Source organism: Pseudochrobactrum sp. XF203, from assembly GCF_020341615.1.
In the GTDB taxonomy this organism is placed as follows: Bacteria; Pseudomonadota; Alphaproteobacteria; order Rhizobiales; family Rhizobiaceae; genus Pseudochrobactrum; species Pseudochrobactrum saccharolyticum.
In genome coordinates, this window is the sequence record NZ_CP084393.1 from 340,739 (window position 1) to 398,409 (window position 57,671).

Below are 57,671 nucleotides of genomic sequence, written 5' to 3' on the forward strand. Positions count from 1 at the left end.
AGCTTGAAGTGCGCAACCTCCATTATATTTACACTGCCCTTGCAGCAGGACTTATCCTCTGCGGGATCACCATGATTATCCTGCTGCTGCGCCAGAACAGTATGTTGAACCGTGCACACGGGCATATGCAACGCCTGACAGAAGACCTGCGTGAAACATCGGGTGAATTGCAGTCGCAGAATGACCGGCTTGAGCATTCAGCTCATCATGATGCGCTGACGGGCTTGCCGAACCGTGTTCTGTTCCGTCAGGATCTCAATGCCCGTATGAAGGATGCGAGAGAAGGCGGGCCGCCTGCCGTGGTCTTGTTGTTTGACCTTGACGGTTTCAAGGATGTGAATGACACGCTGGGGCATGATGTCGGGGATGTGCTTTTGCAGGCGGTTGCCAACCGTTTGGTTGAGTTCAGCCATAAAGATGATCTGATTTGCCGTCTGGGCGGTGATGAATTTGCGGTTTTATCAGCGGGTCTTTTTCCTGAAAAAGCCCTTGAATTTGCCCGCCATCTGATGCGCGTTATCAGCTCTCCCTATAATATCAATGACAGGGAGATTAAGATCGGCACCTGTATCGGTGTTGCTATTTCCTCGATCGAGCCGGATGTGGAAGAGCTGTTCAAACATGCCGATCTTGCGCTCTATGAGGCCAAAGCGCTGGGTACCGGCCATGCCTGCATTTTCCAGCCGCATATGCAAACGCGGCTTGTCGAGAAAAAAGCCTTCGAGGCCGATCTTCGTGATGCGCTGAAAAACGGCGAGATGGAAGTTTTCTATCAGCCGCAGGCCGACACCTATACGCGTGAGATTTGCGGTTATGAGGCATTGCTGCGCTGGACACATCCGGTGCGCGGTGCTGTTCCGCCATCAGAATTTATTCCGGTTGCCGAGAAAACCGGCCTGATCCATGAGCTGGGAGACTGGGTTCTGCAACAGGCTTGTCAGGAGGCTGTCCGCTGGCGCAGACCGTTTAAAGTTGCCGTCAACCTGTCACCGGTACAGTTCATCACAAAAAATCTGATCCAGCGCGTCACGTCAATTTTACGGGAAAGCGGACTCAATCCTGAGCGGCTGGAACTGGAAATTACAGAATCCGTTTTGCTCGACAAGAATGAGCAGACTTTGCATACGCTGCGGCAATTGAAAGCCGTTGGTATTCAGATTGCCATGGATGATTTTGGTACCGGCTATTCATCGCTGGGCAGCCTGAGCAGTTTCCCGTTTGATAAGATCAAAATTGACCGGTCTTTCATCCGTGATGTGACAACCAATCCTGATGCTCTGGCTATCGTGGAACTGGTGACAGGGATCGGTCAGAGCCTTGGTATGATTACGATTGCGGAAGGGATTGAAACCGAAGAAGAGCTGGAATGTCTGAAACGGGTCGGCTGCGATCAGGTTCAGGGTTATTTGTTCGGCCGTCCGGTTTCAGCCTCTGAGCTGGCGCATCTTCGCAAATAATATAAGCAATATAATGCGTTAAAAAATATACTAAATTTCATATATATGTTATGTCCTGCCTATTCTTTCAGAAGAGCGCATGGGCAGCCTGTTTGTGCTCCTGAAATGTCGCAAATTTCAAGCGCCAAAGGAGCACAGGCGTGGACACTGTCACATTGCACGGTATAAAGATCCCTTTCGCCCCTGACGAGGTTTCGCCTGTTATCTGGCAGGCAATTATCAGCGGGCGTTATGAGGCTAAAGAAGCCAAATGGGTTTTTAAAGCTGTGAAACGCGCCGACCGTGTTCTGGAACTCGGCTCCGGTATCGGTGTGATCACTTCTCTGATGGCTACAATCCCCAATGTTCGGATCTGGGCTTTTGAAGCCAATCCTTCAACTGCAGCACTTGCACAGCGTGTGCTGGATACAAATACTGCGGGCAATGTGCTGCTGACGCAGGGTATTCTCGCTGCAGGTGAGCCGGCCGATCACCGTTTTTATGTGCGCAAAGATCTCTGGATGTCCTCAATGGACAAGGAGCAGGGGCCTTATGAGCATGAAATTTCGCTGGCCTCAGCCAATATTGATAATTTTATAGCTGCGCATGATATCAATGTGCTGGTGATGGATATTGAAGGTGCCGAGCGCGATCTGCTGCAAAAAGCGGATCTGAGCGGCATTGAACGTATTTTTCTTGAGCTTCATGATCATCTCTACGGTCTGGCTGGTATTCGCGATATAACACAAGCGCTGGCGGAAAAAGGTTATGCCTATGATCCGCGCGGGTCTTACGGCCCGTGCGTTCTATTCGCCAAGGACGAAACTGTGCGTGAATATGAGGATGATACAGCTGAACATCACATGGGGCTGTAAATAATTAAAGCGACATTTTTGTCGCTTTTGGCGCAATTAAATTTCTCTTTGCACTCATATTCATTATACATCTTGCAAAGCGTGAAAATCTTATATTAAATGCTATTCAATAAATGGCATCCAAGCCCCGTTTCGGCCTCTCCAGAGTGGTGAGGTTCGATGCGGGGTTTTTTCTTTTCGGGGTAAGATGAAACGCATTGTTGAAATCGGCCTTTTGCAGTCACAGAGCGGAAACTATTCCGCTATTTCGCGCGCCAGCCGTGCCGGTGTTTTGCAGGGCGTTGATGAAGTGAATGCGGACAATGCGCTGGATATCGCCTTTCATGTGATTGAGCGTGACCCTGAGGGAAGGGTGGACCGTTATGCGCCGCTCTGCCGCGAGATTTTGCAAAACTCTCAGGCACGTCATATTTTTGGCTGTGTAACTTCTGCTTCCCGAAAAGAGGTTATTCCCGAGCTTGAGCGTTTCGACGGCGTGTTGTGGTATCCGCTGCCTTATGAAGGTTTTGAAGCCTCGGAACGTGTGGCCTATATGCATTCATGTCCCAATCAGCATTTGCTGCCATTGCTGGACTGGGCGCTGCCGGTCTTAGGCAAGCGGGCTTATTTTGTCGGCTCGAATTATATCTGGGGCTGGGAAATGGCACGGATTGCCCGTGAGCAAATTACCTATGCGGGCGGAATAGTTCTCGGCGACCGCTATCTGGCAATCGGCGATACGGAGCTCGATCATATTATCCATGATATCCGCGCGCTGAAGCCGGATTTTATTCTGAATTCTCTGGTCGGCGACAGTTCCTATGCGTTTTTGCAGCGATTGGCCGGTCTGAAAGCTGAATTTGGTTCGGAGAACAGTCCGGCAGTTTTGTCCTGCAATTTTACAGAATGCGAAATCGCTCCTGCCAATGGTGCGGCCGCAGGCCTTATCTCGGCGGGGCCGTGGTTTGAGCCTGAAAATGGTCAGGGCGGTTCATTGCTGGAAATGTCGCGGCAAGCTGTGCATGAGCTGGCAAATTTATTGCACAACCGCCCGCAAGCGGAAAAACTGTCTTTATCGGAATTGTTGCTGGCTGCATTGCAGCATGGCTATCAGCCAAGGCTTGATCCGACCAATCTTCATGCCGCGCAGCCAGTGGTGATTGCCCGTCTCGAAGGCAATCAGTTCAAAGAAATCAAACGCCTGCCGCAAATGCGGGCAGATCCTTATCTCACGCATCATGTCCAGCGCCCGCAAGGCACAGGATTTCTGAAGGTGGTGTCATAATGCGGATCAGAACGGAAAATCTCGGCGGGGCTGTAGCGTGGATTCTCCATCGCCCGCATCCGTCCGTTCAGGGTCTGATCCGGCAATTAAGTGTCATTGGGCTGAATGTGCGGGAGGCATGGCCGGAACTGCCGGCTGAAGCCCTCAACGCTGATTTCATATTCTACGATGCCGATAGCGGCCATAATGAGCAGTTTCCATGGCGCACAGGCGGATCGCCTATGCCGATGATTGCGCTTATCGGTTCGGAAGTTCCGGGGCGGTTAAAATGGGCGATGGATATGGGCGCTCATGCGCAATTGCTCAAGCCTGTCAGCGACAAAGGCGTCTATGCGGCACTGCTGGTGGCACGCAGTAATTTCGATCAGGCGAAAGCATCACAAGCTCTGATTACAGATCTGGAAAACCGGCTGTCCGCCCGCCAGACCATTGTGCAGGCTGTGATGATCTCCATGATGAAAGGGAAAACCGAAGCCGAGGCCTATGATCTGTTGAGGCAGGTTGCCATGGCCTGGCAGGTTACAATCGAGACTGCGGCCGAACGCATTGTCGCCAACCATTCTGCAGAGAGGGGCGCCAAAGATGGCAGACGCATCGATCTCGCCTGAACCGTTTATGGGACCAAAACGCGGCTCATCGATTATGCGGCGCTTGTTGCAGCGCAAGCTGGCGCTGCTCGGGCTGATTATCATTCTGATCTGTGTCGGCGGCGCGGTTTTTGCCAAATGGATTGCGCCATTTGATCCTAATGAGCAGTTTTTTGACGGGCTGACGATTGAAGGCGCACCGATGCCGCCGGGAGAACAGTTCTGGTTCGGCACGGATTTGCTTGGCCGTGATCTGTTTTCGCGTCTGCTTTATGGTGCGCAGACATCTCTGGTGATAGGGGTTGTGGCCAATGGTGCTGCGCTGCTGATCGGCACGCTGATCGGTGTGACAGCAGGCTATTTTCGCGGCATTACCGGTGCGGTGCTGATGCGCTTTACCGATCTGATGATGGCTTTTCCGGCTTTATTGCTGGCGATCTGTCTGGCGGCGATTTTCTCGCCGTCACTCTGGATTGTGGCGATGGTGATTGCCTTTGTGAATTGGGTGCAGACGGCACGGGTGATCTATACGCAAACCTCGTCTCTGGCCGAGCGCGATTATATCGCTGCGGAAAAAACACTGGGTGCAGGCCATGGCCGTATTCTGTTCCGGCATATTCTGCCGCATCTGATCCCGACACTGATTGTTTGGGGTACACTCGGCATTTCCACCACTGTGCTGCTGGAGGCAACTCTGTCCTATCTGGGTGTCGGTGTGCAGCCGCCGACACCATCATGGGGCAATATTATTTTCGAAAACCAGACCTATTTTCAGTCGGCACCCTGGCTGGTGTTCATTCCGGGAGCCGCGATCCTGTTGCTGGCGCTTGCCTTTAATCTTGTGGGGGATGCGCTGCGCGATATTCTCGACCCGACACAACAGGGGCGTGACTGATGCTTGCCTATATTCTCCGACGTTTGATCCAGTCCGCGCTGATCCTGCTTGGTGTTTCTTTTATCACCTTTGTGCTGCTCTATGTATTGCCTGCCGACCCCGTACGGCAGATTGCAGGACGTTCAGCCACAGCGGAAACAGTTGCCAGTATCCGGCAACAGCTCGGGCTGGATCAGCCTTTTATCGTGCAATATGGCGATTATCTCTGGAACCTGCTCAACGGTAATCTCGGCCGCTCCTACTTGCAGAAAACGGAAGTAACCGACCTCATCCTGTCGCGTCTGCCCGCTACTTTGCAGCTGCTGGTGGCGGCGATTATCTGCGAATTGCTGATCGGCCTGCCGCTTGGAATTGTCGCGGCGCTCAATCGCGGCAAGTTGCTTGATAATGCGCTGATGCTGACCAGTTTCATGACTGTTTCGGCACCACAATTTGTGGTGGCTCTGCTGTTGTTATTTGTTTTCGCGGTCACACTCGGCTGGTTCCCGATTGGTGGTTATGGCAGTTTCTCGCATATTGTGTTGCCCGCGCTGACCCTCGGTATTCTCGGTTCCGGCTGGTATTCGCGCATTGTGCGCTCGTCCATGATTGATGTGCTGCGTGCCGATTTTATCCGCACTGCCCGTGCCAAAGGGCTTGGCCGCAGCCGCGTTATTTTCGGTCATGCTCTGCCCAATGCCATTCTGCCGATTATCGCGATGATCGGCATCGATATCGGCATGTTCATGTCGGGCATTGTCGTGGTGGAAAGTGTTTTCGGCTGGCCCGGTATCGGACAGCTGGCATGGCAGGCCATTCAGCGTGTCGATATTCCGATCATCATGGGTGTGACGCTCGTCTCTGCCTGCGGCATTGTGCTGGGTAATCTCATCGCCGATCTGATCTCTCCGCTTATCGATCCGCGCATCAAGCTACGTTAATTATTCTAAACAGGAGTGAGGCAATGAAGAAACTATTCCTTTCAACGGCTCTGGCGACTGCTCTGACGGGTCTGGTGGCAATGCAGGCGATGGCACCGGCACAGGCGCAAGAGCCGAAATCCGGCGGCAATATGATCGTGACCTATAAGGATGATGTGGCAACACTCGATCCGGCGATCGGCTATGATTGGCAGAACTGGTCGATGATTAAATCGGTCTTTGACGGCTTGATGGATTATAAGCCGGGCACCACAGAGCTGCGTCCGGGTCTGGCCGAAAGCTATGAGATTTCAGAAGACGGCAAGGCCTATACATTCAAATTGCGTAAAGGCGTGAAATTCCACAACGGCCGCGAATTCACCGCAGATGATGTGCTCTATTCCCTGAACCGTGTTGTTAATCCGGCAACCCAGTCCCCGGGGCAGGGCTTCTTCTCGATGATCGAAGGCTATGATGATGCCGCTGCCGGTAAAGCCGCGACACTTTCCGGTGTCAGTGCCACGGATGCCAATACGGTTGTGATTAAGCTTTCACGTCCGGATGCAACTTTCCTGCATATTATGGCGCTGAATTTCTCTTTCATCGTACCGAAGGAAGCTGTGGAGGCTGCGGGCGCGGATTTTGGTAAAAAACCTGTCGGCACCGGTGCTTTCAAGCTGACTGAATGGACACTCGGCCAGCGTCTCGTTTTTGAGAAAAATGCTGATTACTGGATTTCCGGCGTTCCTTATCTCGACAGTTTCACCGTGGAAGTCGGGCAGGAGCCGGTTGTAGCCCTGCTGCGCGCGCAGAAAGGCGAAATCGATATTCCGGGCGACGGCATTCCGCCGGCAAAATTTGTCGAAGTGATGAAAGATCCTGAACAGTCCAAGAATGTTGTCGAAGGCGGCCAGCTCCACACCGGTTATGTCACGATGAATGTGACCAAAGCACCTTTTGACAAGGTGGAAGTGCGCCGCGCCGTCAATATGGCGATCAATAAAGACCGTATCATTCAGGTGATTAACGGCCGTGCGGTGCCTGCCACCCAGCCGCTTCCACCGTCAATGCCGGGTTACACAAAAGACTATAAAGGCTATGTCTATGATCAGGCCGCGGCCAAGAAACTGCTGGCCGATGCAGGCTATGCGGATGGTTTCGAGACTGAACTCTATGTCATGAACACCGATCCGAACCCACGTATTGCGCAGGCAATCCAGCAGGATCTGAAAGCAATCGGCATCAAGGCCGGTATTAAATCGCTGGCGCAGGCCAATGTGATTGAAGCAGGCGGTGCGGGCAATGCTCCGATGATCTGGTCCGGCGGTATGGCATGGATTGCCGATTTCCCTGATCCGGCGAATTTCTACGGCCCGATCCTTGGTTGTGCCGGTGCGGTAGAGGGCGGCTGGAACTGGTCGAAATATTGCAGTGAAGATCTCGACAAGAAGGCTGCGGAGGCAGATTCCATTGTCGATCCTGCAAAGGCTGATGAGCGTCTGGCCAAATGGTCGGAAATCTACACCAAGGTGATGGAAGATGCGCCATGGGCACCGGTTTTCAACGAACAGCGCTTCACGCTGAAGTCAGCGCGTATGGGCGGTGACGATGCGCTTTATGTTGATCCGGTGTCGATACCGGTCATTTACGATTACGTGTATATCAAGGAGTAAGCAGGCATGTGCAAGCACTGCAACCACACGATCCACGCCCGTCAGCATCATTTCGGCTGGGATAACAGCTTTGCGCCTGTTCTGACTGCCGCTCCGGGTGAAACGATCCTGTTTCAGTGCCTTGACAGTTCAGGGGGCCAGCTTGGCCCCCAGTCCACTGTTGAGGATGTTCAGGCGCTGGATTTTGGTCAGATTAATCCTGTTTCGGGCCCGATCTTTGTCGACGGCGCAAAAGCGGGTGATGTGCTGAAGGTGACGATTGAAAGCTTCACGCCGCAGCTGCGGGACGGTGCAGGCTTCGGCTGGACAGCGAATATTCCGGGCTTCGGCCTGCTGACGGACCAGTTCCCTAATCCTGCTTTGCATGTGTGGAAATTTGATGCCACGAGCATGGAGCCTGCCTTGTTCGGCAAGAACGGTCGCGTACCGCTCAAGCCTTTTGCAGGGACAATCGGCAATGCACTGGCGGAAAAAGGTCATCACAGTGTGGTGCCGCCACGCCGTGTCGGCGGTAATCTTGATATCCGTGATCTGGCCGCGGGCACGACACTCTATCTGCCGGTTGAAGTGGATGGTGCATTATTCTCGGTCGGCGATACCCATGCCGCACAGGGCGACGGAGAAGTCTGCGGCACGGCGATTGAAAGTCCGTTCGATGTTGTGCTGACGCTTGACCTTATTAAAAATCAGCCGCTGAAAACCCCGCGCTTCATCACGCCGGGGCCTGTAACCCGTCATCTCGATGCTAAGGGTTATGAAGTCACCACAGGTATTGGCCCTGATCTCTGGGCTGCCGCGCGTGATGCCGTGGCCAATATGGTCGATCTTCTGGCCACCACACAGAAGATGGATCCGGTTGATGCTTATATGCTGGTTTCGACCTGCGGTGATCTGCGTATCTCCGAGATCGTGGATATGCCGAATGTTGTCGTCAGCTTCTACTTTCCGAGGGCAGTATTCGAATGAGTGTAGCGATGCTTTCTCCCGTTGCTGATCCTGCGGCTGATATTGTTTTGTCGGTACGGGATTTGCAGGTTTCCGCCCGTACTGAAGACGGGTTGATGCCGCTTGTTCAGGGGCTCAGTTTCGATCTGCATCGGGGTGAGACTCTGGCAATTGCGGGGGAAAGCGGTTCAGGCAAGTCGATTACCTCGCTTGCCTGTATGGGGCTGCTGCCGCAGCCTCAGGTACGGGTAACCGGCGGCTCCATTCACTTTGGTGATCTGGAGCTGACCGGTCTGCCTGAAAAGAAAATGCAGCAAGTACGCGGTGCGCGTATTGCCATGATCTTTCAGGAGCCGATGACGGCGCTTAATCCGGTGATGACTATCGGACGCCAGCTGACAGAAGCAATCCGTGCGCATGAACCGCTCTCAGTTGCGCAAGCGCGTGCCCGTGCACTGGAAGCTGTCCGCGCGGTGCGACTGTCGCAGCCGGAAAAACGGCTGGAACAATATCCGCACGAATTATCCGGCGGTATGCGCCAGCGTGTGATGATTGCCATGGCTATTGCGCTGCGACCGGCTTTGCTGATTGCTGACGAGCCGACCACAGCACTTGATGTGACGGTTCAGCGGGAAGTGCTGGATCTGCTGCGTGATTTACAGAAAGAACTGGGCACAGCTGTTATTCTGATTACCCATGATATGGGCGTGGTCGCAGAAATGGCCGACCGCGTTATTGTTATGCGCAAAGGGAAAATGGTTGAAACCGCAAGCACGGTTGATCTGTTTGATGCGCCCAAAGAACAATATACCAAGGATTTGCTGGCGGCGGTGCCGCGTATCGGTGCCGGTGCCAAGCGCCCTCTGCATGAGGGACGTGAGGTTCTGGTGCGCTATGATGATGTATCGGTAAAATTTGCAATCCGGCAAGGTCTGCTCGGGCGCGTGGCAGCCAATGTTCATGCGGTTGAACATGTGTCTCTGGATATTTATCGCGGGGAAACGCTGTCTCTGGTCGGTGAATCCGGTTGCGGTAAATCCACTATGGCAAAGGCACTGGTCGGACTTGTGCAACATAGCGGCCGGATTGATGTCGGCGGGCAGGCTCTGAGCGAACTCGATTATAAAGGGCGCAAAGCCATGCGCCGCGAGTTGCAGATCGTGTTTCAGGATCCGATGGCAGCGCTTGATGCGCGGATGACAATTGGTGAGCTTATTCGCGAACCTCTGGTTATTCATAATATTGGCACAGCTGCGGAACAAAAAGCACGGGTCTGCGAATTATTGGAGCGCGTGGAGCTTTCTGCTGCAGTCTATGACCGTTATCCGCATCAGTTTTCCGGCGGGCAGCGCCAGCGCATCTGTATTGCCCGTGCACTGGCACTGAAACCGAAACTCATTGTCTGCGATGAAAGTGTCGCCGCGCTTGATGTGTCTATTCAGGCAAGAGTTCTGGAATTGCTGCGTGATCTGCAGAAAGAAACCGGCGTTACCTATTTATTTATCAGTCACGATATGGCGGTTGTTGAGAATATTTCCGACCGTGTGGCGGTGATGTATCTGGGGCAGATTGTGGAAATGGGAACGCGCGCGCAGCTGTTCAGCAATCCGCAGCATCCCTATACAAAGCGCCTGCTCTCTGCGGTGCCGGTACCTGATCCGCGCCGTCAGCGTGGTGAAAGCCTGCGGCTCACCGGTGAAATTCCAAGCCCTGTCTGGAAAGCCGGTCAGCAGCCTGAGCGCGTGAAACTCGTGGATATCGGCGGGGGACATCTCGTCGCCGGCTAGAGCATTTCACAGTCAAGTTGGATCAACTTGACTTCTTGATTATGTCAAGTTGGATCAGCTTGACGCCCGTGATAATGCGATCAAATAAAGCATCCAGAGCAAGCACTATGATCCAATCTGGACGTAAACCGCTCTAGCATGTGTTCTTTCAGATCAACATGCTAGCCGGACTATTTATTTTTTACTAGATTGCTTTACGCAAGTCCCATTCATCGCCCCATTGCTGCACAAAATGGCCGGAGCTGACTTCCTGCATAATCCGCACCGGTGGCTGATAATCAACCGGACGCACAGGGCTTTTCAGCTCGCCGACATGGAGTTTTGCCTTGGTGCCGCGCGTTGCAGGATCAGGCACCGGTACGGCAGAGAGCAGGCGTTTGGTATAAGGATGCTGCGGATTACCGAAGATATCCGCGCGGCTGCCGATCTCGACAATTTCGCCTAAATACATTACGGCCACGCGATGGCTGATACGCTCAACCACAGCCATATCATGGGAAACAAACAGGAAGGCCAGACCAAGCTTTTCCTGCAATTCCAGCATCAGATTAACCACCTGCGCCTTGATAGAAACATCCAGTGCGGACACGGCCTCATCAGCAATAATCAATTGCGGATCGAGAGCTAATGTACGGGCAATACAGATGCGTTGGCGCTGCCCGCCGGAAAATTCGTGCGGATAGCGGTCATAAGTTGCGGGATTAATACCGACCTGTTCCAGCAGTTCACGGGCTTTTTGCCGTGCCTGCGCAGCACCGGCAATGCCATGCACAATCATCGGTTCGGCAACCGCTTCACCGATTTTCATGCGCGGGTTCAGACTTGCAAACGGGTCCTGAAAGATCAGTTGTATCTGGCGGCGTGTGTCACGGAACTCCGCCTGACTGATGTTGAGAATATCGCGGCCGTTCAGCAGGACTTCGCCGGATGTCGGCTCAGTAAGCCGGATAATTGCACGGCCGGTGGTGGATTTTCCGCAACCGGATTCCCCCACCAGAGACAGCGTTTCACCCGCCGCAATTGAGAAGGAAACATTCTCAACCGCATGAACCCGTCCGGCAGGTTTACGGAAAAGACCGTTTGGCAGGTCAAAATATTTGCGCAGATTGCGCACTTCAAGCACGGTTGGCGGCTGAGCAGCTTTGCTCTCTGTTATAGTATCAGGTTCTGAGACAGGCTGTTCAACCGGCAGGCCGGTTGTGCGGTCAATTTCAGGGAATTTCAGCGGAGCGCTTTCCCCTTTCATGGAACCGAGTTTCGGTACGGCAGACAGCAGAGCGCGGGTATAAGGATGTTCCGGCTGTGCAAAAATGACCTCTGTGTTGCCGCTTTCAACAATATTGCCATGCAGCATCACGATGGTACGGTCGGCAATCTCTGCCACCACACCCATATCATGGGTGATGAACAGCACGGCCATGCCTTCTTCTTTTTGCAGGTCTTTGATGAGATCAAGAATCTGCGCCTGAATGGTCACATCCAATGCGGTCGTCGGCTCGTCGGCAATCAGCAGTTTCGGCTTGCAGGCGAGTGCCATGGCAATCATCACACGCTGACGCATGCCGCCGGACAGACGGTGCGGATAATCTTTCGCCCGTGTGGCGGCAGATGGTATCCGTACACGCTCCATCAGATGCACAGCCTCGGCTTCAGCCTGTTCACGGCTCATGCCGCGATGGGTCATCAGCACTTCGGCAAGCTGGAAGCCGATGGTCAGGCTCGGATTGAGCGAGGTCATCGGTTCCTGAAAAATCATTGCGATTTCATTACCGCGAATATGACGGATTGCGCTGTCATTCATCTGCGTCAGCGAGGCATCGTTAAAACGGATCGTACCTTCAATCCGGCTGTTGAGCGGCGGCAGCAAACGCATCAGGGAAAGCGCAGTCACACTTTTGCCGGAGCCGGACTCCCCGACAATAGCAAGCGTTTCGCCGGCTTTAATCTCAAAGGAAATACCATGCACGACCGGTGCCCAGTGGCCACCGGTAGAGAAAGAGATTTTCAGATCTTTTACAGAAAGAAGTGTTTCTTGCATGACTCAATCTTTCTATCAATAAATGACGCTTATCAAAAAACGCAGGCAGATCAGCAACAGAAAGACACCGAAAGCGACTTCCAGTTTTCGTTTTGAAAGACTATGCGCCAGCTTTACGCCGACGGGGGCTGCGAGAATACTTGTCGGAATAACCAGAAAAAATCCGAGCAGGGAGACATAGCCGAGTGCAAGCGGCGGCTGCAAAGCGGCAACATCCGGAAATTGGGCGGCACGCGGCCAGCCTGCATAAATATAGCCAAGCGCACCCGGTATGGAAATCAGGATGCCCAAGCCCGAAGATGTGGCAACAGCCTGATGGATCGGCCGGTTATAAAAGGTCATGAACAGGTTGGAGAGCTGTCCGCCGCCGATCCCCATCAGTGAGGACAATACGCCGATAATCAACCCGCAAAACCGGATGGCCAGTTTGCCCGGCAACTGATCGGCGAGTTTCCAGCTGTCTTTGCCGAACAGCAGCCGGATTGCCGAAACACCGGCAACCACGATGAAGACGAATTTAAAAAGCTCTGCCGGTGCATAACGGGCAATCACACTCCCTGCAATCACACCCGCAACGACCGGTACAGCCCATGCTTTCAGTAGACTTGTATCCACCGCTCCGCGTGCCAGATGGGCGCGGTAGGAGCGGATGGATGTCGGGATGATGATGGCAAGCGATGTGCCGATACTCAGCGGCATCAGCACATCTTCCGGCACACCCAGATAGCGGAACAGCTCATACAGTACCGGAACCGCCACAGTACCGCCGCCGACACCGAACAGACCTGCGAGCAGGCCGGTGACGCCACCGGCAATCAGCATGCTCAGGGCAAGCCACAGCAGTTCCTGAAATTCAATACCCATTATCACTGCATCAATTCCCCGTTTTAGCGCCCGATTGCATAGGCTTGCATCAGGCGTGGTGTGGCGGCTGCCCGCAACAGCCCGTTGCTCTCACGTTCGGCTGCGGTCAGTCGCCCGACTGTCCACTCATCAACGATTTCCAGATCATGACCGCGTATTTTCAGATCATTAATCACAGCCTCACCAATAGACTTTTCGATCACAAGCCGTCCCGGAATGGCTTCACGCGGATAGAAGGATGACGGGAAATGCATGGTGTGGAACAGCGGCAGATCAATACCCTCCTGCAGGTTCAGCCCGTGATGGACGCGGCGCAGGAACAGGATAAGCTGCCATTGATCCTGCTGGTCACCACCCGGCGTACCGAAGACAAGTCGTGGTTTGCCCTCATAGCTGGCCAGTGACGGTGTGAGCGTGGTGCGTGGGCGCTTGCGCGGCGCAAGGCTGGTCGGCAGATCCGGCTCCAGCCAGAACATCTGTGCACGGGTATTGAGCTGGAAGCCGAGTTCCGGAATAACCGGAGATGATTGCAGCCAGCCGCCGGACGGGGTGGCGGAAACCATATTGCCCCAGCGGTCGATCACATCCACATGTACGGTGTCACCGCGTTTCTCGGTGCGCAGATGTGCCATGGTCGGCTCACCGGCACCCGGTGCCACATTGCCGTTGGTCTCGGCATAGCGGAACTGTGCTACGCTGCGGGCATGTTGGGTTTCAAAACCTGCGATCATACCGGCGCGCAGCTCATGAGAAGCCGCAGAGCCGATGAGTTTACGCCGCTGTGCATTATAGTCTTCCGAAAGCAGCTGTTTCATCGGCACATCTGCAAAATCAGGATCACCGTAATAGATTTCGCGGTCGGCATAGGCCAGTTTCATGGCCTCTGTTACGGTATGAATGAAATCCGCACTGTCCGGCCCCATAGCGCCTATATCGCTGTTTTTCAGCAAAGCAAGGCTTTGTAGCAGGGCAGGCCCCTGACCCCAAGGGCCGGTCTTGGAAACCGTCCAGCCGTGATAATCATAGCTCAGCGGGGTTTCATAAGTGGCACTCCAGCGCGCCATATCATCAGCGGTCAGAATGCCTTTATGACGTTTGCCACTGGTATCCATCGCCTCAGTATTCCGGCAAAAATCTTCAATCGCCTGCGCAACAAAGCCGCGATAAAAACCGTCACGTGCATGATCGATAATCTCTTCGCGGCTGCCGCCTTTGGCTTCAGATTCATCGACCAGACGCTGATAGGTCTTTGCCAGCGCTTCATTGACAAATAGCTCATGCGCCTGAGGCAGATTACCGTTGCGTGCCCACGTGGCATAGGATGTCGGCCATTCTTTTTTAAAGAACTCAGCCTGATCGCGGATTGTATTGGCAACGCGTGGCAGCATCGGATGGCCGGTGCGGGCATAATAGATTGCCGGTTCCATTGCATCACGCAGGCTCATGCTGCCATGATCGCGCAGCATCAGCATCCATGCATCAAATGCCCCCGGAACCACGGCTGCGAGCAGGCCGGAACCCGGAACCAGATCCAGCCCTTCCTGTTTGTAACGCTCGATCGTGGCTGCATCCGGTGTCACGCCCTGACCGCACAGCACTTCGGTTTTACCGGTTTTGGCGGAGTGGAAAATAATCGGCACTTCACCGGCAGGGCCGACGAGATGCGGTTCGACAACCTGCAAGACAAAGCCTGCGGCCACGGCCGCATCAAAAGCATTGCCGCCACGCTCCAGCAGCGCCATACCGGCGGCCGAAGCCAGCCAGTGGGTGGAAGTAATAACACCGAAAGTACCGAGAATTTCAGGACGGGTTGTAAACATACTCATGGTTATGTTCCTGTAAGCTATTAATATTCGCGCGGATCAATGGCGTCGCGCAGACCATCGCCAAGCAGATTGAAACCCAGAACCACGAGAAAGATTGCGGCTCCCGGCCATACGGACATCCATGGCGCTTGTGAGATGAAGTTTTTTGCAGTGTTGAGCATTGAGCCCCATGACGGGTTCGGCGGCTGCTGGCCAAGACCGAGAAAGGACAGGCTGGCTTCGGCAATAATGGCTGCCGCAATGGTCAGCGTTGCCTGAACGATGATCGGCGACATGGCATTCGGCAGAATATAGCGCAGGATAATGCGCGGATGACGCAGACCCAGAACCTGAGCGGCTTCGATATATTCCTCATTGCGGATGGAAAGCACCTGACCACGGGTAAGACGGGCAAAAACCGGTGCTGCGGAAAGGCCGATGGCGATCATCGCATTGGTAAGGCTGGCACCAAGAAAGGCAGCCAGGGCAATTGCCATAATCAGAAATGGTATGGCGAGCATGGCATCAATCAGGCGGGAGATAATACTGTCTGCCCAGCCGCCGAAATAGCCTGCGATAATCCCGAAAGGCACGCCGACAATCATCGCGATACATACCGAGACAACGCCCGCCATCAGCGAGGTACGTGCGCCATAGGCCATGCGGGAAAACAGGTCGCGTCCCAGTTCGTCTGTCCCCAGCCAATGCAGGGCAGAAGGCGGTTTGCGAATAGCGGTGAAGCTTGTCTGCAACGGATCATAACCGGCAATCAGCGGTGCCAGAATGGCCAGCAGAGCAAAAAAGCCGACCAATATTGCACCGAGAACCGCTGCTCTGTTGGAGAGAAATTTTTGCAAAGTGCGGTTGCGGGATTTTTTTGCCGGAATTGCGAGCGCACTCATGTTGCATCCCTCAGTCTCGGATTGACGATAATGTAGAGAATGTCGGCAAGGAGATTCATCAGAATGAAACCGACAGCGGTACACAGCACAACGCCCTGCACAACGGCATAGTCACGGGTGAAGACCGCATCCACGATCAGTTTGCCGAAACCCGGAATAGTGAAAATCTGTTCGGTCAGCACTGCACCGGCCAGCAATTCGCCAAAAAGCAGAGTTGTCAGGGTAATGATCGGTACAAGAGCATTGCGCAGCGCATGGCGCAGAATAACCGTCTTTTCATTCAGCCCCTTGGCGCGTGCCGTGCGCACATAGTCCGAGCGCAATACACCGAGCATGGCCGAACGCGTATGGCGCATTAATACGCCGGCAAGGCCGGTGCCGAGCACAAAAGCCGGCATAATCATGGTGCGGATATTCTGTCCCAGATTTTCAAACGGTGATGTATAGCCGGATGAAGGCAGCAACTGCCATTGTACGGAAACAAACAGAATGAGCAGAATGCCGAGCCAGAAATTCGGGATTGATAAACCGGACAGCGCGGCAATATTGATCGAATAATCGGTCAATGTGCCTTTGCGTACAGCAGAAATGATCCCTGCAGGCACGCCGATCAGCAGCGCAACGAACATCGCAAAAGCCGCGAGTTGCAAAGTCACCGGCAATTTCTGCAAGATCAGTTCCAGCACCGGTTTTTCCGTGCGGATGGATACGCCGAAATCGCCGGTCATGATGCGGCCGAGCCAGCTCAGATATTGCGTGATAACCGGATCATTCAGCCGGTATTTTTCCTGAAGATAGGCAATCGTCTGCGGATCACGGTCTTCACCGGCCAGTGCCAAGATCGGATCGCCCGGCAGCAGTTTCTGCATGCCGAACACAATAACCGATACCAGAAACAGGGTCGGGATCACCACAAGACAACGCCGGATAATTAATTCAAACATAGAATGAGTTCCATTCGCATGAAAACAGAACAGCAGGCAGCGGGATGGAAGTGACAGAATTTAATCCGCCTGTTCCTTCCCGCTGAGCCGTTTCAGCTCCTTCTTTCGAAAGGTGTTTTCAAAAAGAAGGAGACGGCTTGCTTATTTTTCCAGTGTCACGCCTTTCAGGCGGATCATGCCGTCCGGATGTGCAGTAAAGCCTTTCAGATTTGCGCGGGTGGCAAATGTCCATGGCTGATAATAGAGATAGACGATCGGCAGTTCGTCTTGCAGGATTTCCTGTGCCTGATCGTAGAGTGCCTTGCGCTGTGCCTGATCTTTGATACTGCGGGCTTCTTCCAGCAGGGCATCAACTTTTTCACTGCAAAAACCGGCATCGTTGAGGCTGCCTTTACAGGTATCAAACTGATGGATATTGCCATCCGGATCAGCACGGCCTGACCAACCACTCTGGCCGACATCAAAAGACTTCTCTTTTAATGCGGATTGCAGGGCAGCAAATTCAGTCGGACGCAGAGAGATATCAAAACCTGCCTCGGATGACATGGCCTGTATCAGCTCATAGACCTGCTGGGACGTTGTGGAATTGCCGAAAGCCAGCTCAAAACTGACCCGTTCATGACCGGCTTCCTTAAGCAGCTGTTTGGCTTTTTCAACGTCGCGGGTCACAGTTTCATATTTCGGGTTATAGGCAAAGCTTGATGGCGGGAAAGCCTGATAAGCGGGCTGGAATACGCCCTGACCGACCACTTCATTAATCGCATTACGATCGAGGGAAAGCTCAAAAGCCTGACGGATGCGTTTGTCATGGCCGATCGGGAAACTGTCTTTGTCGCCCTTGGTCATATTGAAAGTCAGAGCCTGATAGCCGATACCTGTGACCGGCAGGAAAGCGAGATTGCTGTCGGCTTTAGCGGCTTCAATATCTGAAGAGGCAAGACGCTCGATCATGTCGAAATCACCGGAGCGCAGATTGGCAAAGCGCACGGTTGAATCCTGAATCGGCAGATAGGTTACCTTGTCAAAATGATAATTGGCGGCGTCCCAGTAATCAGCGAATTTCTCCAGAATTATCCGGTCATTCTGTACGCGGCTGGTAAATTTATACGGGCCTGAACAGACAGGATTTTGGGCAAACTCACCACCGGCAAAAGCCTTTGGCGACAGGATCATACCCGCGCGGTCGGAAAGCTGGGACAGCAGTGCCGCATCATGTCTGGTGAGGTGAATATCGAGCGTGGTATCATCCACAACCTCAATCTTATCAATCGCTGCGACTTCACTTTTACGCAGGGATTCCGGCAGTGTTTTTGCCCGTTCCAGATTGGCTTTTACATCGGCAGCAGTGATGGCCGAGCCGTCATGGAATTTCCCGTCATCACGCAGTTTGATATGCAGTGTTTTACCGTCTTCAGACCAGCTCCACTCTTTGGCGAGTTGCGGCTGAATTTCCAGCTTGTCATTAATATCAAACAGCTTGTCGCATAAGGACGTGAAAACGATACGACCGACAAATGTACGCGCACGATGCGGGTCAAGCACATCGGGATCATCCTGCAGGCCGATGCGTAAATCAGCGGCCAGTGCCGGTAATGTTAGAGCAATTGCGGCTGCGGACAGCGCCGCAGTTTTGAGAGCAGTTCTATAAACAGATTTCATTCTCCACCCCTTATTTTGTTCTGCTGATAGCCAGATTGTTCTGTGGTCTGCACTTGAATGGTCGGAACGGGCTCCTCCTCCTGAGCTAAATCCGTTCTTCCCTTTGCATGCGGCTTTCATCCGCTATGCGAAAACTCCTTCAGTCGGTCGTTACAGGCTGCGGTGCCGGTATTTGTGTTCGTGCGGCTCCGCCAATTTCGCCGATCACTGCTTCGCGCAGCGACATAAGATGCGTACGCATGGCATCTTCCGCATCACGCGGATGAAAGCGCCGGATCGCATCCAGAATGGCATTGTGCTGGTTTACCGACAGCGAATTGCGGCCTGCCGAACGCACGCGGGTGCGAAATTGCTGCCATGCATCATTGCGCCGGATTTCATCGATGATGCCCATAATGGCGATAAACAGCTGATTGCCGGATGCATCAGCGATCTTGCTGTGAAAGGCTGAATCCCACCGTTCCCATGAGGCAATATCAGTTGACTGCTCGGCTTTCAGAGCCAGCTTTTCCAGTTGTTCCACCAGAGCGGGTGTAGCACGGGCGGCGGCCATGCGCGCCAGCGCCGGTTCGATTTCAATCCGTACATCCATAACTTCGATAGGATTGGTGAAGTCGGCAATTTGCTGGGCCAGCATATTGCCATCGGGACGACGTTCACCGCTGAAAGTACCTTGACCCTGCCTGCGCCAGATCAGCCCTTCGTTTTCGAGCACATCAAGGGCTGCACGCAAGGCACGGCGGCTGACATTGAAACGCAGTGCCAGTTCACGTTCAGAGGGAAGGCGGTTTTCCTGCCCCTCCGTCTGTTCAGCCAATAACGTGCGCAGATTTTCTAAGGCAAGACCGGTATTATCATTGAGGTCATGCATGGCATGAACCGTGAATCAATCGAACCATTATGCAGATTGGTTCTGAATTTGATGAATTGGTAACGGCCATTCTGCTGATAATTTTCCCGATTTATTATACTTTTGTTTAATAATGCAAATTATCTGTAGCATTTCAAGATGTTTAGTAAAAATAATGGCGAACCAATTTACAATTGGTTCGCCATTAAGGTTCGATATAGAAATACGAACAAGCAGCGGCTTTAATCTGTAAGTTTCACCTCAGCGAGATCGCAAATTGTGAGAAAAAGCACGTCAACGCCTTTAGCCAGCTGGTCATAATCCGTCCATTCTTCAGGAGCGTGAGAAATACCGTTACGGCTCGGAACGAAGACAAGACCGGTCGGGGCAAAATCAGCCATAATCATGGCATCATGACCGGCACCGCTTACCATTGTACGGCTTTTCAGGCCAAGCGCACCAGCATGATGCGACAGGCATTTATGCAGTTCGGAGGATAAAGGCACCGGCGCGACAAAGAGCTGTTCGTCCACCTCTACCGAAAGCCCGTTGCCGCCCGCCCGCTCGATTACAGCACGGGTCTGATCCATCAATGTGCGGACAACCTCTTCCTTTGGTGCGCGGATATCGGCGGTAAAAACAACCAGATCGGGGATAACATTGGCACCGCCCGGATAAACATCCAGCTTGCCGACAGTCAGAACCGCGTCCTGTCCGATAGCAAGCGCCAGATCAGGCAATTGTGCAAGGGCGGAGACAGCGCCGGTGAGCGCATCGCGCCGCGCATTCATCGGGGTTGTACCGGCATGGCCTGCTTGTCCGCGAAATGCGACTTTCAACTGGCCGAGACCGACAATAGCGTCAACAACAGCCACGTCCTCGCCATGGCTCTCTAACACAGGACCCTGTTCAATATGCAGCTCGAGAAACGCATGGATTGAATGGGGCTGGCGGATTGCCTGATATGCCGATGCGGGATCAAGTCCATAGGCCTGCATTGCCTCCGCAACGGATATGCCGTCATCATCAGTAAAAGTGACAAGCTGCTGCATATCCACCTTGCCGGTCATGATGCGTGAGGCCAGCAAGCCACCACCGAAACGGGTGCCTTCTTCTTCAATCATGGCGATAAATTCAACAGGACGAACGGGTGTCAGCCCGCGGCTTTTCAGCTGGAAAGCAATTTCTATGCCGGCAATGACGCCTGCTTGTCCGTCAAATTTTCCGCCATTTGGCACGGAGTCAAAATGGGAGCCGACCATAACCGGTGCAAGCTCCGGATTGCTCCCTTCCAGACGGCCGATAATATTACCAACGGCATCTTCGCGCACAGTAAGACCCGCTTCCTCCATCCGGTCTCGCAGATAATCTGCGGCCTGCCGGAATTCCGGACTATAGGTCAGACGAGTGGTGCCTTTACCGGGAGTGGTGTTGAACTGATCCAGTCCGTCGATCAGGGTCTGGAGGCGTTGCGGATCCGAATAGTGTGTCATGAGAAAAGCCTGCAATAAATTCCTGCTGACACGACCGATAGCACCCCGTACCGACAATGGGGAAGGGCAATTGCTCTAGCCGCTTGTTTTTAGTTTTATTTTGCTTTGCTATGAGAACTGTTGCCCCCGCATAGTGAGAGCTATGCGGGGGGTAAAACACAGTTTACTCGGTCAGATTGATGGTCTGTGCCAGTGAGAAAACACGTTGTTGCACCTGTGCGGTTTGTTTTTGTGCTGCTGCCCAGTCCACACCGGACATAATGCCATTACGTTTTACTGCACGACCTGCTGCCCACACACTGTCAATGTCCTGCATGGCTGCAAAATTGAGCACGCGGTCAGCGAGTGTTCCCAGATTGGCAAAGCCCATTCTGTCCGTGCGTAACAACACAAGATCAGCCCGCTTGCCGACCGTAACCGACCCCGTCACATCGCCAAGGCCAAGCGATCGTGCGCCGCCGATGGTTGCAAATTCCAGAACATCAGTTGAGGTATAATTATTGGCAATGGCTGCGCCGTCTTCCGTCTTGTAAAGAACCCAGAAAGCGGAACGCGCATGCTCAAAATAATCCTGTAACATGGCAATAGCAGCATCCAGACCGATACCGGTATCCACGCCATGCGCGCGGGCGCGGCCATGCAGACTTGGCGTGTCATAGGTAAATTCACCAAGCGTGGTGGAGCAGAGTTTTGAACCGGCGGCTTTCATCATCAGCAATTCCTCATCGGTTACGTCATTGCCGTGAGAAATATGATAATCCGGCCCTAACAGACCTGCTTCATGCAGATCACGTATACCGCGTAAAATTGGCGGGTTAGGCTCGGGGAATGTCTGGTTCATATGTTGCGTCAGAATTGCCGCCTGCAATTCACGGCAGCGTTTAAACTCCTCAGCGGCTTGTGCAACGCTCTGTGTGCCGACCGAGCCGGTCAGCCCGATGCCAAACCGCAAGAGACCGTTTTCATCGGAAAAATAACGGTCACGCAGTAACTCAGCCTGTTTGTAATGGCGTTCATCCGGCGGGCTGTCGCGATCTGCGCGCGCTTGTGCCAGCGGATAGGTGTCACCGGGTCCGTAGCGTGGAGACTGACGCATCTGATAGCAGAAATAGCCGCCGACACCGGAATCTTTCAACCCGCGTGCCGCCGCATCTTCAATCTCATTGCCATTGGTTGCATGCATGTGATCAAGCACTGTGGTAACGCCGGAATCCAGACAGACAAGACCTCCGATATAGGAAGAAAAATACATATCCTCCGGTGTGAAGCATAATCCATATTTCAGATTATTCTCACGGTCATAATGGCGATAAAGTTTGGAACCTTTGACAATTTGCCCGGCCTCTGCCGTTTGCCAGACATGGCGGTGACCGTCGACCATGCCGGGCATCAAAATCATGCCGGTTGCATCAATAATCTCTGCATTGTCATGCTTGATATTTTTATCAATAGCTGTGATTTTCCCGTTGGTAATCAGCACATCCGTGGCGGATAATTCTCCTGACTTTGCATCCATTGTCAGAATGTCTGCGCCTTTGATGAGTGTCGGCACAACAGATTTTGCACTGGCAGCAACGCTTTGTGCTGCGTGCAGAGGCAGACCGTTGGCCGCAACGGCTGCACCTGCAGCGCTGAGTTTCAAAAACTCTTTGCGTGTTAGTTCCATGAAACAGGTTCCTTCTTGTCCGGCAGGCCTGCGCGGGAAAAATAAATGCTCCCGACTGTGCTCTGAACCGGCTGAAAATGACGTATGGAGGTAGGTTAAAAGCTTTTATGTGAAGGTGATTGTGTCGGCATCGCGTACAATCCGCGCCTGCGCCTCACGCATGTCTGCTTTGAGCTTGCCCCAGTCCACATTCAGCATTTTTCCGTTTTGCTTGCGTAAAGTTCCGCGCACCCAGACGCTGTCGATATCGGACAGGTTGGCAAAGCTGAACACACGGTCAGCCAGAGTTCCGGCGATCGCGAAGCCGTAGCGGCTGGTGCTCAGCAAAACGAGATCAGCCTGTTTGCCGACACTGATGGTGCCGGTCATGTCACCCATGCGGATGGCGGCGGCACCGGAGCCGGTTGCATAATCCAGCAGATCGGCTGGCTCATATTCACGGGCAATACGGGCATATTCTTCCGAGCGTTGCATATTCCATAACGCGGCACGCACATGCTCGAAATAGTCTTGGGTCAAAGCCAGATTAACATCGATACCGATACCGGATGGCAGTCCCATTTGACGTGCTTTGCCATGAATTGCAGGGGCAATATAAGGAAATTCACCCATAACCGTTGCGCATAACATGCCACCTGTATCCCGCAGCATGATAATTTCTTCATCGGTCATCTGTACGCCGTGGGAGACGTGAATTTCTGGCCCCAGTAAACCGGCTTTATGCAGATCGGCGATGTTGCGGTAGATACCTTCCGGAGGCATGGGGTTTTGTTTGTGAATGTGCAGTGCAATCAAATAGGGTTCAAGCGCACGGGCGCGGTCGAACTCTGATTTTGTTTGCCGCATAGTATGGCGTCCCAGTCCGTTACTGGAGGCAATACCAAAGCGGATCGGACTGTCGCTTGCGGAAAACAGTTCATCGCGCAGCATTCTGGCGGTTTCGAAATGCGCATCTGTAGGCGGTGCGAGACGCTGAGCCGAAGCCTCTGCAAGTGAAATCGTATCGCCCGGACCATAGGTGGGATCATGGGCAACCTGATAGCAGAAAGTTCCGCCGACACCGGATTCAATCAATCCGCGTGCACCGGCAAAGGCTTTCTCACGATTGTGCTGGCCATGGGCGTAGTCAACCACACTGGTTACGCCTGAATCAATCGCTAGCAAACCACCGACATACCCCGCCAGATGAAAATCTTCCGGTGTCATACAAACGACGGTGCGCTCTTTCCAGGTCTGGTAATGATCGTATTTTGCGGCATGGGTTTTTACCAGAGTGCCGGCATTCATGATCTGCCAGACATGACGGTGACCGTCGATCATGCCGGGCATCAGAATTTTACCGGTTGCATCGATGATTTCCGCATCATCAACTTTCATACCCTTAGCAATGGCAACTATTCTACCGTTCCTGATAAGAACGTCGGTGGCTTTCAGCTCACCGAGTTTTTTATCCATTGTAAGAATATCCGCATTGCGGATCAGTGTTGCGCGAGACGGATCTGCCTTCGCACCGGTCTTTGCTTCGGCCGGTTTTGTGGCTGATGCGGCGGAACTGCGGCCGGTGGCAACAGCTGTTGCCAGACCAGCAACCCCGAGCCGGAACAGCTCTTTGCGGGTAATCGTCATTTTAAAATCCTCCCGAATATTCAGAATGTGCCGTGGCATCAGATGCAGAAAGCGGAGAGATTCTGTCTTGTTGCCAGCGGTAATCGCGGTGTACTATCCGACGATGCGGGGGATTGATGCGAGTTGTTCTGCTATTGCGAAACGGACATTCGATTGCGCTAACAGGACAACAAAAGCGGCCGGTTAACGGTCATAAAAAGTGGAACGCAGAATAAAAACGGGAGAAGTGCCTTGCAAACAACGGATAATGTTGTGGCGGGCGATGTAATATGTTTTGCGCCGCTCGTTCGCAATTTCAGCCGCGGGCTGGTCATTGAAAATCATATGCATCCGTTCGGACAATTGCTTTATGCGAGCTCCGGTGTTGTCAGTGTTATTACCAGACACGGCAATTTTATTATCCCTCCTTACCGTGCCATGTGGCTGCCGCCCTATTGCGAGCACGAAGTCACCATGCTGACAGATACTAATATTACTTCTCTGCTGTTACAGAACGGTGCGGAACTGGAACTGCTGGATTGCCGTGTTATTGAAATGCCGCCTCTGATGCGTGCTTTGCTTGTTGAGACGCTGAACTTTCATAAAAATCAGCGGAATATCAAACGTGAACAGGCAATTTTGCAATTATTACGCGGAGAAATTGCTTCGGCACAGCGCGTTTCCTGCACAGTTCCGATGCCTGCCGGCGAAAAGCTGGCAGTGTTGTGCAGAGAGATTATGCAGGACTTGTCAAAAACATTGTCTCTTGCACAACTTGCAGAAAAAGCAGCGAGCACCCCAAAGACCATTGCACGTCAATTTCAAAATGAGCTGGGTATGAGTTACCGGCACTGGCTTGAGACAATCCGGTTTAATTATGCCTGTGCGGAACTGGAGCGTGGCACTGCGGCCAAGATTGTCGCTGCGGATCTTGGTTATACGGCAAGCGCTTTTTCCAATATGATGAAGCGCTTTCAGCAACGACTGCAACAGGAGCGTATCAAAAACACCAAGGATACGATTTTCGCAGATCTGCCGCCGTTCGAGTGGATCACAAGACCGGCTGCCGAACCGCAACAGGAAAATGACCGGCGCTGGCTTGAAAAAGCCCGCCAACATACAACGAAAGTTTGAGGCAGAGCGGGCTTTAAAAATGTAGCAATCAGTTCGTTACATTCAAACATTCTTTGAGCTGATCAATGAGATTGTCCATCACATCAGGCTTCATATTTTCCAACGGGATGTTGAAAGAAATAGCGACATTGACGCGGAACGGGTTTGGTTTTGGCAAAGGCAAACCCAGACCGCCGACACCCGGCAGGTAATAACCCATATTAACCGCGTAACCCCGCGCAAGTGTCTCATCAACTTGTTGTTTTACGACATCCACATCCACATGGCGCACGGCAGGATATTGCGTGTAGCGCTCTGTATTCGCATGTAAAATTGCATCACGCTCACCTTCCGGCAAAGTGGCCATCAAAGCAACACTGCCTGCCGCAATCCCTAAAGGCATTCTTTCGCCGATGCCGAATTGCTGTTGCGGCAGAATGGAACGGCTTATCATTTCAGCACACACCGCATCAAAGCCCGATTGTGCTATAATATAGGTCGTATATCCGGTCTTTTTGGTGAATTCAGTCATGCCGGGTTGCAGCTTCTGAATTTGCGGCGTGAGCCGTTGCTGGCGCTGAGCCAGCAGGAAAATAGCCGAGCCCAGCCGGTAATGACCATAGCGCTCTGCAGGTTCCGCAAAGCCCTGTTCTGTCAGCGCCATCAGAGTTCTGTGGGCTGCCGATTTGGCGACATTCAGGGATTTGGCGATTTCGGCCAGTGCAGCACCGTCTTCACCATAATCGCCGAGCAATAGCAAAATATCCAAAGCCCGGGAGGCATTTGAGGATGAATTATCTGTCGTCATAAAGAATCTCATATTCCAATAATCGGAATAATTATAAATAATAATTCCATTAAAAGAAATAGATTGACACAAACAAATTTTTTAGCTGTCATTACAGGTAGGAGAACACATAAATCGTGACCATGAATTGACAGGCATAACCCGCGGCTGAAACAGCCGGATGGGAACAGAAAAATATTTGCTGCTTTCACGGTGACGGGAATCTCGGAGGGGAGATGCTGTCTTTTGTGACGAGGAGACTTGGCTTTGCCGCCATAACTCTTTTCAGCGTATTAACGCTGGTGTTTTTGCTTGTACGGATATTGCCCGGAGATCCTGCTCTGGTTTTGCTTGGCGATCAGGCCAGCCCTGCCAGTATTGCTGCGGTGCACCAGAAACTCGGGCTGGATAAGCCGGTTCTGGTTCAATATGGCAGCTTTCTCTGGGATGCTTTGCAAGGTGATCTGGGGAACTCCATGATTACCGGCAGACCGGTCTCGGCGGAAATTCTCAATGTTTTACCCTACACGCTGGAGCTGACGATTGCGGCACTGGCACTGGGTCTCATCCTCGGTGTTCCGGCCGGTGTATGGGCGGCTGTAAAGCGCAATAAAATGCCGGATTACATTATCCGCTTCATCTCATTGCTCGGCCTGTCCCTGCCTGCTTTTGTTGCCGCCATTCTGCTGCTGATGGTGTTTGCTATTCAGTTGAAATGGTTTCCGGTTATCAGCGCCGGTGGCTCGGGAGATATTCTGGAACGGTTGCGCCAGATGGCGCTGCCGACACTGTCTCTTGCCCTGATTATGATGACTTACATAACCCGTGTGACACGTTCTGCCATGCTGGAAGTCCTCAGTCAGGACTATGTGCGCACTGCCCGCGCTAAAGGTGCATCGCAATATAGCGTGGTTTGGAAACATGCGCTTGGCAATTGTCTCGTACCGATTGCAACGGTTGTGGGTCTCTATCTCGGCATTCTGATCGGCAATTCGGTTCTGACAGAAATCGTGTTTTCCCGTCCGGGGCTTGGCAAGCTGATTTTGTCGGCTCTGACCCAGCGTGACTACACACTGCTGCAGGGCATGATTGTGGTCTACACCTTCATGGTTGTCATCGTGAACCTTGTGACAGACCTGACCTATGGCCTGCTTGATCCGAGGATTCAGTACAAATGAGCACGATTTCCACATCTTACGAAAAGACAGCCTTCAGTTCTGTCATGCCGTTTCTGCGCAGGCTCGGTATCTCGACATGGATCGGCATTCTTGTTGTTGTGCTGCTGATCGGTGCTGCAATATTTGCACCGCTTCTTGCACCTTACGATCCGGCAGAGCAGGATATTTTCAAACAGCTGATGCCGCCGAGTTCTGAGAACTGGTTTGGCACGGATAATTTCGGGCGGGATATTCTCTCCCGTTTGCTTTGGGGCGCCCGTTACAGTCTTACCATTGGTCTGCTGGCGATTGCCGCCGCAACTATTATCGGCTCGCTGATTGGTATGCTTGCCGGATATCTCGGCGGACGCACAGATATTATCTGCATGCAGATCATGGATGTGGTGCTGGCCTTTCCTTCGCTCATTCTCGGACTGGCATTGGTAGCGCTTATGGGGGCGACGCTGACCAATATTATTATCGCGATTGCCTTTACTGCCACGCCCGCCTTTGCACGTATTGCCCGCGCGGCGGTGCTGACCCAGCGTGACCGTGAATATGTGCAGGCCGGTCGTTCAATGGGGTTTTCAGGACCACGTATTCTGTTCCGGCATATTCTTCCGGCCATTCTGCCCGAAGTGATGGTCATGACATCCCTCTGGATGGCAACGGCTGTGCGTACTGAAGCATCGCTGGCTTTTATCGGGCTGGGTCTTGCCCCGCCAACCCCGACATGGGGCGGCATGGTGCGTGAAGGTTTCGACAATATTCTCAATGCTTTCCATCTGGCTTTGTTTCCAAGTCTGGCAATTCTGCTGCTGGTGCTTGCGTTTAACCTGATCGGTGACGGGCTGCGTGATGCGATTGATCCCCGTTTGAAGGATGCATCGTGATGAAGAATAATTCCATTCTGTCTATCAGGGATTTGCATATCTCTTTTGGTGCCGTTCCCGTTGTTCATGGCCTTAATCTTGAGATTGAAGCAGGAAAAACACTGGCACTTGTCGGTGAATCCGGCTCCGGTAAGAGTGTGACCTCGCTTGCTGTTATGGGGCTGCTACCGGAAGCAACCGGCCATGCAACCGGTTCTGTCCGGCTCGGGGATACGGAATTGCTGGGTCTTTCAGAAGACCGGATGCGCAGTATTCGTGGTCGTCAGATTAGCATGATTTTTCAAGAGCCGATGACATCGCTCAATCCGGTGCAGCGGATCGGCGATCAGCTGGCAGAGGTTATCCGGTTGCATCGCGGGCTGAAAGGAGGAGCCTTGCGTGAGGCTGTGCTGGAGATGCTACGCAAGGTGCGCATACCTGATCCTGAAACACGCATGAAACAATATCCGCATACATTTTCCGGCGGTATGCGCCAGCGTGTCATGATTGCCATGGCACTGGCCTGTAGCCCGAAACTGATTATTGCTGATGAGCCGACAACGGCGCTGGATGTGACGGTTCAGGCACAAATTCTGGATTTGTTGCGCGAATTGCAGCGTGAAACCGGCACAGCCATTTTGTTCATTACCCATGATATGGGTGTGGTGGCCGAAATGGCGGACCATGTGCTGGTTATGCAAAAGGGGCGCGAGATTGAACGGGGTGAAGTTCATGAAATTTTTTCGAACCCGAAAGATGACTATACCCGCACGCTGATTGCAGCAGCGCCAAGCCTTGTCGGACGATCGGTGAAACAGGTCGAGTCATTGGAAGTTTTGCAGGAACTGCCGCTGGCTGAAGGCTCAAGCGATGCAAAAGATGCTCCGGTGATTACGGTCAATGATCTTTGCGTGCGCTTTCCGGTGCGCTCCGGTCTTCTCAGCAGACTGACCGGCAATGTTCATGCTGTTGAGAATGTCTCCTTCGCAATCGGCAAAGGCGAGACACTGGGACTTGTCGGGGAATCCGGTTCAGGAAAATCAACGATCGGCAAAGCAATTATTGATCTGGCACCTGTTCATGCAGGCCGAATTCAGCTTTCCGGACGGGAGATTGACTACAAAGATCCCAAAAGTCTTTCGGCTCTGCACCGCGATGTGCAGATGATTTTTCAGGATCCGTTCGGCTCCCTGAATGCCAGACAAACCATCGGTTCCGCAATCATGGAACCGATGACTGTGCATGGTCTGGCTCAGGGCAAAGAGGCAAGGGAGAAAATGCACTGGCTGCTGGAAAGAGTGGGGCTTGATCCGCGCCGCGCTGCCAGTCTGCCGCATGAATTTTCCGGCGGGCAAAGGCAGCGTATCTGTATTGCCCGCGCACTCGCGATGTCACCAAAACTGATTATCGCGGATGAGGCGGTTTCCGCTCTCGACGTGGCGATCAAAGGACAGATCATTGATCTGATGATTGATCTGCAGCAGGAGTTTGGCGTTTCCTATCTCTTCATCAGCCATGACATGGCAGCGGTCGAGAAAATCTGTGACCGCGTCGCAGTTATGTATTTTGGCGAGATCGTAGAGATCGGTGCCAAGAAAGACGTCATTGCCAATCCGGTTCATCCTTATACGCAGCGCTTGCTATCCGCGATTCCGGTCACGCATCCGGCACAGAGAAAAGAGCGCATTATAACCGCTGCCGATAAGGAGAAACCACGCAGCCCGCTGAAGCCGCTTGATTACAACCCGCCGGTCAGCCGGTGGGCGAGAGCATCTGACGGGCATTATATCCGGCAATCCGCATAACGAAATGCAATGAGAACGGGGCATTTATTCAATGCATATCATCGATAAACTTGCTGCTTTTGCTGCGGAACATCCGCAGGGACAATTGCCTGCGGATGTGAAAGAGCGCATCCGGTTGCTGGTTCTGGATCTGGTTGCGGCAACCGGCGCAGGCTTTACATCTGATCTGGCAAAAGCGGCGCGTTATACGGCAATTCATGCTTACGGAGGAAGTGCAGCCACACTCTGGCTTTCCGGAGAAAAGTCCTCCGTTGCCGGTGCCGCTCAGGCAAATAGTGCGGCGGCGAGTGCTCTGGATATTGATGACGGCCATCGCGGGGCTGCAGGTCATGCTGGTGCCGGTGTTATTCCGGCGGCTTTGGCCGTGGCTGAAGCTTTGGGCAGTGGCGATGAGGATATTTATGACGCGATTGCGCTTGGCTACGATATTGCGCTGCGCATTGCCACCTCCAGACCAACCGCCGCGATTGACAGTTATAATAGCGGGCGCTGGGTTGGCTATGGTGCGGCCGCTGCCGCAGGACGGCTTTTAAAACTGAGTGCTCCGGCCATGGCTCATGCATTGGCGATTGCCGGTGCGGAAGGGCCGATCGGTTATCCGTCCGGTACTTCGCGCTATCAGGGCACGACGGTGAAAGAAATGATCCCGCCTGCGGTTGTAGCAGGGATTACCGCTGCCTATCGCGCTGCGGCCGGTGCTACGGGCCCCCGTGATTTACTGGATAATGCAGAAAAATATGACCCTGCAATATTGCTGGCTGACCATGGTCAGCAATGGTGGTTGATGCAGTGTTATCTCAAACCCTATGCCTGCTGCCGTTATATGCATGCAGCGGTCGACGCTATTTTGGCAATGCGTAAGCCGGAGCTGCCGGTGCTTTCACTGAAAATTGAAACATTTCCGCAGGGTTTACGCCTTTCCAACGAGCGTGCGCCGCAAACACTCGAAGGCGGGCAATATAGTTTTTATTTCAGCTGTGCCTTGGCAGCTTTGAAAGGCGAAGCTGCATTGCAGCCGGTTAATCCGGCCACGCTGGACGACCCTGAAATACTGGCTCTGGCGGAGCGGATTACGCTTGAGGCTACCTCTGATTTTGCTTCGGCTTTTCCGAAATCAACACCGGCGCGTGTCTCGCTGGATCAGGGGCAGGGCATTGAGATCATGGAAGTGCTGCATCCGCGCGGAGATGTGGCCAATCCGCTTGGTTATGCGGATATTGTCACGAAATTCCGGCGGATTAATGCGGCGTATATCACCCCCGATGACCAGCAGTCTTTGCTTCAGGCTTTTGCGGATTTTCCGCAGGCAGGATTTACCCCCGTGCACGCTGCTTTGAGCAGACAAATTATAAAATAAAAGAGGAGGAGCATAATATGTACAGAACAGTTTTAAAAACCGGCGCACTGGCAGCCTTTATGGCCTGTTCGGCACTGGTATCCGTACCGGCTTTTGCGGCTAAAACAGAACTCGTTTTAGGGGCTGCGGCAGCAGATGTCGGCAAGCTTGATCCGCATTTTGCCAATTCGACATCGGATCGCACACTGGTTGCATGGATTTTTGGCGGACTGGTGCGCTTTGCACCCGGCAGTACAGATCCTTCAACAATTGAGCCTGATCTTGCTGAAAAATGGGAGCATTCAGCAGATAAAATGGAATGGACATTCCATTTGCGTAAAGGCGTACAGTTTCAGCAGGGTTATGGCGAGGTAACGGCCGATGATGTCGTGTTCTCCCTCAATAAAGCTGGAAAACCGGAAACATCAGCTTTCGCGACCGATTATGCTGCTCTGAAATCTGTTGAAGCGGTTGATCCCTATACGGTGAAGATTACGCTTGCCAAAGCGGTGCCTAGTCTGCTCGGACTGGTGTCGAATTATTCCGGCGGTTTTATCCTGAGTAAAAAAGCCTATGAGGAGCGTGGTGACGAGTTTCAGCGCCGTCCGGTCGGTTTCGGGCCTTTCTCGCTGGAAAAAATCGAACCGAGTGTTTCCATCGAGTTCAAAGCCCATGATGGCTATTTCCGTGGCAAGCCGAAGCTTGAGAAAATCATCTATCGCTTTCTGAATGCGGCTTCCGCACGCGATCTGGCCTTTATCTCCGGTGAGATTGATGTCTCCGCCGGCACCACAGATCAGAAATGGCTGGCGCGGACACGGGAAGTACCGGAATCCGTGGTTGATATTTTCGATCCGGCGGAACTGACGCTGCTTCATGTAAACCGTACCAAGAAACCGTTTGACGATATCCGCGTCAGACAGGCGCTGGCCTATGCGGTCAATGCCGCCCAGATGGCACAGTTCCGCGGCAAGGAATTCACCCGTGAAGTGAAATCGGTCATTCCGAGTAATAATCTTGGTTATACGGATGAGGCTGGCGTTGTCTCCAATGATACGGAAAAAGCCAAGGCCCTGCTGGCCGAAGCAGGCTATCCGGACGGCGTAACGATTAAAATGCTGTCCAGCCAGCTGCCAAGTCTGGAACAGTCGGCACAGATGTTGCAGGCACAGGTTGCCAAAGCAGGCATCAAGCTGGAACTGGAACCGGTGGAACATGCGACCTGGCACCAGATGATCCGCAAGGATCTCAGCCCGATTGTGATGTATGGCGCCGCACGTTTTCCGGTCGCGGATTATTACCTCACACAATTCTATCATTCAGACAGTATTGTCGGCAAACCGACTGCGGTGACCAATTTCAGTCATTGTGCGGCTGCTGATGAGCAGATTGTTGCTGCACGGTCAGAAGTGGATCCGGATAAGCAGCTCCAGCTCTGGCATGAAGCGCAGAAACTGATTGTCGCGGATGTCTGCGCAATCCCGCTAAATGAAACCGCGCAGGTCTGGGTTCGTAAGAAGAGCCTTGATTGGGGCTTCGAGCTGAAAGGCTCTTTGTCGCTCGGACCGCTTGTAACTGAACAGACGCATTTCACTGATTGAAACCGTACGTGGCTGGCTCTGCGCCAGCCACATTTCCCGTGGTTTGAACATGTCAAAACTGACTTATCCTGATTATTCCAATATTTGCGGGTGGAATGCGATGCTTCCGCCGCGCACACCACGACCTGCGCTTGATGGCGACATTAACGTAGATTTTGCCGTGATCGGCGCAGGTTATACCGGACTTGCTGTTGCACGTCGTCTGCGTGAACTTCGCCCCGATGCCCGTATCGCAGTTGTTGAAGCGACGACCGTGGGCGAGGGCTCCTCCGCTCGCAATTCCGGTTTTACCGGCACCGATGTTCTGCCACGGAATATTACCGTGGAAATGTCCGAGAAAGCACGGCTGCAATCAAAATTATTTTCGGAAGCTTTTCAATGGCTGACAGATATTATCCGTGAGAATAATATCCAATGCGATATGCAGCAGGTCGGTGCCATTCGCGGCGCTGCCACAGAACGCGGAGAGGCTTCTGTCCGCTCTGTTCTTGAAGTGGCAAAAAAACTCGGTGTAACACATCAGGAATTGTCACGGAGCGATATCGCAGAGAGGATCGGCACCGATTATTACCGCTTCGGTCTGTATCTCTCAGATACATGGCTGTTACAGCCTGCAGCCTTGATCCGCGGTTTGGCCGATGCGCTGCCTTCCGATGTTGAACTCTATGAGAACACACCGGTTGAACGGATTCAGCATCAGGGTGACTGGGTATTATCCACACGGTCGGGGCAAATCAGGGCGAAGAATATTGCTTTGGCGAATAATGGTTTTATCCGCCGTTTTGGTTATCTGAATACCAAAATGACGACTATTTATACCTATGCGGCAGTGACAGAATCCGTTCCCGAGGCGGACAGAGCATTACTGGGACAGGATCAGTCATGGGGCTTGCTGCCGTCTCACCGGCTTGGCACAACATTGCGGCGCATCGGTTCTGACCGGTTGATGGTGCGCAGCCTTTATGCCCATGAAAAAGAGCTGACACAGTCTTATGTGGAAGCAGAATTGCGGAACCGCTTTGAACGCCGCTGGCCCGGTTTGCGCCATGTGCAATTTGAATATGTCTGGGGCGGCACCACAGCCCTGACTATGAACGGTGCACCATGGTGGGGCAAGCTGGAAGACGGGCTTTATGCTTCCGGCGGCTGCAACGGCAGCGGCATCGCCAAAGGCACAATGCTGGGGCGGCATCTGGCGGAACTGATGTGCGGCTTTGGCGATCATTCCGTTCTTGAGCAGGTTATGGGACAAGCCAGTTTTATAGCGCCGGAGCCTTTCCGCAGCATCGGTTTCCGTGTGATTTCCGCTCTTGAAAGCCGCAAAGCCGGACTTGAAATCTGAGTATCGTGAGGATGAAATGAAGCTTGAACGCAGTGATATTAATGCCCGCCGCAGCCGCTTGGTGAAATATAATGGTGTCTGTTATCTGTCCGGTCAGTTCTCTGATAAAGGCGGCACGATTGAAGAGCAGACGAAAGAGACGCTTGGTAAAATTGATGATCTGCTGCAACGTGCAGGCAGTGATAAATCCCGTCTGTTGACTGCGGAAATCTGGATCACATCCATGGCTGATTTTGAGGGTATGGATCAGGTCTGGATAGACTGGATTGCCCCCTATGCGCCGCCTGTCAGATGTTGCTGCGCAGTCGAGTTGGGCGATCCGTCCATGCGCGTTGAAATCATGGTGAGTGCAGCAACAGGCGATGTGGAACTTGTTGAGTTTTAATACGGCTGCCGGCCTAAAACCTGACAAGGAAAAAGCGCCGGAAAGGGACATTCAGGCTCGGGCTGGATTGCTGTATCTCTTCTGAACTGAACAAGTCATAGGTAAAAACAGACGGCCAGATCATGCTTGAAGAGCTGACACTCACCGGCATTGCTCTGGCTGATTTGTTATCCTTCGTATGCTGACCGGTGTTGGTGAAAGCCAGTTGCAGCGCCAGTGCCATGAAAGCAAAGGCAAAGCCATAGCGAACCCGTTTTTGCACTGACGGATCGGAAATCAGATAGTGCCGGACTGAGGCGGCAAAAGCACCATAGGCGATGAAAACCGCAAATGTGATTATCATGAAAACCACACTCAGCTCCAGCATGCGCAAGACCGGCGATGCTTCTTGCGGGCTGATAAATTGCGGTAAAAAGGCAAGGAAGAACAAGGACAGCTTCGGGTTCAGCAGATTGATGAAAATCGCTGAGCTGATTATTTGTTGCGCGCTTTTATCTTTGGTCTTTTCATTCAGTTGCAGCATCGTATGGTCACTCACCATCTTCCATGCCATGTAGAACAGATAGGCAATGCCAAGCCATTTAATGATTATGAAGATCGTAATATTGGTGTGCAGCAAAACCGCAAGGCCGCTGATGGCTGCTGCAATATGGGGCAAGGTGCCAAGCGTACAACCTAGTGCTGCAATGATATAGCCGCGCCTGCCGCCTGCAAGACCGGCTGCAACGGTATAAACAACGCCTGCGCCGGGGATGGCGGTGACAATAAAAGCTGTCAGTAAATATTCGAAAGTCATGCCGGATTAACCCGAGTGATTTTCGACGCAGGCCATAGTTGTTTCAATGTTGTCATCAGCGAATTTATAAGCTTATCCGTGTCTTGCTGTGCAGTTTCATGCAGTGCTTCAGTCACAATCAGCGCTGTTTTTGTTTCACTATTTATCGCAGACCAGCCGCTCTGCCGGTTTGTCCAGCGGCGTGCATGTGCTCGCCTGCTGTCATCGGCATATATGATTTCGCCTGGCTCGGGTCTTTCCGTACTCCCGCTGAATGTCTCATAAATTTCGTCGCCGTCAGCGTGCCGGATACTGAGAATGCCGTTGATTTTTTCGGCATCAAAAACGGCAACGGGTATTGCAAAAGCCAGCGATGTTGCATTGCAGAGATCAATCAGAGGGTGCAGCGCCGGAAGTGAACCTTCCATGCGGAAACGACGCAGCAATGCTTCCGAAGCACATCTGTATTGGGTCGGTTTATATCCCATGGCGGAAAAGGCGCGGCGCCATGCTTTGATTTCAGGAAACTCGCCTTCAGTAGCATGAGCGAGACGGTTTTTGGCAATGGCAGTCAGTTGAGACATGGCAGCATTTGGGTCGGCATTGCGGTTGATGCCGTCAATCAGCAAACCACGGGATTGCAGTTGCGGAAAAGAAGTCAGCACAGACGGGGAATAGCTGTAGTGAATGGACATTGCTCTGGCTCGTTTTTTGAGCCATTTGCGTCGTTATTGACCGCAAAGTCTTGAAGAAAATTGCAGTTCAGGCTCTGACACCGGCATATTGCTTTGGTGAGATACCATAGGTGCTTACAAATAAACGGGTCATATGGCTCTGATCTGCAAAGCCGGACGCATAGGCTGCATCGCTCAGTGTTGAGCCATTTATGATCATTTTTCGCGCATATTGCAGTCTGCGCTGAATGAGATAGGCGTGAGGTGTCAGACCGGTGAGTTTTGAAAAACCCCGTATCAACTGAAACTGGCTGACATTGCCAAGCGCAGATAATTCGCCGAGAGAAAGCGGCGAGCAAGGGTCATCATCTATGCGCTCGCGTGCCAGTTCGATTGCGGAGGGTGCATCGTGTTTGTCTGCAGAATTGTGGCTTGTAACAAGCCGTGCCAGCAACAGATGCAGGTTTTCTTGTATTTCAAACTCGCTGCAAATATCTGACGGATTGGTTATGCTTTTGAACAGAGAGCGGAAATGCTTTGTTGCAGCCGTGTCGTGCAAGACCGGCTTTGCAAGCTCCGATATTCTCGTGTTACCGCCCCGGATTTCCTTCATCGGCTCGGCTAAAATATCGGTATCAAAATATAGCATATACCACGCACGGCCATGGTCACCGATCGGGGTGCCGTCATGAACCTCATTCGGATTGACAGTGATGATATCACCGGCCGCCGCCTCAACAATGCCCCGTCCGCTCAATGATTTTTGCGCACCGCGGATGATGACGCCAATGCCGAACTGGTCATGCGTATGGCGGCCGAATATATGGGATGAGTCCGCAGCAACCGCCGTGATCCCGTCGATTTTGCTAGGCGCTATTTTGAACGAGCCTTTTGCCACGTAGCCACACCTTTTTTGTATCGTTCAAATTCGATAATACAAGGATCAGTGCTGAGAGAACAGGCGTTAGTGTGTCATCGCTAACGCCCGTAGTCTGATTTAGAATTTCAACACGGCTTCCAGTTCATCACCATAGCTATCACCGGTTTTTTCAAAGCCAAGAAGAGTGTAAAAACCTTCCGGACTACCTTCTCCGGTGCCGTAGCTTGTGAAAATCTCGTTGTAGCCTTTGAGCTTCATATCACGTTTTAAAAGCCCGATAGCCTGACGGCCAAAGCCGAATTTCTGGAATGGTGTTGCGATCATAAAACGCCATAAAAAGACCCCCGGACAGTCAATTCCGTCATCATGGTCGGCGCCAATATGCAGCATTATGAAACCGATCAGTGTATCGTCAGCATAAATTGCACGGAACCAGGCATTTTCGGAAAAATGTGCTGCGGCAATGGATGTACCATTGTCGGCAACCATGCCGCGATGCTCATCGGAAAGCGTTTCACTCAGATCACAGACATCTTCGACAGTTAACGCAGATATACGCCGAAATGAAATTTCGGAGTCCCGCGAGATTGTAATCTCACTCATGGATAAGTCCTGTTTTGAGAAATAGCCGGTTAACTAAACCGGCGCGGTTTTCGAATTGTCCGCCAACAATATGAACAGCAAAGTGTTCTGCCTTTAAATCTTACAACTATAATTATATGTCAATGTATAAAATTTATGGTCTGAATTTGTACTGCTGAACTAACACTTTTTGATTATTTACAGGTAAAAATGAAAATAAATAAGATGATTTTTTAAGTATAAATTTCAATTTAAAATAAAATCTCTGAGTGAACTTATCAGTCTTAAAGCGTCGTTTTTTGAGGTATGCGCAAAACACGCGCTGCCATATGGAGCAACGCGTGCTTTTATGTGTGTATTAACGGCCTCATCCGGCCTTCAGCATGTGGGAAATTTACATATCCGCTGAATGTTCCGGCGCGCTGTGTACCAGTTGTGTTTCCGGCGCATGAACCAAAGCCAGATATCTTTCAAATTGCACCAGAATATCCACGATCAGCTGCTCTTTTGTGAAGCCCATCACATCATAGCCTCTGCCACCGCTTGAGAAATATGTCCGTGCTTCATGACGGAGATTTGGCTTGCCGACCCCCAGTGTCGAAAAAGCAGGGATGTGCTGGGCAACGGGCATGATACCGTAGATGAAATCGCGTGTGCCTTCTGCCGTGGAACGCAGTGCGATTGCACCATTGTCTTCTGTAACAACAACGGTTTCCTGACCGCGATTGTTCAGTTCGGTGGTAACTGCATTCAAAGCATCCTTGGCGGGACCTGCGATAAATGTTGCAACTTCACGCTTGGTTGGCGCATGCAAAATCAGTGACAATCGGCGTTGCCATGTGAGACCTGAGGCTGGTTGCGCACTTGGTGCAACCGGAATTGCGGCATGGGCGGCTTGTTGTGCAAGGTCGGCTTTCATCCCCTTAAACAGTGACCAGACAAGCGCGATCATAACAATGCTGAATGGCAGGGCGCTTGCAATGGTCACAGCCTGCAAGGCTCCCAAACCACCTGCAACCAGAAGACTTGCAGCAACCACACCTTCCAATGTGCACCAGAAAACCCGCTGTCCGGTTGTTGTTTCGGTCTCTCCGCCCGCAGCGATTGAATCAATAACAAGTGAGCCGGAATCCGAAGATGTAACAAAGAAAATGGCAACCAGCATGACCGCTAAAGTCGAGGTCAATGTCGTCCATGGCAAATATTCAAAGAAGTGGAACAGGCCGACGGAGACATCAGCAGCAATCTCTGCTCCTAACTTGCCACCGGCGACTGTCGTATCAATAAGAATTGCCGAATTGCCGAAAACGGTCATCCAGAAGAATGTGAAACCGGCCGGGATAAACAGCACCGCTGTCACAAATTCCCTGACCGTGCGGCCACGCGAAATACGGGCAATAAACATGCCGACAAAAGGCGACCACGATATCCACCATGCCCAGTAGAACAGTGTCCATGCATCGACCCACGGTGTTGGTTCATAGGCATAAATATTGAAGGTACGCAGGACGATTGTATCGAGATAGAGGCCGATATTCTGCACAAAATCACGGAAAAGCTCTGCAGTAGGCCCTACAATCAGCACAAAAAGCATCAGGAGAATAGCGAGCAGCAGGTTGGTCTCAGAGAGAATGCGCACGCCTTTATCCAGACCTGTTGCAACGGAAATCGTTGCCAGTGCCGTGATTGCAATAATAAGTGGCAGCTGAACCTGCAACCCGATTGGCAGGCCGATCAGATAGTGAAGTCCGGCATTAATCTGCGAAACGCCAAGTCCCAGTGAGGTTGCAATACCAAACATGGTGCCGACGATGGCGAAAATATCGACCGCATGGCCTATCGGGCCGTTAATCCGCTCTTTGAGCAGGGGATAAAGGCCGGAGCGGATGGTGAGCGGCAGATTGTAACGATATCCGAAATAGGCAAGGGACAGGCCGACAACGGCATAAATAGCCCAGGCGTGAATTCCCCAATGGAAAAATGTAACCGCCATGGCTTCACGTGTTGCTGCAATGGAGCGCGGTTCTGCGGTTGGCGGTGCCATGAAATGCGTCATCGGCTCGCCGACGGCATAATACATCAGCCCGATACCCATACCCGCAGCGAAAAGCATTGCAATCCACGAGAGGAAGCTGAAATCAGGTGTTGAATCATCGGGGCCGAGTTTGAGGCGTCCGTACCGTCCCAGACAGAGAAGCAATACGCTGACCAGAAAAATGCCGACGGATAGCAGGTAGAACCATCCGAAATTTGCGAGAATAACGGTCTGAAGCTGGGTAAAAATACTCGCAGCCTGATCGGGAACCACGATCCCGATTGCTAGAAACACACCGATGACAATGATGGATCCGAAAAATACCGGTGCGTTTATAATGAACTTTGCTGGCATGAAAACTCTCGCAGGTTAGTGTTTCATGTTTTTAAGAAAACAAAAAATAACTCTGTAAATATCAAGTCAGTCTGACATTTTATGAATAAGGCGAATTTAATAAATATGACAGGAAGACTATTACAAGGGAAGGGACAGATCGACTTTCACTCTGTCCAGTACAACGATGGTTCTGTAAGATTTTACGAGATGATTTTCTCCTAATAATTGCGCTGTCCTGCTTTCATATTCTTCAGTCGTCGGAACGGTCATGATCAGGATCAGGCCTGCACTGCCCGCAACCCAATAACATTGTTGAATCTCCTCAGCATTTTTGAACATTTTTTTGGCCGCAGCGACCGTCACTGACCGCTCGTCGCTGAGCGTGACCTCGACAATAACGGTCACTGGCAGGCCGACGGCAGCAGGATCAACAACGGCTGCAAATTTTTTGATGATGCCTTTTTTCTGAAGTTTGGCGATGCGGCGCTGCACGGCGGCGGGTGACAGATGAATAAGCTCGGCTAGTTCTTTTTGTGATCTTGAGGCATCTTCCTGAAGCAGTCTGAGAAGCGATTTGTCGTAATCATCCAGCTTATTTTGATCGGGCATTGCATTATCCGCGCTGAAAGTGAGTGAAAATTGCGGTGAATTGAGACTTATCGAGCCCTAATATACCATCACATCATTTATTTCTATGTGAAATCATTCGTGAATTTTTGTGAATAATAAAAAATCCGACAAAGAAGTTTTAATTATTAATTTTAGTGTGTGTATGAAGAAATCGTATAATACAAACAGATATATACTTGCGATATTATTGTTCGTGGCGATTTATTGTGTGCTGTTTTCAAAGATGGTTTACTTCGGCACGATTGTACCTGCTTCAGAACATGCAGCAATGTCTCCTGTCGGCATGCACAGGCCGCTTATTCTGGACAGGAACGGAAAAATCCTCGCGATAGATATCAAGGCATATTCACTTTATGCGGAGCCCCGCCGTATTACGGATATTGATGAAGTGGCAGAAAAAGTGCACCGCATCATTCCCGAGATTCCGCTGCAAACGCTTTATAAGAAATTGTCGGGGCAGCGCCGTTTTATATGGCTTGCACGGCAATTAACGCCGTCGGTTAAAAGCAGGCTGATGGCAGAAGGTATTCCCGGCATTGGCTTCCGTACCGAATTACAAAGAGCCTATCCGGCCGGACGTACCACTTCGCACATTGTCGGCCTGACCAATATTGACAATACCGGTGTTGCCGGTCTGGAGAAATGGATCGACGGGCAGGGCATTGCCGATATCCGCAATGCCGGTTTCTCAGTCCCTGAACATTTTGCGCCGGTTGTGACATCCATCGATTTACGTGTGCAGCATGCATTGCATGACGAATTGTCGAAAGCGCTTGTCAAATATGGCGCGGCGGGTGTCGGTGGTCTCATTCTCAATATTAAAACAGGTGAAATTTTAGGGCTGGTTTCATTGCCGGATTTTGATCCCAATACGCCTGCGGAGATACATCTGGCTGACCGCCTGAACCGTATAACAGCCAGTGCCTCGGAAATGGGGTCTATCATTAAGACCTTTACAACGGCGATGGCGGTTGAGCATGCGGGTGCCGGACTTGATACAATCTATGACGCGACCAATCCGATCAGGGTCGGTAATCAGCTTGTGCGTGATTATTTCGGCAAGAAACGGCCACTGACGCTGGAGGAAGTGTTTCTGTTTTCTTCCAATATCGGCTCCGCACAGGAAGCGCTTTCTGTCGGGGTGGAAGGGCACCGGAACTTTCTTATCCGCTCCGGCCTGCTGGAGAGAGCGGCGCTGGAACTGCCGGAAATAGCAAAACCAATGGAGCCGCGGCACTGGTCTGTGCCGACATCGATTACCGCAGCTTTCGGTCATGGTTTTGCAACCACACCATTGCAAACAGCCGCCGGTATTGGCGGAATATTGAACGGCGGTGTTCTCGTTACCCCGACACTCCTGAAGCGCGATTCCGACCATTCCGCTTTGCCTGCCCGCCGTCTTGTCACCGAAAGAACAAGTGCAATTGTCCGGCATTTATATCGCTTAAGCGCGGAAAAAGGCTCCGGCCGCCGTGCGAATATCAGCGGCCTGAATGTCGGCGGAAAAACCGGTACGGCTGAGAAGGTGGTCAACGGCCGCTATGCAAAGAACAGGAATTTCAATGTTTTTGCAGCGGCCATGCCGATGGACGATCCCACATATGTCTATCTGGTTATCGTTGATGATCCGGCTCCGAAATCTGCCACGCGCGGACAGACGGCCGGTGTAACCGCAGCGCCGGTTGCGGGTGAAATCATCCGGAAAACATTCACTTTTTTGGGCATGGAGCCACGCATCGGCATCTGATCTGCCATTAATCGGGCAGAGGTGTTTTCGGAATGTGTGGATATTTCATCAAGAACTGATCTGCGTGTGCACAATACGGGCGCATAAACTTGACTTATATAATCATGTTTAATATCGCAGATAATATTATTGTTTTTAAGACGGCTAAGTTTGGGCAGATGTGATGACACCCCAAAACCGAATGCGCGCGTTCTTATGACATGTCGGTTTTGCTGACAAGCAATGATGACCATTGAATTTTTACATTTTTTGAAAACTTGGGGATTGGAATGAGGGGCAGATATCAATTGGTTACCTATGAGCGCGGTTGTGCCGCTTTAGCCGGTGTCTCATTGCTTGCTATCAGTGCTGTGGCGGCTTTCGCTCAGGAAACAGGCAAGACTGATCGCGTGCCGCGCCAAAAGCAGGCTCAACAGGTTTCCGATACCACTGGTGCAACAGTACTGGATACAATTGTGGTGGTGGGGCAGGGACATCCTTCTACCGGCACTATAGGCCAACCGCCGGCTGAATATGCCGGCGGGCAGGTTGCCACCGGTGCGCAACTCGGAACACTCGGAAACCGGTCTGTTCGCGATACACCATTCAGCCTGACCGGATATACAGACAGGCTGATCCGCAACCAGCAGGCAAAATCGATCGCTGATATTACACTCAATGATCCGTCCGTGCGTCAGGATGCACCGACTTTCAGTGAGCGTGACTCTTTCTTCATCCGTAGTTTTTCTGTGACTAATCTGGATGTTGCATATGACGGACTTTTCTACCTTGCCAATCCGCGTCGCAGCTATCTTGAGGGCATTGAACGCGTTGAGGTGCTCAAAGGGCCAAGCGCTCTGGTCAATGGCGGTGTCGGCCGCGTCGGGGGTACAATCAATCTGGTGCCAAAACGTGCTGCGGATGAGCCGCTGACACGCCTGACAACGACCTATATGTCCGATGCGCAATTATGGTCGCATGTTGATGTTGGTCGTCGTTTCGGACCGGACGGGGAATGGGGCATTCGCTTCAATGGTTCCTATCGCGGCGGCGAGACTGCGATGAAACATAATGACATTCAGGTTGGTGTCTTGTCACTTGGGCTTGATTATCGCGGTGAACGGGTACGTGCCTCGCTTGATCTCAATCATTCCCGACAGAATATCGATGCGCCGACTTCGCTGTTTAATGCGGTAGAAGAAGGTGTTGTAATTCCGGATGCACCGAATGGCCGGATTAACACAGCCAATCCGTTTGAATATCATGACAGCAAGCACAATATGGCCGCTGCCCGTGTCGAGGTTGATGTTCTGGACAATACGACTGTCTATGCCGCCGGTGGTATCAGCCGTTATCGTGAGGATTTCCTGTCTACATCATACACAATTCTCAATTCGAACGGCGATGCAGAAGCTGAGTTTGGCTATAATCCGCAGCAGATTCAGGGACTGTCGGGTGAGATTGGTGTCCGCTCCGAATTTGATACCGGTCCTGTCGGCCATAAGTTCAATATTTCGGTGAGTGGCGCGAAAAATGAGAACCATCGCGGTCGCTTCCATCCGGGAAAACTGGGCTTCAAAAAATACCCGATCAATATCTACAATCCGGCCTATGTGCCTGATAACTGGGTAGATATAAGCGGGCTGCCTCGCTCGGATAATCTCTATCCGTTCTCTGAGCTGGTCGCTAACAGCATCGCGATTTCTGACACGCTGTCTTTCGCGGATGATCGGTTTCAGCTGACGCTTGGCGGACGTTATCAGCATATGAACTTGCGCAGTTTCAACACACGTCCAGATCGGGACGTGCCGTTTGGTAAACAGACTTACCATTACACAGAATCTAAATTCAGCCCCGCCGTCGCTGCTGTTGCACATGTGACTGACAGCCTGTCGGTTTATGCAAATTATGCTGAGGCACTGACTGAAGGGCCGCAGCCACCGTCACGGGCTGACAATAAGAATGATGTCTTTCCTCCTGTTGTAAACAAGCAGAAGGAAGTCGGGCTCAAATATGATCTTGGCGATATGATGCTGAGCGCAGCTCTGTTTGAGATCAGACAGCCGAATGGATTCATGAATGCAGCAAAATATTTTGCGGTGAACGGTCTTCAAGTTAATCGCGGACTGGAACTCTCTGTGTTCGGTGAGCCGGTTGACGGTATTCGTTTGCTGGGTGGTATTACATTTATGGATGCCCAGTTAGAGAAAACAGGAAACCCCGAAACGAACGGCAACAGAGTTCCGGGTGTTCCGAAAACAGCCATCAGCCTCTATGGTGAGTATGACACGCCGTGGGTTGAGAGGCTGACACTGACCGGCCGTGTTGTGCATACGGGCAGCACTTATTATGACCAGAAAAACCTGCAGAAAGTGCCGGACTGGACACGCGTTGATCTGGGCGCGCGTTACACAATGCTCCGTGAGAATGGCAAGCCGGTAGAGTTCAGAGCAACCGTTGAAAATGTTCTCAACGAAAATTACTGGGCATCGTCAGCCCGTGGTTTTATCTCGGCCGGAGCGCCGCGTACATTCATGCTTTCCGCTTCGTTTGATTTCTAAAGCATCGCAGTGTGATATTAACGAGGAAGGCCGGAGCGGTGTTGTCATACACGGCTCCGGCTTTTTTATTGAAAATATCTGAACTAGAGCGCCGTGTGCCAGACTTGGCACACAAAGGTCACTCTAACACTTTAAAATGAGAGCATAGTTTTACTTCAAACTGATCCAAGTTTAAGGAATTATGCTCTAACATCGTGGCTGAAAAACAGCCCTGTGAAAAACATCTTCTATAAGGCCAATTTGGGTAAATTCCCCGCCATATCTTCGCAGTTTTATTCCAGATTTGAACACCAGTGACTGGAGATAAATATGAAGCGCGTTCTGTCTGCATTTATGGCCACAGCTCTGATGCTGGTGCCGGTCTTTGCTGAAGAAGTGACACTGCCTTCTGATGATGACGTTAAGAAAATTCTGACTGACCGTATTGATGGAAGTCAGACCGGCATTGTTGTTGCCTTGATCGAAAATGGCAGATCCCGCTTTGTATCACATGGTCAGTTTGGCCGTAATGATCCGCGACCGGTGGATGAGAATACTCTGTTTGAAGCCGGTTCAATTACCAAGGTTTTCACCAATCTGCTGTTGGCGCAACTGGTACTGGACGGGCGGATTGATCTCAACGCCCCGATTGCCAATTATCTGCCGGCAAATACTGTTCTGCCGACCTATAAGGGCAAGGCAATCACAGCATTTGATCTTGCCACGCACACATCCGGTTTGCCGAGCTTGCCGGATGATCTGATGACTGCGGATATTAATAATCCCTATACCGGATATGGCAGTCAGGGTCTTTTCGATTGGCTGGCGACATATCGTCTGAACCGGCCGATCGGTACGGAGTTCTCTTATTCCAATGCCGGTACCGCACTGCTGGGGCTGGTGATTACCCATATTGATGGCCGCTCTTATGCCCGGATGGTGCAGCAGGAAATTCTTGATCCGCTGGGCATGAAACAAAGCGTGCTGGCTTTGAGCGGTAATACATTGCCGGATATGGCAACAGGTCATGGGCGGGGCGGGGAACCGGTGAGTCATTGGGATTTTGATGCATTTGCACCGGCTGGTGCGCTCATCACTTCGGCCAGTGATCTTGCCAGATTCATAGCTGCAGCTTCAGGACAAACGGAAACCCCGCTTAAACCTGCCTTTGCTTTGCTCACGGAACATAGCCGACCGGCTGGCGGGAAAGCGCGTAAGATTGGTCTTGGTCCGGTCATTTCCAAACTCGCCCGCCGTACGATTGTCTGGCACAATGGCCGGACAGGCGGCTTTGAAAGTTTCGCCGGTTTCGACCGTGAGAATGGCAATGGCGTTATTGTCTTGTCCAATCGCCTGAGCATTACGGGTATTGATGATATCGGCGCTCATTTGCTGGACGCGCGGCAAGAACTGCTGCCCCAGCCTCCGATACGCATTGCTGTTGCGATTGATACCGCAAAACTGCCCGCTTATGTCGGCCAGTATCTGCTCGCCCCCGGTGCGATTATGAGCATAACCGAAGAAAAGGGGCAGTTATTTCTGCAATTGACCGGTCAGCAGCGTTTTGCAGCCTATCCGGAGAGCGATACGAAATTCTTTCTGCGTGAAGTTGATGCACAAATCAGTTTCACAGTGGAAGACGGAAAAGCTACAAAGCTGACCCTGCATCAGAACGGGCGCAACATGCCGGCTTTGCGTGTTGGGGACTGAAGTCAGGATGAATAATAAGCCATGAAGAGCAGCTCTGTTACAAAACCGGAAAAGCTTCGGGTGTTTATTTTGGGAGCTTCGGGCAAAGTAGGCTCAATACTCGTTCAGCGATGTGTTGCGCGTGGTCACAAAGTGACAGCGCAGACACGGGATGCCCGCAAAGTTGTCGCGGGATTCAATCTCGATATAGCCGTCGGAGCGCCTGCGGATAAAGCATTTTTAGAGCAAAATATTACCGGTCATGATGCCGTGGTTATATGTCTTGGTGTTGATCACACCGGAAGAACGACGCTTTTTTCTGATGTGACCAGAGAGCTTGTGGATGTGATGCAGGCTGCAGGAGTGAACCGGCTTGTTGTAATAACGGGGATTGGCGCAGGAGATACCAAAGGTCATGGCGGATGGTTTTATAATTACCTCATTTATCCGTTCATTACCCGTCATCAATATGCAGATAAAGACATTCAGGAAGCGATAATCGGGCAAAGCAGCCTCGATTGGACAATCATTCGTCCGGCACCTTTCAGCTCCCGCACGACTAAAAAACCATTACATATTTTGACCCGGACACCGCGCAATGTGCAGCTTCGGTTCATAACAGTTGAAGAGGTTGCCGCTTTTATTCTGGATAGTTTGGAAAACAGGACATTTGTCCGGCAAATGCCGTTTATCGGGCATAATTAATTTCTGATTGTCTGCCGTTTTCATCTATAGATTTACCGTTACGTACTTCTGAAAGCATAATCAAAACTGTAGTTTTGAGTGATGTTTTCCGGAGGGTGGCAATGGGTCTGGAAGTCTCAAAAAAATACAATATCGATGAGGTTCTGGAGGAGATGATCTGGATACCGGGCGGAACTTTTGTGATGGGGTCAGACGATCACTATCCTGAAGAAGCACCAAAGCATCCGGTAAAAATTGACGGTTTTTGGATCAGTCAAACACCTGTAACCAACAGGCAATTTGCGCGTTTTGTTGAAGAAACAGGCCATGTGACTTTGGCAGAAAAAGTGCCGGATGCGCGGGATTATCCGGGGGCGCTTCCGGAAATGTTGCGGGCGGGTTCCCTCGTTTTCACTCCGCCGGCAACGGTTGCAGGACGTGACATCAGCCAATGGTGGCAGTTCAAATTCGGTGCAAACTGGCGCAAACCTCTGGGTGACCTGAGTGATATCCGCGACAAGCTGGATCACCCCGTGGTTCATGTCGCTTATTGTGATGCGTGTGCCTATGCTGACTGGGCAGGGCTTGATTTGCCGACCGAGGCAGAATTTGAATTTGCAGCCAGAGGTGGCCTTGAAGATACAGAATATGCATGGGGCGATGAATTGATGCCCGATGGCATTGCAATGGCCAATACATGGCAAGGCATCTTCCCGACAAGCAGCACCAAACCAGCAGGGCATGAGCGGACATCGCCTGTCAGGTCATTTCCTGCAAACGGATATGGTGCCTATGACATGATCGGCAATGTGTGGGAGTGGACAAAGGATTATTGGAGCGACAGGCATTCTGAACCTGCGCCCAGCCCCTGCTGCCTTCCCTATAATCCGCGCGGCGGCGAAGCGGCTTTAAGCTATGACCCGCAACAACCAAATATCCGGATCGCCAGACGCGTTATCAAGGGTGGTTCCCATCTTTGTGCGCCGAATTATTGCCGTCGCTATCGTCCCGCTGCACGGCATGCAGAGCCGGAGGATACGTCGACAAGCCATGTGGGTTTCCGTTGTGTAAAACGTCCCTCAGACTGAAGAAAAACTACTCTTTTGCCCTCATTTCCCGCCCATATGCATACGCCATAAAACGCCGGATTTACTGTTACGTACTTCTGGATTTACAGCCAAATTTGTAATTTACGAAAATATTTTATGGGGCACACCATCAGTCATGGCCGATGCCAATCGCGAAAGCACGGGGAAGCTTTGAACGGTTGAGTAAAATGGTGAGCGCCTGCTGCCCCGACGAAATTGCATCACGAACACAAGTCAAGGAGGGAATAAGCATGCAGCGTCGTACCTTTTTGTCATTCAGTGCATTGCTCGCAACATCTGCTCTGGCCGGAGCTGCACAATTTGCTGTGCCACGGTCTTTAAGCCTTGTCTCGGAGGCAAAGGCACAGGAAAAACAGGCAAGGCCCAATATTCTCATCATCTGGGGCGATGATGTCGGGATCTGGAATCTCAGCGCATATCACAGAGGCATGATGGGTGGCTCTACGCCGAATATCGACCGGATTGCCGATGAAGGCATGCTGTTCATGGATCATTATGCTCAGGCCTCCTGTACTGCAGGCCGTGCGGCATTTATCACCGGGCAATATCCGCTACGGGTAGGGCTGGCAACTGTCGGATTGCCGGGTACGCCTCAGGGTATCAGCAAAGAGGATCCCACTCTCGCTGAAATGCTGAAACCGCTTGGTTACGCTACCGGTCAGTTTGGTAAAAACCATCTCGGTGACCGTGACGACCATTTGCCAACAGCGCATGGTTTTGATGAATTTTATGGCATCCTCTACCACCTCAATGCCGGTGAATATCAAGAGGAATATGATTTCCCAAAGGTTCCGGAAGTCGCCAAGCAATTTGCGCAGCGTGGTATTATTCATTCATGGGCAAATGCGGACGGAACGCAGAAGATTGAAGACAAAGGCCCTTTTGGACGCGAGCGTCAACGCACACTTGATGCCGATGTGCTGAAAGAGTCCAAGCGTTTTATCAGTGATGCGGTGGAGGCGAAGAAGCCGTTTTTCGTCTGGCATAATACTACCCGTATGCATTACCGCACCAATCTCTCGCCGGAATATGAAGGGAAAAGCGGATACGGTCTCTATGCCGACGGCATAATGGAAATGGACGATGATGTCGGCGAACTGATGAAATTGCTCGACGAGCTGGGCGTTGCCGATAATACCCTGATTATGTTCTCAACCGATAATGGTGCAGCTTCCAACAGCTGGCCGGATGGCGGTAACACACCTTTCAGAGGGCAGAAGGGTCTGGGCGGCTATGAAGGCGGTTTCAGGGTGCCGGTTGCTGTCAAATGGCCGGGTGTTATTCCCGCCGGAAAAACAACCGGCGAGTTCATGACGATGGAAGACTGGATCCCGACGATCATGTCACAACTCGGGCAGCCAAACCTTAAAAAGGAACTACTCGACGGTAAAAAGATTGGCGGCAAGACCTATAAAGTTCATCTCGATGGTTATGATCAGTCTGCAATGATTAAAGGTGAGGGAGAAAGTCAGCGGAAGGAATTCTTCTATTTCACTGAAACAAAATTCCACGGCATGCGCCATGGTGACTGGAAATTCCTGTTCACGAAGCAGGACAGATGGTTCAACGGCGTTCAGGACAACCTGACCTCCCCGGTGATAACCAATCTGAGGCTCGATCCGTTTGAGCGTTTCCAGCAGGCGCGCGGCTTTGATGAGTGGCAGGAAAACCGGTCGTGGACGATTGCGCCTGCCATTGCAAAAGTTCAGGAATTCTTCGTCTCATTCAAAAAATATCCGCCGCGTCAGCCAAGTATGGAAGCCAATATTGACGCTATGATTCAGCAACTGATGCAGGCCAACAATCCTTAGAACTACCCGTTCCCCGAACCCGTCATTCATTCTTGTGTGGCGGGTAAGGGCACATTTGATGATCGCTGTGAAAATCAATTGAGCTAACTCCGTCTGATGCAGACAGAATTGACGCTACTCAACAGAAGTGGAACGATCATGATTGAATGCCGATTCCAGTATTTGACAATTACAGCTCTGGCTTGCTGCATCTCATTGCCGGCACTTGCGCAAGACACGGATCTGGCCAAGCAATTATCCAATCCGGTGTCTTCATTAATCAGCGTGCCGTTTCAGGTGAATTATGACCGCGGTTACGGGCCCGAGGATGGGCACAGAACGACGCTCAATATTCAACCCGTCATACCTTTTTCCCTCAATGAAGATTGGACCCTTGTTTCCCGCACCATCGTGCCCGTTATCTGGCAATCAGATATTGCCGGTAAATCCGGCAGTCAGTTCGGTCTTGGTGACACGGTGCAAAGCTTCTTTTTTTCCCCCAAAAAGCCTGGTCCCGGAGGACTTATCTGGGGCATGGGGCCGGTTTTTCTCTTGCCGACCGGTACACATGAGCTTTTGGGCAGTGAAAAATGGGGGGCAGGTCCGACAGCTGTAGCATTGAAACAGGAAGGCTCATGGACTGTCGGGGCACTGGCAAATCATATCTGGTCTTTCGCAGGCGATCGTGACCGTTCAGATATCAGCTCGTCGATGTTTCAGCCCTTTGTTTCATATACGACTGATGATGCGTGGACTTTCGCATTGAACACCGAAAGCACCTATGACTGGAACAGTGATCAATGGAGTGTGCCCATTAATTTCTCTGTTTCCAAAGTTGTAAAATTCGGCACTCAACCGGTGAGTTTTCAGGCCGGAGCCAGATATTGGGCGGCATCGCCTGATAATGGCCCTGAGGGCTGGGGTTACCGCGCCAATATCACTTTTCTGTTTCCGAAATAGCTATGGGGTTTTGGCGGGAAAACACTGTATTTTGAGCAGCTTGATGAAAGCACTCAAAGCATCAAAATTCTTTATATTAATAAATCCTAAAATAAAGGATGCACCGATTGACGAACAATAGAGACTATGTGAATTTATAGCCCGTTCATATGCAATAACATGTCCTAACCCGTGTACGGATAATGACCCAGAATAGATATGCATTGGACCTGACTGATATTCCTGTCCTTGAAGCGCGATCCGTTCTTGAGGAATTGCTTTCTGATGAGCGATTTCACATTACTAAGCGCGGAAAGGCCATTTTGCGCTATATTGCTGAGCATCATTTTTCCGGAAAACCAGAAGCGATCAAAGGCTATTCCATTGCAATTGATGTGCTGGGACGCCCAACAAGTTTTGACCCTTCAACAGACCCGATTGTACGCATTGAGCTTAGCCGGCTTCGGTCTGCACTTGTGCAATATTATCAGGCTTTCGGCCGCGAGAAGCGGATTGAGATCGGACTACCGAAAGGTCACTATATTTTAACTTTCAACCGGTGCAGAAACAGAGCTGTAACAAGGTCTGGCGGTGATAATGGGTTTTATCCGGGTGAAACAGAAAGCGGATATTCTGCGCATAAGAAATGGTTTATATTCATAGTCTCAATAATAATTCCATTAGTATCAATATTTTCTATTTCTTTATTTTCTCACGGTGGTATCGACACAGAAAAACCGGTTGTTGTTATTGATTTTAAGAATGATGACTCAGTCAGCAATCATGAATCAGAAACTGTGAGAGACACCATTGTTAACGCGGTTAACAATTTCAACACGCTCATACTTAAAATAAATAATGGTGTTGCGCATAATCCAAATGAAAGCATTCCTGCATTTCTCATCCGTATGAAATACCGGACTGAAGGTGACACGCATTATTTGTCATGGCGGATTAAAGACAGTTCAAAAAATGAGATTATTGGCTCCGGTGTAGAGCAAGTCTCAGCAGCGGATTTGACACATAATCAGATTGAGCAATATCTCGCATCGGAGCTTTCTTATAAAATTGCAGCCAGCAATGGCATCATCAATACGAGACTTGTGAATGAAAATAATCTTGCCGTTTTTGGGAATAGCTGCGTCGTCAAAGCTGAAATTAATCTGGCGAACGGATTACCTCTTAGCGAGGATGAACACTGTCTGGAGCGCACACTTAAAATCCGTCCGACAGACAGTGATGCGATGGCAGCACTGGCGCGTGTGCTGATTAGCAACACAGGAGATGTTCCGGATATTGAGAAAAGTGAACGCAGTCTGAGGCTGGCACATAAAGCCGCTATACTCGCTCCTGCATCGGACAGGGTCTTATTCTCGCTGATGCAAACGCATTTAAGCGCCGGTCATATTGATCTGGCATTGCGAAAAGGCGAGCGGGGAATTGCGCTCAATCCGAATAACAGGGAGCTTAAATCGGCTGTTGCACTGGCTTATTTCACCAATGGCAACTGGGGGCAGGCTCACCAGCTTTTGGCGGATGATGAGCGCCGGTTTAAAACCTTACCTGTCACAGGTCAGCTTGTGCTTTTGCTCGATGCTCTTCGTCGTGGCAACCGGCAGGAAGCCAAATTACGTGCGGATGGATTGCCTGTACATGCAAACAGGATTGTCGGCTTTCATTTGGCAACTTTGACAAGAACCATGCCGCCGTCAGCAAAAACAGAATTACAAAAACAGGTGCGGGTTACCCCTGAAGTTTTTGAAACAATGGCAGCAAATCTGGCGCAGCAGAAATGTCCGTGCTGACGGCATAGATTACCCTGACAACCTCTCTGAAATTCACGATTTACGGCACTAAAAGACTGCCGGACAATGCGTTCGTTTACCCCGATTTACCGTAACGTTCTTGAATATTCCGGCCGCTCCATCAAAGTTTCGGATCAAATTGTGCAAGGGGAGGCGTGCAATGAAAGTCCGATCAGCCAGCCGGTTATCTTTATCTGTTGCTTTTCTCGCTGCTATGTCTTCAGCCGTATCCGCGGCAGAAGGAGGGGCGGGCTTTTATCTCTTAGGCTCCAAAGGCGCAGGTGCTGCTATTACTCCCCCTCCCGGTGTTTTCTTCCAAAACGACATTTATTATTATTCAGGAAAAATCGGTGGCAGCAAGCAGTTGCCAACCGGTGGCAAACTGGCAGCCGGTGTCAATGGCGCTGCGCTGATAAATCTGTCGTCCGTCATATGGGTTTTGCCGGAAGAAATAGCTGGCGGACATTTAGGCATCGGTGCAACAATTCCATTCGGATGGAAAAGAACAAAAGCCGATTTGGTATTAAGTGCATCGCGTTTCGGTGATGTTTCCGGCAATGTAAAGGATGATATTTTTACGATCGGCGATCCGGTGATCAGCGGTTTTCTCGGCTGGCAGAAGGGCAATTTCCATTATCAGCTGGGAACAATGGTGAATGTCCCTATTGGAAATTATCAGGAGGGCGAGATATCGAATATCGCCTTTCATCATTGGGGAGCAGATGTTTTTGCTGCAACGACATGGCTCGATCCGAATATCGGGCTTGATCTTTCTGCTGCTGTCGGGGTCACATTCAATGCCGAAAATCCGGTAACCAATTACAAAACCGGTAATGAATTTCATTTTGAATGGGCTGCGGTGCAGCATATTAATGAAAAACTCGATATAGGGCTGATCGGCTATTATTATCAGCAGCTTTCGGGCGACAGCGGTGAGGGGGCAACACGTCCGTTTAAAGGCCGCGTGGCCTCGGTCGGCGCAACAATTGGCTGGAATTTCGAGGTGAATAAACTTCCCGTTTCCACGCGCATTAAATATTTTCATGAATTTGCAGCGGAAAACAGGGTCGAAGGTGACGCTGTGTTTCTTACCGTGTCCGTGCCGCTCTCAATTACAAAATGAACACGAGTTCAGTATAGGTATGATCGATTGCACTATTCAGTCTTGGCAGCGTTGACTGAACAGGCGCAGATCTCTTGCGCAACGAACAGCCCCACAGATCAGGCTTTTTGATTACATCCATCTCAAGGAAAAAATAGCCGCGCAACATCAGATATCGGGCAAGCGTGCCAAGACTATCGTAAATCAAAGACCGGTCTTTCACCAGAATAACTCTGGCACTGCGAAGGCTGCCCCTTTTCTTAGGCTTTAAAATAACAGGATGACGTTCACCATTTACTTCGACCATGAGAACCAGACAACCCAGACTGATATGATCGCTGAGTATTTGTGCCGTGTCTTCAGAAAAATCTTCTGACGCCAGCGGGTCATAAGCCTGTATTGATGCTCCGTTAGAAGGACGAAAAGCTGCAATTGTCAGCGGCACAACGAGTGTAGCAATGGCAGATGTTGAAAATCCCAAATGCGTATTGATTTTTCGCATCGTGGCAATCGCTGTAACATCAACATAATCAATATCAGCGACCGATATGATACGTCGCAGGAATAGGGCTGCCATCCACTGATAGTCTTGCCTGAGATAGAATGCCGCCAGATTGGCCGCTGCTACAGGCTTTTGCTCATAGACCGAGCGAACCAACGGAATTGTCAGGCAGATGCCGATATCGCCGTTTTTGTTGAAAGCGATATAGCCGATTGTCGAGTGGCCAAGCTTTTCTGCATGATTAAATATATCAAGCAGATTTGCCTTCCAGGTCGCAGCCGTGCGCTTATGAAAACCTTCATTCAGAAGTTCTGAGGCGTAATCCAGCTGGTCAATGGATAAAGGGCGCAGCTTCATCGTTCAATCTTAAAAAAGCAGGGGAAACGGGTATGTTAAATGAACGAAAGCGCTCAGCTTTTCCGTGTCATTAAATAGCTCTCAAGCGACTGAAGGCTGTCTATATGATTGATATCAAAGTCTTCATCGGCGAGATCAATATCAAAATCTGTTTCTAACTGCGTCAGGATCTGAACCGCAGCAAGAGAATCCAGCAATCCGGAAGAAAATAGCGGCTGATCTTCTGCAATCTGATGAATATTATAGCCCGAAAGAATGCCGTTAATATGCTCTTTAATATTTTGAATATCCAAGGAAGACATTTTAATTTCCCTATTGAATTGCAGGAAAAGATTACATTTGTTCAAGGAGTTGTTTGCGGTCAACTTTGCCGTTGATATTCACGGGGAGCGCATCCCGTATGTGAATATTTTCCGGCACCATATAGCGGGGCAGATTTTTCAGCAGCGCAGATTTTATCTCGTTTTCTTTTAGCGGGCTGGTGCAGAACGCAACCAATCCCTGAACGGAATTCTCGATAACCGGCCAGGCGATAACTGCAACCATTTCGCTTTGTGCCGCATGTCTGAGATGTGCTTCAACTTCTTCCAGCTCAATGCGGTTACCCTTGAGCTTGATCTGGTTATCCGTGCGGCCAAGATGGTGATAAATACCGTTGTCATCACACATCCCCAAGTCTCCGGTCAGATACCAACGCTGGCCTTCAATCTCACGAAAACGGTCTGTTTGACTGGTATTGGCATAAGTGAAATAGCCTTCAGCGAGCTGGGGGCCACAGAGCGCAATTTCACCAGTCTGCCCGTTTGGAAGAGGGCGCTGCTGAGCGTCAAGAACCGCAACTTGCATGGACGGATAAGGTGTGCCGATCGCAATAATATCACGGCCGGGGGTTATGACCGGATCAGACTGCACCCGATAACGCAGGCAGATGACTGTTCCTTCGGTCGGACCGTAAATATTATCAATCATGCTGTCAGGCGCTGCTTTCGACCATGCCTCAACAGTTGCGACCGGCAGAGGTTCCCCGCAGAAAATTGATGAGCGGAGTGTCGGCAAACTATCCGGTTTGAGAGTCCCGCTTTTGCGCATCATCGCTGCCAGAGTGGGGACAGACATCCAGACTGTAATAGAACGCTCACGGATAAAGCGGCTTGGTGCCAGCATCTCCAGTGATGAAAGAATATGCAGAGACGCACCCGCATCAACACATAAAAAAAGATTATGGACGCTTAAATCAAAAGTCACATCGCATGTTTCGGCAAGCCTGTCCTGAGGGGTCAGCTGTGTCCAGAGTCTGGCCTGCTCAATATAACTTTCAAGCGCTCCGGCTGAGATCATAACGCCTTTCGGCAGTCCCGTCGTACCGGAAGTGAAGATAATATAGGCCAGTTCTTGTTTGCTGACGAAGGCAGGTTTCGGAAGTTGAGCCGCTTTAAGACCGGAGAATGCAGTGATGTTTTGTGCGGGGCGGGCAGGGGTAATATCTTCATCGCTTGGTACAATAATCATATCCGGAGCGGCGTTTAAAACCGCCGGAGTGAGCAGGGCAAGCCCTTGCTTGTCCACAATGAGCGCGTCCAACTGCAATGCTTCGAGCAATTGCACTATTCTGTGCTCTGTCCATTTCAGATTAAGCGGCACATAAGTAGCGCCTGCATAACCGGCTGCGAGAATACCTGCATAGGCTTCCGGACTTTTTGTACCGAGGATACCAACTTTTTTGAGATTGTTTCTCTGAGAAATAAAACCAGCCAGATTGATGACCATGGTGCGCATTTCGCCATAGGTTAAATCTGCCGACCTGTCAGAATAGAACAGGTTTTCACTGTATTTATCACAGGTTTCTATAAATTTGAGAGATATATTGTAGTTCTCAGACATCCTCATATCTCTCTTAAATACAGTTGAATATAATTTTGAACGTGACGCCGAGTGCAGACTCCCGGCTTTGAAATGTGCTGCGATTGCGTAAGTTTTATGCGGGATACAAGCTGTCTGTGTGTATTGTGTCTGCTCTTTTTCCGGTTTTAACGAAGGTCAAATTGCCCCCTGTCCGATTGAGCAAGGGCTCCGGATTTTTGAAGAAATTGAGCTGACATAAACAAAATATCGAAGAGCAGAATGGCCTGGCTGGCGCATAGGGTTTTATCAGGGAAACTGCTTGGAATAAAAATTATGTAATAAATAGGTTTGTTATCGGATACCGTAATGTGTGATATCTGACTTATAGTTTTCAACGCCTGCCGGTGTGTTTCCACCGGCAGGCGTTGAATTTTATGCAGGCAGAGATTTAGAATAATCCCTGAATTTCATTATTGTGATTAAGCCCGATATGTTCTGCAGCCGGTGTTCTCGGCAGGCCAGGCATGGTCATAATATTCCCGCAAATAGCGACAATAAAACCGGCTCCGGCAGAGAGTTTGACTTCACGGACAGGAACGATATGGCCTGAAGGTGCGCCTAAAGCGGTCGGATCAACGGAAAAACTATACTGCGTTTTCGCCATACACACAGGCAAATGGCCGAACCCGTCGCGCTCCCATTGTTCCAGCTGTTTCAGAACTGATGGTTCTGCTCTGGCCTGTTCTGCACCATAGATTTCGCGCGCTACTGTCTGGATTTTCTCCCACAGAGGAAGGCTGTCCTCATAAAGCAACTGCAACTCGGCATCATTATTATCGGCAAGTTTTGCAACTTCATAGGCGAGGTCTTCTGCACCCGCACCGCCTTCTGACCAATGCCGGCAGAGAATGGCTTTAACACCGGCCTCGTTGCAAACATCATTGAGTACAGCGATTTCTTCATGCGTATCGGAAGCGAAATGATTGATTGCAACCACAACCGGCAGGCCAAATTTCTGGACATTGCGGATATGCCGGATGAGATTGCTGGAGCCTTTTTTCAATGCTTCTGCATTGCCGGTGCCAAGCT

The 57,671-nt window shown here is 51.3% G+C and carries 46 protein-coding genes and 1 pseudogene (2 of these 47 running past the window's edge); 26 read left to right on the plus strand and 21 right to left on the minus strand.

What is annotated here, in order from left to right:
* The 9 genes from LDL70_RS17490 to LDL70_RS17530 form a co-directional block, all read left to right on the plus strand.
* Positions 1 to 1,457, plus strand: partial view of a bifunctional diguanylate cyclase/phosphodiesterase gene (locus LDL70_RS17490; RefSeq protein WP_225688723.1) — the 3' portion only. 475 nt of this gene lie to the left of the window's left edge; 1,457 of the gene's 1,932 nt are visible here — the last part of the coding sequence; its start codon lies off the left edge, out of view; its stop codon occupies positions 1,455 to 1,457.
* 140 nt (positions 1,458 to 1,597) lie between these two features.
* Entirely contained in the window at positions 1,598 to 2,311 is a 714-nt protein-coding gene (locus tag LDL70_RS17495) for an FkbM family methyltransferase (RefSeq protein WP_225688725.1), read from the plus strand.
* 187 nt (positions 2,312 to 2,498) lie between these two features.
* A complete protein-coding gene (locus tag LDL70_RS17500) occupies positions 2,499 to 3,575 on the plus strand; it encodes a transporter substrate-binding protein (protein ID WP_225688726.1) in 1,077 nt (358 codons plus the stop codon).
* Positions 3,575 to 4,183, plus strand: coding sequence for an ANTAR domain-containing response regulator (locus LDL70_RS17505; RefSeq protein ID WP_075656585.1), 609 nt, complete (start codon positions 3,575 to 3,577; stop codon positions 4,181 to 4,183). Before LDL70_RS17500 ends, LDL70_RS17505 begins: the two co-directional genes overlap by 1 nt.
* Before the next feature lie 7 nt (positions 4,184 to 4,190).
* Positions 4,191 to 5,057, plus strand: a complete 867-nt coding sequence (locus LDL70_RS17510) for an ABC transporter permease (RefSeq protein WP_225689266.1) — start codon at positions 4,191 to 4,193, stop codon at positions 5,055 to 5,057.
* Positions 5,057 to 5,977 carry an ABC transporter permease gene (locus LDL70_RS17515; protein WP_022712029.1) on the plus strand — a complete coding sequence of 307 codons (921 nt, stop codon included), beginning with the start codon at positions 5,057 to 5,059 and terminating at the stop codon, positions 5,975 to 5,977. The genes LDL70_RS17510 and LDL70_RS17515 overlap by 1 nt, the downstream gene beginning before the upstream one ends.
* Positions 5,978 to 6,000: 23 nt before the next feature.
* Entirely contained in the window at positions 6,001 to 7,629 is a 1,629-nt protein-coding gene (locus LDL70_RS17520) for an ABC transporter substrate-binding protein (RefSeq protein WP_225688728.1), read from the plus strand.
* A gap of 6 nt (positions 7,630 to 7,635) precedes the next feature.
* Positions 7,636 to 8,595, plus strand: coding sequence for an acetamidase/formamidase family protein (locus LDL70_RS17525; RefSeq protein ID WP_225688730.1), 960 nt, complete (start codon positions 7,636 to 7,638; stop codon positions 8,593 to 8,595).
* On the plus strand, positions 8,592 to 10,361 hold the full coding sequence (locus tag LDL70_RS17530) for an ABC transporter ATP-binding protein (protein ID WP_225688732.1): 1,770 nt from the start codon (positions 8,592 to 8,594) through the stop codon (positions 10,359 to 10,361). The genes LDL70_RS17525 and LDL70_RS17530 overlap by 4 nt, the downstream gene beginning before the upstream one ends.
* Before the next feature lie 184 nt (positions 10,362 to 10,545).
* Here LDL70_RS17530 and LDL70_RS17535 read toward each other — a convergent pair whose 3' ends face one another.
* From LDL70_RS17535 to LDL70_RS17580, 10 genes are all read right to left on the minus strand, one after another.
* Positions 10,546 to 12,399: an ABC transporter ATP-binding protein gene (locus tag LDL70_RS17535; RefSeq protein ID WP_225688734.1), complete on the minus strand. Its 1,854-nt coding sequence runs from the start codon at positions 12,397 to 12,399 to the stop codon at positions 10,546 to 10,548.
* 15 nt (positions 12,400 to 12,414) lie between these two features.
* Positions 12,415 to 13,269, minus strand: coding sequence for a sulfite exporter TauE/SafE family protein (locus LDL70_RS17540; protein WP_075656595.1), 855 nt, complete (start codon positions 13,267 to 13,269; stop codon positions 12,415 to 12,417).
* A 17-nt stretch (positions 13,270 to 13,286) separates the two neighbouring features.
* The gene (locus LDL70_RS17545) at positions 13,287 to 15,089 is read right to left on the minus strand and encodes a gamma-glutamyltransferase family protein (protein WP_225688736.1); all 1,803 of its coding nucleotides are present in this window, start codon (positions 15,087 to 15,089) and stop codon (positions 13,287 to 13,289) included.
* 20 nt (positions 15,090 to 15,109) lie between these two features.
* The gene (gene nikC / locus LDL70_RS17550) at positions 15,110 to 15,970 is read right to left on the minus strand and encodes a nickel transporter permease (RefSeq protein WP_022712037.1); all 861 of its coding nucleotides are present in this window, start codon (positions 15,968 to 15,970) and stop codon (positions 15,110 to 15,112) included.
* The gene (locus tag LDL70_RS17555) at positions 15,967 to 16,914 is read right to left on the minus strand and encodes an ABC transporter permease (RefSeq protein WP_075656602.1); all 948 of its coding nucleotides are present in this window, start codon (positions 16,912 to 16,914) and stop codon (positions 15,967 to 15,969) included. The genes nikC and LDL70_RS17555 overlap by 4 nt, the downstream gene beginning before the upstream one ends.
* Positions 16,915 to 17,055: 141 nt before the next feature.
* Positions 17,056 to 18,573 (minus strand): ABC transporter substrate-binding protein, encoded by a 1,518-nt coding sequence (locus LDL70_RS17560; protein ID WP_225688738.1) that lies wholly within the window; start codon positions 18,571 to 18,573, stop codon positions 17,056 to 17,058.
* Between the two features lie 139 nt (positions 18,574 to 18,712).
* Complete coding sequence (locus LDL70_RS17565; RefSeq protein WP_075656606.1) at positions 18,713 to 19,444, minus strand: FadR/GntR family transcriptional regulator; 732 nt, start codon at positions 19,442 to 19,444, stop codon at positions 18,713 to 18,715.
* A gap of 221 nt (positions 19,445 to 19,665) precedes the next feature.
* Positions 19,666 to 20,916 (minus strand): Zn-dependent hydrolase, encoded by a 1,251-nt coding sequence (locus LDL70_RS17570; protein WP_225688739.1) that lies wholly within the window; start codon positions 20,914 to 20,916, stop codon positions 19,666 to 19,668.
* Between the two features lie 163 nt (positions 20,917 to 21,079).
* On the minus strand, positions 21,080 to 22,582 hold the full coding sequence (locus LDL70_RS17575) for an amidohydrolase family protein (RefSeq protein ID WP_225688751.1): 1,503 nt from the start codon (positions 22,580 to 22,582) through the stop codon (positions 21,080 to 21,082).
* A gap of 105 nt (positions 22,583 to 22,687) precedes the next feature.
* Positions 22,688 to 24,208: an amidohydrolase family protein gene (locus LDL70_RS17580; RefSeq protein WP_225688760.1), complete on the minus strand. Its 1,521-nt coding sequence runs from the start codon at positions 24,206 to 24,208 to the stop codon at positions 22,688 to 22,690.
* A 231-nt stretch (positions 24,209 to 24,439) separates the two neighbouring features.
* On the opposite strand from LDL70_RS17580, the gene LDL70_RS17585 reads away from it, so the two are divergent.
* Positions 24,440 to 25,321, plus strand: coding sequence for a helix-turn-helix transcriptional regulator (locus tag LDL70_RS17585; protein ID WP_225688762.1), 882 nt, complete (start codon positions 24,440 to 24,442; stop codon positions 25,319 to 25,321).
* Positions 25,322 to 25,349: 28 nt separating this feature from the next.
* Here LDL70_RS17585 and LDL70_RS17590 read toward each other — a convergent pair whose 3' ends face one another.
* On the minus strand, positions 25,350 to 26,108 hold the full coding sequence (locus tag LDL70_RS17590) for an IclR family transcriptional regulator (protein ID WP_225688764.1): 759 nt from the start codon (positions 26,106 to 26,108) through the stop codon (positions 25,350 to 25,352).
* A gap of 215 nt (positions 26,109 to 26,323) precedes the next feature.
* Between LDL70_RS17590 and LDL70_RS17595 the strand changes: the two genes are divergently transcribed.
* The 7 genes from LDL70_RS17595 to LDL70_RS17625 are packed head-to-tail and all read left to right on the plus strand — an operon-like array spanning position 26,324 to position 34,585.
* Positions 26,324 to 27,265, plus strand: a complete 942-nt coding sequence (locus LDL70_RS17595) for an ABC transporter permease (RefSeq protein WP_022712044.1) — start codon at positions 26,324 to 26,326, stop codon at positions 27,263 to 27,265.
* A 44-nt stretch (positions 27,266 to 27,309) separates the two neighbouring features.
* The gene (locus tag LDL70_RS17600) at positions 27,310 to 28,137 is read left to right on the plus strand and encodes an ABC transporter permease (protein ID WP_225689268.1); all 828 of its coding nucleotides are present in this window, start codon (positions 27,310 to 27,312) and stop codon (positions 28,135 to 28,137) included.
* Positions 28,137 to 29,921, plus strand: a complete 1,785-nt coding sequence (locus LDL70_RS17605) for an ABC transporter ATP-binding protein (RefSeq protein ID WP_225689270.1) — start codon at positions 28,137 to 28,139, stop codon at positions 29,919 to 29,921. Before LDL70_RS17600 ends, LDL70_RS17605 begins: the two co-directional genes overlap by 1 nt.
* A 31-nt stretch (positions 29,922 to 29,952) precedes the next feature.
* The gene (locus tag LDL70_RS17610; RefSeq protein ID WP_225688766.1) at positions 29,953 to 31,278 is read left to right on the plus strand and encodes an MmgE/PrpD family protein; all 1,326 of its coding nucleotides are present in this window, start codon (positions 29,953 to 29,955) and stop codon (positions 31,276 to 31,278) included.
* A 17-nt stretch (positions 31,279 to 31,295) separates the two neighbouring features.
* On the plus strand, positions 31,296 to 32,858 hold the full coding sequence (locus tag LDL70_RS17615) for an ABC transporter substrate-binding protein (protein ID WP_225688768.1): 1,563 nt from the start codon (positions 31,296 to 31,298) through the stop codon (positions 32,856 to 32,858).
* 49 nt (positions 32,859 to 32,907) lie between these two features.
* Complete coding sequence (locus LDL70_RS17620) at positions 32,908 to 34,200, plus strand: FAD-binding oxidoreductase (protein WP_225688770.1); 1,293 nt, start codon at positions 32,908 to 32,910, stop codon at positions 34,198 to 34,200.
* Between the two features lie 16 nt (positions 34,201 to 34,216).
* On the plus strand, positions 34,217 to 34,585 hold the full coding sequence (locus LDL70_RS17625) for a RidA family protein (RefSeq protein WP_225688772.1): 369 nt from the start codon (positions 34,217 to 34,219) through the stop codon (positions 34,583 to 34,585).
* A gap of 193 nt (positions 34,586 to 34,778) precedes the next feature.
* Here LDL70_RS17625 and LDL70_RS17630 read toward each other — a convergent pair.
* The 6 genes and pseudogenes from LDL70_RS17630 to LDL70_RS17655 all read right to left on the minus strand — a co-directional run.
* A pseudogene (locus LDL70_RS17630) lies at positions 34,779 to 35,381 on the minus strand (LysE family translocator); the annotation flags it as partial.
* The gene (locus LDL70_RS17635) at positions 35,378 to 36,049 is read right to left on the minus strand and encodes a B3/4 domain-containing protein (RefSeq protein WP_225689272.1); all 672 of its coding nucleotides are present in this window, start codon (positions 36,047 to 36,049) and stop codon (positions 35,378 to 35,380) included. The pseudogene LDL70_RS17630 and the gene LDL70_RS17635, both read right to left, overlap by 4 nt.
* A 73-nt stretch (positions 36,050 to 36,122) precedes the next feature.
* Complete coding sequence (locus LDL70_RS17640; protein ID WP_225688774.1) at positions 36,123 to 36,932, minus strand: AraC family transcriptional regulator; 810 nt, start codon at positions 36,930 to 36,932, stop codon at positions 36,123 to 36,125.
* A gap of 99 nt (positions 36,933 to 37,031) precedes the next feature.
* Entirely contained in the window at positions 37,032 to 37,517 is a 486-nt protein-coding gene (locus tag LDL70_RS17645; RefSeq protein WP_116088271.1) for a GNAT family N-acetyltransferase, read from the minus strand.
* Between the two features lie 373 nt (positions 37,518 to 37,890).
* Positions 37,891 to 39,885 (minus strand): BCCT family transporter, encoded by a 1,995-nt coding sequence (locus LDL70_RS17650; protein ID WP_225688776.1) that lies wholly within the window; start codon positions 39,883 to 39,885, stop codon positions 37,891 to 37,893.
* 120 nt (positions 39,886 to 40,005) lie between these two features.
* Positions 40,006 to 40,476: an Lrp/AsnC family transcriptional regulator gene (locus tag LDL70_RS17655; RefSeq protein ID WP_225688778.1), complete on the minus strand. Its 471-nt coding sequence runs from the start codon at positions 40,474 to 40,476 to the stop codon at positions 40,006 to 40,008.
* Between the two features lie 229 nt (positions 40,477 to 40,705).
* Between LDL70_RS17655 and LDL70_RS17660 the strand changes: the two genes are divergently transcribed.
* From LDL70_RS17660 to LDL70_RS17700, 9 genes are all read left to right on the plus strand, one after another.
* Positions 40,706 to 42,244 carry a penicillin-binding protein 2 gene (locus tag LDL70_RS17660; protein ID WP_225688780.1) on the plus strand — a complete coding sequence of 513 codons (1,539 nt, stop codon included), beginning with the start codon at positions 40,706 to 40,708 and terminating at the stop codon, positions 42,242 to 42,244.
* Between the two features lie 269 nt (positions 42,245 to 42,513).
* Positions 42,514 to 44,784, plus strand: a complete 2,271-nt coding sequence (locus LDL70_RS17665) for a TonB-dependent siderophore receptor (RefSeq protein WP_225688782.1) — start codon at positions 42,514 to 42,516, stop codon at positions 44,782 to 44,784.
* A gap of 309 nt (positions 44,785 to 45,093) precedes the next feature.
* Positions 45,094 to 46,473, plus strand: a complete 1,380-nt coding sequence (locus LDL70_RS17670; protein WP_225688784.1) for a serine hydrolase — start codon at positions 45,094 to 45,096, stop codon at positions 46,471 to 46,473.
* 21 nt (positions 46,474 to 46,494) lie between these two features.
* Positions 46,495 to 47,157, plus strand: a complete 663-nt coding sequence (locus LDL70_RS17675; RefSeq protein ID WP_225688786.1) for an NAD(P)-dependent oxidoreductase — start codon at positions 46,495 to 46,497, stop codon at positions 47,155 to 47,157.
* A gap of 101 nt (positions 47,158 to 47,258) precedes the next feature.
* Positions 47,259 to 48,224 (plus strand): formylglycine-generating enzyme family protein, encoded by a 966-nt coding sequence (locus tag LDL70_RS17680; RefSeq protein ID WP_225688788.1) that lies wholly within the window; start codon positions 47,259 to 47,261, stop codon positions 48,222 to 48,224.
* Between the two features lie 251 nt (positions 48,225 to 48,475).
* On the plus strand, positions 48,476 to 50,056 hold the full coding sequence (locus tag LDL70_RS17685; RefSeq protein WP_083647120.1) for an arylsulfatase: 1,581 nt from the start codon (positions 48,476 to 48,478) through the stop codon (positions 50,054 to 50,056).
* Between the two features lie 138 nt (positions 50,057 to 50,194).
* Positions 50,195 to 50,995, plus strand: coding sequence for a transporter (locus LDL70_RS17690; protein ID WP_225688790.1), 801 nt, complete (start codon positions 50,195 to 50,197; stop codon positions 50,993 to 50,995).
* A gap of 203 nt (positions 50,996 to 51,198) precedes the next feature.
* Positions 51,199 to 52,779, plus strand: coding sequence for a hypothetical protein (locus LDL70_RS17695; RefSeq protein ID WP_225688791.1), 1,581 nt, complete (start codon positions 51,199 to 51,201; stop codon positions 52,777 to 52,779).
* Positions 52,780 to 52,939: 160 nt separating this feature from the next.
* On the plus strand, positions 52,940 to 53,902 hold the full coding sequence (locus LDL70_RS17700) for a transporter (RefSeq protein WP_225688792.1): 963 nt from the start codon (positions 52,940 to 52,942) through the stop codon (positions 53,900 to 53,902).
* Here the strand turns inward: LDL70_RS17700 and LDL70_RS17705 are convergent.
* From LDL70_RS17705 to LDL70_RS17720, 4 genes are all read right to left on the minus strand, one after another.
* Positions 53,892 to 54,740 (minus strand): hypothetical protein, encoded by an 849-nt coding sequence (locus LDL70_RS17705; protein WP_225688793.1) that lies wholly within the window; start codon positions 54,738 to 54,740, stop codon positions 53,892 to 53,894. The two genes, LDL70_RS17700 and LDL70_RS17705, sit on opposite strands and share 11 nt — an antisense overlap.
* A 53-nt stretch (positions 54,741 to 54,793) precedes the next feature.
* Positions 54,794 to 55,042: an acyl carrier protein gene (locus LDL70_RS17710; RefSeq protein ID WP_225688794.1), complete on the minus strand. Its 249-nt coding sequence runs from the start codon at positions 55,040 to 55,042 to the stop codon at positions 54,794 to 54,796.
* A 31-nt stretch (positions 55,043 to 55,073) separates the two neighbouring features.
* Entirely contained in the window at positions 55,074 to 56,621 is a 1,548-nt protein-coding gene (locus tag LDL70_RS17715; RefSeq protein ID WP_225688795.1) for an AMP-binding protein, read from the minus strand.
* Positions 56,622 to 57,030: 409 nt separating this feature from the next.
* A protein-coding gene (locus LDL70_RS17720) for a formate--tetrahydrofolate ligase (protein WP_225688796.1) crosses the window boundary here: on the minus strand, positions 57,031 to 57,671 show its end. It continues 1,030 nt past the right edge of the window; the window shows 641 of its 1,671 coding nt (coding positions 1,031-1,671); its start codon lies beyond the right edge, outside the window; it ends in the stop codon at positions 57,031 to 57,033.

Coding starts and splice junctions, on each gene's coding strand:
- LDL70_RS17505 (WP_075656585.1), top strand. CDS start 3,575: ATGCGGATCAGAACGGAAAATCTCGGCGGGGCTGTAGCGTGGATTCTC.
- LDL70_RS17560 (WP_225688738.1), bottom strand. CDS start 18,573: ATGAAATCTGTTTATAGAACTGCTCTCAAAACTGCGGCGCTGTCCGCA.
- LDL70_RS17670 (WP_225688784.1), top strand. CDS start 45,094: ATGAAGCGCGTTCTGTCTGCATTTATGGCCACAGCTCTGATGCTGGTG.
- LDL70_RS17650 (WP_225688776.1), bottom strand. CDS start 39,885: ATGCCAGCAAAGTTCATTATAAACGCACCGGTATTTTTCGGATCCATC.
- LDL70_RS17615 (WP_225688768.1), top strand. CDS start 31,296: ATGTACAGAACAGTTTTAAAAACCGGCGCACTGGCAGCCTTTATGGCC.
- LDL70_RS17530 (WP_225688732.1), top strand. CDS start 8,592: ATGAGTGTAGCGATGCTTTCTCCCGTTGCTGATCCTGCGGCTGATATT.
- nikC (WP_022712037.1), bottom strand. CDS start 15,970: ATGAGTGCGCTCGCAATTCCGGCAAAAAAATCCCGCAACCGCACTTTG.
- LDL70_RS17665 (WP_225688782.1), top strand. CDS start 42,514: ATGAGGGGCAGATATCAATTGGTTACCTATGAGCGCGGTTGTGCCGCT.
- LDL70_RS17555 (WP_075656602.1), bottom strand. CDS start 16,914: ATGTTTGAATTAATTATCCGGCGTTGTCTTGTGGTGATCCCGACCCTG.
- LDL70_RS17700 (WP_225688792.1), top strand. CDS start 52,940: ATGAAAGTCCGATCAGCCAGCCGGTTATCTTTATCTGTTGCTTTTCTC.
- LDL70_RS17680 (WP_225688788.1), top strand. CDS start 47,259: ATGGGTCTGGAAGTCTCAAAAAAATACAATATCGATGAGGTTCTGGAG.
- LDL70_RS17685 (WP_083647120.1), top strand. CDS start 48,476: ATGCAGCGTCGTACCTTTTTGTCATTCAGTGCATTGCTCGCAACATCT.
- LDL70_RS17705 (WP_225688793.1), bottom strand. CDS start 54,740: ATGAAGCTGCGCCCTTTATCCATTGACCAGCTGGATTACGCCTCAGAA.
- LDL70_RS17625 (WP_225688772.1), top strand. CDS start 34,217: ATGAAGCTTGAACGCAGTGATATTAATGCCCGCCGCAGCCGCTTGGTG.
- LDL70_RS17605 (WP_225689270.1), top strand. CDS start 28,137: ATGAAGAATAATTCCATTCTGTCTATCAGGGATTTGCATATCTCTTTT.
- LDL70_RS17510 (WP_225689266.1), top strand. CDS start 4,191: ATGGGACCAAAACGCGGCTCATCGATTATGCGGCGCTTGTTGCAGCGC.
- LDL70_RS17590 (WP_225688764.1), bottom strand. CDS start 26,108: ATGACGACAGATAATTCATCCTCAAATGCCTCCCGGGCTTTGGATATT.
- LDL70_RS17575 (WP_225688751.1), bottom strand. CDS start 22,582: ATGGAACTAACACGCAAAGAGTTTTTGAAACTCAGCGCTGCAGGTGCA.
- LDL70_RS17515 (WP_022712029.1), top strand. CDS start 5,057: ATGCTTGCCTATATTCTCCGACGTTTGATCCAGTCCGCGCTGATCCTG.
- LDL70_RS17690 (WP_225688790.1), top strand. CDS start 50,195: ATGATTGAATGCCGATTCCAGTATTTGACAATTACAGCTCTGGCTTGC.
- LDL70_RS17610 (WP_225688766.1), top strand. CDS start 29,953: ATGCATATCATCGATAAACTTGCTGCTTTTGCTGCGGAACATCCGCAG.
- LDL70_RS17675 (WP_225688786.1), top strand. CDS start 46,495: ATGAAGAGCAGCTCTGTTACAAAACCGGAAAAGCTTCGGGTGTTTATT.
- LDL70_RS17710 (WP_225688794.1), bottom strand. CDS start 55,042: ATGTCTTCCTTGGATATTCAAAATATTAAAGAGCATATTAACGGCATT.
- LDL70_RS17620 (WP_225688770.1), top strand. CDS start 32,908: ATGTCAAAACTGACTTATCCTGATTATTCCAATATTTGCGGGTGGAAT.
- LDL70_RS17520 (WP_225688728.1), top strand. CDS start 6,001: ATGAAGAAACTATTCCTTTCAACGGCTCTGGCGACTGCTCTGACGGGT.
- LDL70_RS17715 (WP_225688795.1), bottom strand. CDS start 56,621: ATGTCTGAGAACTACAATATATCTCTCAAATTTATAGAAACCTGTGAT.
- LDL70_RS17580 (WP_225688760.1), bottom strand. CDS start 24,208: ATGACGATTACCCGCAAAGAGCTGTTCCGGCTCGGGGTTGCTGGTCTG.
- LDL70_RS17565 (WP_075656606.1), bottom strand. CDS start 19,444: ATGCATGACCTCAATGATAATACCGGTCTTGCCTTAGAAAATCTGCGC.
- LDL70_RS17655 (WP_225688778.1), bottom strand. CDS start 40,476: ATGCCCGATCAAAATAAGCTGGATGATTACGACAAATCGCTTCTCAGA.
- LDL70_RS17545 (WP_225688736.1), bottom strand. CDS start 15,089: ATGAGTATGTTTACAACCCGTCCTGAAATTCTCGGTACTTTCGGTGTT.
- LDL70_RS17645 (WP_116088271.1), bottom strand. CDS start 37,517: ATGAGTGAGATTACAATCTCGCGGGACTCCGAAATTTCATTTCGGCGT.
- LDL70_RS17500 (WP_225688726.1), top strand. CDS start 2,499: ATGAAACGCATTGTTGAAATCGGCCTTTTGCAGTCACAGAGCGGAAAC.
- LDL70_RS17525 (WP_225688730.1), top strand. CDS start 7,636: ATGTGCAAGCACTGCAACCACACGATCCACGCCCGTCAGCATCATTTC.
- LDL70_RS17570 (WP_225688739.1), bottom strand. CDS start 20,916: ATGACACACTATTCGGATCCGCAACGCCTCCAGACCCTGATCGACGGA.
- LDL70_RS17600 (WP_225689268.1), top strand. CDS start 27,310: ATGCCGTTTCTGCGCAGGCTCGGTATCTCGACATGGATCGGCATTCTT.
- LDL70_RS17535 (WP_225688734.1), bottom strand. CDS start 12,399: ATGCAAGAAACACTTCTTTCTGTAAAAGATCTGAAAATCTCTTTCTCT.
- LDL70_RS17595 (WP_022712044.1), top strand. CDS start 26,324: ATGCTGTCTTTTGTGACGAGGAGACTTGGCTTTGCCGCCATAACTCTT.